Here is a 52,428-nt window from a genome sequence, read left to right as displayed (position 1 = left end):
GCGGCGGGCCGGCGCCGTGCCTAAGCTGGACACCGTGACCGACCAGGCCCTTCCCGACTCCCCCGCCGACCGCGCCCACCGGACCGGCCCGGCCGATGCCGCCGACCCGGCGGACCTCGCCGAGGCCGCACCCGAGCGCCCCGAGGTCGGGGTGGGTCCGTGGCCGGGCCCCTGGCCCACGGGCGACCACTACGACCCCGACCTGCTGGCCCGGGGCGACCGGCGCAACGTGGTCGACCGCTACCGCTACTGGCGCAACGACGCCATCGTCGCCGACCTCGACACCCGGCGGCACCCCTTCCACGTGGCCGTGGAGAACTGGGAGCACGACTTCAACATCGGCTCGGTGGTGCGCACCGCCAACGCGTTCGCCGCCGAGGCCGTGCACATCGTGGGGCGGCGCCGGTGGAACCGCCGGGGTGCCATGGTCACCGACCGCTACCAGCACGTCCACCACCACCCCGGCACCGCCGACCTGGTGGCGTGGGCCGCCGCGCGCGGGCTGCCGCTGATCGGCGTGGACAACCTGCCCGGATCGGTGCCGCTGGAGACCTACCCCCTGCCGCGCGCGTGCATGCTGGTGTTCGGCCAGGAGGGGCCGGGGCTGTCGGAGGAGGTCCGCGAGGTGTGCGCGGCGGTGCTGTCCATCGGCCAGTACGGCTCGACCCGCTCCATCAACGCCGGTGCGGCGGCGGCCGTGGCCATGCACGCCTGGATCCGGGCGCACGTGTTCGACCAGCACCCCTGACCCGCCGGGCGGCGCGGCCCTGTGCAGCGGTGCGCCACTCGCACCCGCCCGCCAACGCGAAGAGGCCGCCCCGCGCTTCACGCGGGGCGGCCCCAGGCCGCGCTGTCAGGCGTCGGCCCTGCTCGCTCCTACTCGGTCCGGCCGCTGGCCAGCGCGCCCAGCAGGTCGCGGTTGAGCTGGGAGATGGTGTCCAGCGGGATGCCCTTGGGGCACACCGCCGCGCACTCGCCGATGTTGGTGCAGCCGCCGAAGTCCTCCTCGTCGTGCTGGTTCACCATCTTGATCACCCGCGCCTGGCGCTCGGGCTGGCCCTGCGGCAGCATGCCCAGGTGGGTGACCTTGGCGGCGGTGAACAGCATGCCCGAGGCGTTGGGGCAGGCGGCCACGCAGGCGCCGCAGCCGATGCAGGTGGCCGCGTCGAACGCGCGGTCGGCGTCGGCCTTGGGCACCGGCATGGCGTGGGCGTCGGGCGCGGTCCCGGTCGGCGCGCTGATGTAGCCGCCGGCCTGGATGATCCGGTCGAACGCCCCCCGGTCCACGACCAGGTCCTTGATCACCGGGAACGCCTTGGCCCGCCACGGCTCCACGGTGATGGTGTCGCCGTCCTTGAAGCTGCGCATGTGCAGCTGGCAGGTCGTGGTGGTCTCGGGACCGTGGGCCTCGCCGTCGATGACCACGCCGCAGGCACCGCAGATGCCCTCGCGGCAGTCGTGGTCGAACGCCACCGGCTCCTCGCCCTCAAGCTGGAGCTTCTCGTTGAGGACGTCGAGCATCTCCAGGAACGACATGTCCGGCGACACGTCGGGGACCTGGTAGGTGACCATCCGCCCCTTGTCGTCGGGGCCCTTCTGGCGCCACACGCGCAGGGTGATGTTCACTTGTAACTCCGCTGCTTCATCTCGACGTATTCGTATTCCAGGGCTTCCTTGTGCAGCACCGGGGGCTGGCCCGCGTCGGTGTACTCCCACGCCGCGACGTAGGCGAACTCGTCGTCGTGGCGCAGGGCCTCGCCGTCCTCGGTCTGGCTCTCGGAGCGGAAGTGGCCGCCGCAGGACTCCCGGCGGTGCAGGGCGTCGACGCACATCAGCTCGGCCAGCTCCAGGAAGTCGGCCACGCGGCCGGCCTTCTCCAGCGCCTGGTTCAGCTCCTCGTTGGTGCCCAGCACGCGGACGTTGCGCCAGAACTCGTCGCGGAGTTCGCGGATGCGCTCGATGGCCTTGCGCAGGCCCTCCTCGTTGCGCTCCATGCCGCAGTAGTCCCACATGATGTGGCCGAGTTCCTTGTGGAAGGAGTCCACGGTGCGGTCGCCCTTGATGGAGAGCAGCTTGTCGATGCGCGCGCGCACCGACTCGGCCGCCTCCTTGGCCGCGGGGGTGTTCTCGTCCAGCGCCTCGAACGGGCCGGCGGCCAGGTAGTCGTTGATGGTGTTGGGCAGGACGAAGTAGCCGTCGGCCAGCCCCTGCATCAGCGCGCTGGCGCCCAGGCGGTTGGCGCCGTGGTCGGAGAAGTTGGCCTCTCCGGTCACGAACAGGCCCGGGATGGTGCTCTGGAGGTCGTAGTCGACCCACAGGCCGCCCATGGTGTAGTGCACTGCGGGGTAGATGCGCATCGGCACCTCGTAGGGGTTCTCCCCGGTGATGCGCTGGTACATGTCGAAGAGGTTGCCGTACTTGGCCTCGACGGCCGGGCGGCCCATGCGCTTGATGGCGTCGGCGAAGTCCAGGTAGACGCCCAGCCCGCCCGGGCCCACGCCCCGGCCCTCGTCGCAGACGTTCTTGGCGGCGCGCGAGGCGATGTCGCGCGGCACCAGGTTGCCGAAGGACGGGTAGATGCGCTCCAGGTAGTAGTCGCGCTCGTCCTCGGGGATCTGGCGGGGGTCGCGGTCGTCGCCGGTGCGCTTGGGCACCCAGATGCGGCCGTCGTTGCGCAGCGACTCGCTCATCAGCGTCAGCTTGGACTGGTAGTCGCCGCTGACGGGGATGCAGGTCGGGTGGATCTGGGTGAAGCACGGGTTGGCGAACAGCGCGCCCTTGCGGTGGGCTCGCCAGGACGCCGTGACGTTGCAGCCCATGGCGTTGGTCGACAGGTAGAACACGTTGCCGTAGCCGCCGGTGGCCAGCACCACGGCGTCGGCGAAGTGGGTCTCGATCTCGCCGGTGACCATGTCGCGGGCGATGATGCCGCGGGCGCGGCCGTCGACCACGATCAGCTCCAGCATCTCGTGCCGGGTGTTCATCTCGACGGTGCCCGCCGCCACCTGCCGCTCCAGCGCCTGGTAGGCGCCGATCAGCAACTGCTGGCCCGTCTGGCCGCGCGCGTAGAAGGTGCGCGACACCTGCACGCCGCCGAAGGAGCGGTTGTCGAGCAGGCCGCCGTACTCGCGGGCGAAGGGCACGCCCTGGGCCACGCACTGGTCGATGATCTCGACGCTGACCTGGGAGAGGCGGTAGACGTTGGACTCCCGGGAGCGGAAGTCGCCGCCCTTGACGGTGTCGTAGAACAGCCGGTAGATGCTGTCGCCGTCGTTGCGGTAGTTCTTCGCGGCGTTGATGCCGCCCTGCGCGGCGATGCTGTGCGCGCGCCGCGGGCTGTCCTGGTAGCAGAAGGACGTCACGCGGTAGCCGGCCTCGCCCAGCGTGGCCGCGGCCGACGCCCCGGCCAGGCCCGTGCCGACGATGATGACCGACAGCTTGCGCCGGTTGGCCGGGTTGACCAGCTTGGCGCCGAAGCGGCGCTTGTCCCAGCGCTCGGCGATGGGACCGTCGGGCGCCTTCTCGTCGCGGATCGGGTCGCCTTCGGTGTACAGGTCGATCATTTATTCCACCAGCCCCAGGGTCACGGACAGCGGCCCCAGCAGGAAGCCGACCGTCAGCACGAACGCGATCGCGGTCGCGATGATGTTCAAAGAGCGCTGCCGGCTCTGCCGGTTGGCGCCGAGGGTGGTCAGCGCGCTCCAGATGCCGTGGCGCAGGTGGAACCCGACGGCGATCACGGTGAGGACGTAGAAGAGGGTGACGTACCAGAACTCCGGCTGGAAGCCGTTCACGAACCGCTCGTAGGGGCTGTCGGAGGCCCCGCCCGGCGCGATGTGGTTGGTCGTCAGGTGGAGGATGTGGAAGACCACGAACAGCGCGATGAGCACGCCGCCGTAGCGCATCGTGTAGGAGGAGTAGCTGCGCTGGACGCGCTTGGTCGCCTGGTAGCGGACCGGGCGGGCCGCGCCCGCGCGCCGCCACAGGGCCACCGCCGCGTAGATGTGGATGAGGACGCTCGCCAGCAGCACCACGCGCACGATCCACAGGAAGCCGCCGTGGGGCAGCATGGGTTCGCCGATGACGCGCAGGTGGTGGGAGTAGTTGTCGAAGGCCGCCTGGCCCGCGAACACGTTGAGATTGCCGTACATGTGCACGACCAGGAAGAGCACCAGGATCACACCGGTGACCGCCATCGCGGACTTGAGGGCCACCGTGGAACCGAGCGCCTCCGATCGCTGCTTGGTCAGGGTACTGTTCGCCACAACTCGTCACTTTAAATCTTGATAAACAAAGTCGTCTAAGTCATCACAACGCTGGTCTCCATAGCCGTAGGCTATGGACGTGCAGTTCCAGCAGTTGGCCTACTTCCTCGCGGTGGCCGAGACACGCCATTTCACCCGCGCAGCCGAGCTTTCGCGCGTCGCGCAGCCCAGCCTCAGCAAGCAGATCCGCAACCTCGAAGAGGAGTTGGGCGCCTCCCTGTTCAGCCGCGCCCGGGGAAATATCACACTCACCCCGGCCGGTGAGGCGCTGCTGCCGCTCGCCCAGCGCATCGTCACCGACATGGAGACCGCCCGGCGCGAGGTCCAGGAGCTGGCCGGCATGCGCCGGGGGCGGCTGCGGCTGGGGGCCACCCCCTCGCTGTGCGCGGGCCTGCTCGCCGAGGCGCTGGCCGGCTACCACGACCGGTTCCCCGGGATCGAGCTCCAGGTCGAGGAGAGCGGGTCGCGCGACCTCATCCGCGCGCTGGGCCACGGCGAACTCGACCTCGCGCTGATCATCCTGCCGCTCCAGAGCAGCGACCCGGCGTTCGTGACCACGCCGATCCTGCGCGAGAACCTGGTGGTGGTGCACGCCGCCGGCGACGGCCCGCCCACCGGCCGCGCCGCCATGCGCATCACCGACCTGCGCGACCGCCCGCTGGTGATGTTCCGCCACGGCTACGACGTGCGCGAGGCCACCCTGCACGCCTGCCGCGCCGCCGGGTTCGAGCCGCGCCTGGCGGTGGAGGGCGGCGAGATGGACGCCGTGCTGCGGTTCGTGGAGGCCGGCCTGGGGATCGCCGTGGTGCCGAGCATGGTGCTCAAGAACCGCCCCGGCCTGCGCGGGATCCCGCTCACCCAGCCCCGCCTGCTGCGCACCATCGCCCTGGCCCACCGCAAGGACGTCGACCCCTCCCACACCGCCAAGGCGTTCCGCCGCCACCTCATGGCCTACCTGACCCAGCTCACCCGCGAAGAGGTGGGCGAGGACCTGGAGGTCATCGCGGCCCTCCGGCCCTAGGGGCCGGGCTGCGGGCGCGGAAAGGCCGGGGCCGCGCGCGAATCCGCCGAAAAACACGATAAGTTTCATTCATGAAGGCTGGACTTACCTTCGCATAGCGCCCATTACCCCACACGCGCACCACGGGTAACAAAAAGCGCATTCAATTACATTTCGCACTTTTTGGCGGCAAACGCCTGCGCCAAAAAGAGTCGGCGTGGCATTTTTCACATTCATTTCGCGCGAATTTCGAGCTGAATTCGTGATCGCCGCGGCCTAACGTGGCATGCCTAACACATCCGCACTCCCTGATCACACGGTTGCGAGAGCGGCCCGCGCCCCGCGTCGTCCCGTCCGCGCTGGGGCCGCCCCCGCCAAGATGGAGACGCAGCGAAATGACATCGACGCTTCCCCCGCCGGAGCGCGCCGGACTGGCCCGCGCCCGGATATCCGCCCGCACCTTGCGCACCGACCGATGGTGGGTCGCCCCGCTGCTGACGACTCTCGGACTCACCGCGTTTTTGGTCTACGGCCTGGTCCGCGCGCTCCAGCAGGACCACTACTGGGCCGCCGACCACGGCTACCTCACCCCGTTCTACTCGCCCTGCATCGCCGCCCAGTGCGCACCCGAGGCCGCGCACTTCGGCCGGCTGCCCTTCGAGTTCCCCTGGTGGCTGCCCTACGCCGCGATCAGCCTGCCGTTCCTGCTGCTGTTCCGGTTCACCTGCTACTACTACCGCAAGGCCTATTACCGCTCCATCTGGCAGGCGCCCACCGCCTGCGCGGTGCGCGAACCGCACAAGCGCTACACCGGCGAGTCGCGGTTCCCGATGATCGGGCAGAACCTGCACCGCTACTTCTTCTACATCGCCCTGGTCATTTCGGTCGTCAACACCTATGACGCCGTTCTCGCCCTGTTCCACGGCGAACAGGGCGGATTCGGGATCGGACTGGGCAACCTCGTGCTGCTCGGCAACGTCGTCCTGCTGTGGTGCTACACGCTTAGCTGCCATTCCTGCCGGCACGTCTTCGGCGGGCGCGTCAACAGCTTCGGCCGCAGTCCCGTGCGGTACTGGCTGTGGACCCAGATCACCCGGCTCAACACCCGGCACATGACGTTCGCCTGGATCACGCTGGCCACCCTGGTGATAACCGACCTCTATGTCGCCCTCGTCGCGAGCGGTACGGTCTCCGACCCCCGCATCTTCAACTAGGGCCGTCCCGCACCCCTCCACCGGCGGTACGCGCCGACCCGCGCCGACGCGCCGTCGCCCGCGATGGCGCGCGCACCGCCGCGACCGAAAGTCAGGAAGATGTCCGAGACAACACGGCACAACTACGACGTGGTGGTGATCGGGGCCGGCGGCGCCGGGCTGCGCGCCGCGATCGAGGCCCGCCAGCAGGGCAGGAAGACCGCGATCATCTCCAAGTCCCTCTTCGGCAAGGCCCACACCGTCATGGCCGAGGGCGGCGCCGCCGCCGCGCTGGGCAACGTCAACTCAAGCGACTCCTGGCAGGTGCACTTCCGCGACACCATCCGCGGCGGCAAGTTCATGAACGACCCGCGCATGGCCGAGCTGCACGCCAAGGAGGCGCCCGAGCGCATCCTGGAGCTGGAGCACTGGGGCGCGCTGTTCGACCGCACCCGCGACGGCCGGATCAGCCAGCGCAACTTCGGCGGCCACGAGTACCCCCGCCTGGCGCACGTGGGCGACCGCACCGGCCTGGAGCTGATCCGCACCCTCCAGCAGCGCGTCGTCCAGCTCCAGCAGGCCGACGCCGCCGAGCTGGGCCATCCCGAGGCCATGCTGCGGGTCTTCGCCGAGACCACCGTCACCGAACTGCTCACCGACGCCTCCGGGCGGATCGCCGGCGCCTTCGGCTACGTCCGCGAGACCGGGGAGTTCGTCGTCTTCGAGGCGCCGGCGGTGGTCCTGGCCACCGGCGGCATCGGCAAGTCGTTCAAGGTGACCTCCAACTCCTGGGAGTACACCGGCGACGGCCACGCGCTGGCGCTGCGCGCGGGGGCCACGCTCATCAACATGGAGTTCGTGCAGTTCCACCCCACCGGGATGGTCTGGCCGCCCTCGGTCAAGGGCATCCTGGTCACCGAGTCGGTCCGCGGCGACGGCGGGGTGCTGCGCAACTCCGAGGGCGAGCGGTTCATGTTCGGCTACGTGCCCGACGTGTTCCGCAACCAGTACGCCGAGACCGAGGAGGAGGCCGACGGCTGGTACGCCGACCCGGCCAACCACCGCCGCCCGCCCGAGCTGCTGCCCCGCGACGAGGTCGCCCGGGCCATCAACAACGAGGTCAAGGAGGGGCGCGGCTCGCCCCACGGCGGCGTGTTCCTGGACGTCTCCACCCGCATGCCCGCCGAGGAGATCATGCGGCGGCTGCCCTCGATGCACCACCAGTTCAAGGAGCTGGCCGACGTCGACATCACCGCCGGCCCCATGGAGGTCGGCCCCACCTGCCACTACGTCATGGGCGGCGTCGAGGTCGACGCCGACACCGGCGCGGCGCGGGTGCCGGGGCTGTTCGCCGCCGGCGAGGTCGCCGGCGGCATGCACGGCTCCAACCGGCTGGGCGGCAACTCGCTGTCGGACCTGCTGGTGTTCGGGCGGCGCTGCGGGATCGGCGCGGCGCGCTACCTCGACGGCCTGGCGGGCGAGCGCCCGGCGCCGGCCGCCGCCGACGTCGAGCGGCTGGCCGAGGAGGTCGCGGCCCCGCTGCGGCGCGACACCGGCGAGAACCCCTACCAGCTCCACCAGGAGCTTCAGCAGACGATGAACGACCTGGTCGGGATCATCCGGCGCGGGCCGGAGATGGAGCAGGCCCTGGAGTCGCTGGAGAAGCTGCGCGAGCGGGTGGCGTCGGTGCGCGCCGAGGGCGGCACCGCCTACAACCCGGGCTGGCACCTGGCGCTGGACCTGCGCAACATGCTGGCGGTGTCCGAGGCGATCGCGCGCGCGGCGCTCACCCGCGAGGAGTCGCGCGGCGGGCACACCCGCGACGACTTCCCGGCGATGTCGCCGCAGTGGCGGCGCACCGTGCTGGCGGCGCGCCTGGCGGGCGACCGCGTGGAGCTGGAGCGCCGGCCGCTGGACGCCATGCGGCCCGACCTGCTCGCGCTGTTCGACCGCGAGGAGCTGAGCAAGTACCTCACCGAGGAGGAGCTGCCCCCGGCCGAGGGCGCCGACACCGCGTCGAAGGAGGAGAAGTGATGACCAAGCGGACGTTCAACGTGTGGCGCGGCGACGGCGGCGCGGGTGCCCTGGCCGCCTACGAGGTCGAGGTCAACGAGGGCGAGGTCGTGCTCGACGTCCTGCACCGGCTCCAGGCCACCCAGGCGCCCGACCTCGCGGTGCGCTGGAACTGCAAGGCCGGCAAGTGCGGGTCGTGCTCGATGGAGATCAACGGCCGGCCCCGGCTGGCCTGCATGGCGCGGATGTCGACGTTCGCGCCCGACGAGGCGGTCACCGTGACCCCGATGCGGACCTTCCCGGTGATCCGCGACCTGGTCTGCGACGTGTCCTACAACTACCAGAAGGCGCGCGAGATCCCCTCGTTCACGCCGCCGCCCGACGCCAAGCCCGGCGACTTCCGCATGCGGCAGGCGGACGTGCAGCGGATGCAGGAGTTCCGCAAGTGCATCGAGTGCTTCCTGTGCCAGAACGTCTGCCACGTCATCCGCGACCACGAGGAGAACAAGGAGAGCTTCTCGGGGCCGCGCTTCCTGATGCGGGTGGCCGAACTGGAGATGCACCCCGAGGACACCGCCGACCGGCGCGCCATCGCCCAGGACGAGTTCGGCCTGGGCTACTGCAACATCACCAAGTGCTGCACCGAGGTGTGCCCGGAGAACATCAAGATCACCGACAACGCGCTCATCCCGCTCAAGGAGCGTGTGGCCGACCGCAAGTACGACCCGCTGGTGTGGCTGGGCAGCAGGATCGGGCTGCGCAAGGGCGCCGACACCCCGCTGCCGCCCAACACGCGCACCACCACCGCCACCCCGGAGCAGTAGCCCCGCCGGGGGCCGCCCGCGGGCGGCCCCCGGGCCGGGCGGCGCCGCTGTCCTAGTAGCCCTCCCAGGCGCCGCGCTCGTAGTCGAGGATGCGCGGCCGCAGCAGCGTGGAGGGGCCGGTGCCGGTGGGGCGGCGGTCCTTGGGGAAGGTCTGGGCGGCGCGCAGCGTGGCCGCGTCGAGGAACCGCAGCGGCGGGTGCTCCTCGGGCAGCGCCACCTCGGGCTCGCCGCGCCCCTTGGGCACCGCCAGGAAGAACCCCCAGTTGCCGAAGCTGGGCACGTCCACGTTGTAGGGCGCGGTGGCCCAGCCGGCCGAGCGCAGCCCGGCGCCGATGCTCCAGAACGCCTCGGGCGCGAAGTAGGGCGAGCCCGCCTGCACCGCCATGCGGCCCCCCTCGGCCAGGGCGTGCCGCGCCAGCGTGTAGAACTCGGTGGAGTAGAGCTTGGCGGTGGCGGCGTCGTCGGGGTCGGGCATGTCGACCAGGACCACGTCGAAGCGGCGGCGGTTCTCCCGCAGCCAGGAGAACGCGTCGGCGTGGACCACCCGCACCCGGTCGTCGGCCAGGGCGTTGCCGTTGAGCGCGCGGATCTCGGGCATGGTGCGGGCCAGCCGGGTGACGGCCGGGTCCAGGTCGACCAGGGTGACCGAGCCGACGTCGGCGTAGCCCAGGAGTTCGCGCACGGCCAGGCCGTCGCCGCCGCCCAGCACCAGCACGTCGCCGTGGGGGCCGTTCATGGCCGGGTGCACCAGCGACTCGTGGTAGCGGTACTCGTCCAGCGAGCTGAACTGGAGGTCGCCGTTGAGGAACAGCCGGGTGTCGGAGCCCGACAGGCTCCGGGTGACCACGATCTCCTGGTACTCCGAGCGCTGGGCGTGGACGATCGGGTCGCGGTAGAGGGCCTGGCGCGCGCTGACCTCGAAGCGGTCGGCCAGCGCGAAGGACGCCGCCAGCACCGCCAGCACCACGGCCAGGCCGACGGCGGGCAGGAGGCGCCCGCGCGGCGACAGCGAGCCGCGGAACAGCCACAGCACCACCAGCACGCCCACCACCGCGTTCACGGCGCCCACCAGCAGGGTGCCCTTGAGCAGCCCGAACACCGGCAGCAGCGCGAAGGGGAACGCCAGGCCGCCCAGCAGGCCGCCCACGTAGTCGGCGGCGAACATGTCGGCGGCGGCGTCAGCGGCCTCCTGGCGGCGGATCCGCTGGATCAGCGCCATCAGCAGCGGGATCTCGGCGCCGATGAGCGCGCCGATGGCGGCGGCGAGCAGCACCAGCGCCGGCTGGTACAGCGAGAACCAGGCGAAGGCGGCGTAGAGCGCCAGGACCGACAGCCCGCCGACGACCGACAGGGCGCCCTCGATGACGGCGAACCAGAACGCGGGGCGGTCGGTCAGCCGCTTGGACGCCAGCGAGCCGATGCCCATGGCGAACACCATGACCGACAGCACCACCGACGCCTGCACGATGGTGTCGCCCAGCAGGTAGCTGCCCAGCGCCACCAGGGCCAGTTCGTAGACCAGCCCGCACGCGGCGCACACGAACACCGCGAAGAGCACCAGCAGCCGCGCGGCGCGCGGTGGCACCGGCAGGCCCGGGGGCCGGACACCGGTGCCGGAGGCGGCGGAGTCCGCCCCCGCCGCCATCAGGAGATGGCCGCGGCGACCATGACAGCGATGGCCACGTGGGCGGCGCTGTTCACCCACACCGCGGGGTGGGTCTCGTCGGCCGTGAGGACGTCGCCGAGCCGGCCCGGGGTGATGAGGTCGATCAGCAGGAACGACGCCGCCATCAGCGCCAGCCCGATCAGGCCGTAGACGCCGGCGCTGGCCAGGCCGATGACCAGGCCGCCGGTGCTGACGTAGATCGCGGTGGCGACCACGATGGACACGCCCAGCAGGTTGGTGGCCAGCAGCAGCGAGGCGTTGCGGTTGCGGTGCTCCCAGACCAGTTGGTGCAGCTTGCCGGGGGTCAGGACGTCGACGACCAGGTAGCCCAGCACCATGAGCACGATGCCGAGGACGCCGTAGGCCAGGCTGGCGCCGGCTTCGTAGAGGAGGACGGACATGGCGCTTCCTTGTCTTCCGCGGGGGTCAAGGGAGGAGGGGGGAGGTGGCCGCGGCGGCGGGGACGCCGCCGCGGCCGGGGGGCGGTGCGGTGCGACGCGGGGTCACTTGCCGAATCCGGGGCCGCCGCCGCGCGTGGTGGAGCCGTATCCGCCGGTGTCCTGCGCGTCGTAGGAGTCGGTGGAGCCGGACGACCCGCCGGAGGTGCCGGTGGTGGTGCCGTAGCCGACCGTGCCGGTGGAGCCGCCGCCGCCGTGGCGCGACCCGTCGGCGCAGCCCACGAACTCGAACTCGCCGGGGCCGGTCTTGCGGTAGTCGCCCTCGCCGGGCTCGTACTCGTAGGAGAACCCGTCGATGCCGCGCTCGATCCGGGAGCGGTCGACGAGGACGTCCTCGGCGTCGGCGCGGTCGTAGTCGCCGCAGTTCTCGCCCAGCGAGGGCAGCATCAAGGCGCCGACCAGGCCGAAGATGGCGAGTCCGGCTATCAGCGCGACGGCGCGCCAGAGCCTGCTGGTGGACACGGCACTCACACGTCCTTTCCGGACCGGTGGCCGGGGAGGGGGCGTTCGCAGGTGGTCGTGGTGGTGACCAGTTCCCGCGTCTGGGGGTAGGCGTGCCACGTCCGCCACCGCACCCGCCCGGGGGCAAGGGCCTCGGGCAGCAGCGCGGTGATGGCGTGGGGGTCGCCGGGGAAGGACGCGACCACGCCGCGCGGGTCGCGCTCCACGGCGGCGCGGAGGCGCTCCACCCGGTCGGTGAACGCGGCCCGCTCGGGGACGGCCACCGAACTGGTGAAGGTGTAGGAGGCGAGCCCGGCCACCGCCGGACGCGCCCGGTCGGGCAGCCCGCCGGCGGCGCCGGGCAGGCAGGCGACGGTCTCGGTCAGCAGCCACCCGGCGCCGCCGGGCCCGCCCTCGGCCAGTTCGACCTGGTGGGAGGCGCCGAGCACGCGCAGCACGATCCGGTAGCCGGCGACGCGGGCGGTGCGGGTGAGCAGGGCGGGCAGGTGGGGGGCGGCCAGCGTCCAGGTGAGGTCGGCGGCGCGGGTGTCGACGAAGGGCGCGGACAGCGCGGTGTGCACCGGCTCAGCCTCCCCCGGGGTAGACGGTGAAGTCGGCGCGGGTGAGCGGCACCCCGGTGCTGGGCTCCCAGCGGCCGTGGTCGAACCGCTCGAAGGACAGCAGGCGGCCGTCGGCGGACTCGTAGTCGGCGTAGTCCATGCCGCCCTCGGCGCGCAGCCCGGTGGTGCCCTCGGAGCGGTAGGAGGCGCTGCCGCGCTCGGTGAGCCGGTAGCGGACGCCGTCGAGTTCGACCTCGGAGCCGTGCGGGGTGAGGTCGAGGTCGGGGCGGCCGGTCCACAGCGCCATCTGCACGTCGGGGTCCTGCTCCACCGAGAGCCACCGCCGCCCGCCCTCGACCTCCACGAAGTGCTCGGCCCACACGGCGCCGCCCTCGGACAGCCGCAGCGTGCCGCGGATCCAGGTGCGCTCCGCGCCGAAGTCGAGCATGTCGCCGGCCTTGAGGCGCAGCGGGTCGCCCTGGGTCTCGCCGATGTCGGCGAAGGGGTCCGCCGGCGCGGGCGGCGTCGGAGGAGCGGCGGGCGGGCGGCGGCGGGCGTTGCGCAGCACCACGACGGCCACGGCGATGGCGGCGGCGGCCACCGCGACGGCGGCCAGCGTCAGGACCAGCGAGTTCGGCATCGGCTCGGCGTTCTGGTGTGGGGAAGCGGGGGGCGGCCCGCGCGCGGGCCGCTTGTCCACTACGGCGCACGGGACATACCGGACGTTCCCACACCGTGCTTACGACTCGGTAACGCCGTGGGGCGCCGCGCGGGAGAACCGCCGGGCCGAAACCCCTGCTCGCGCACCCGCCCCCGCTGCACCGGCCGCCCCCGCCGGCCGGGCACGCCGGCGCAGGGGCCGGCGCCGGCCTCAGGTCTCCTCGGGCGGGCGCCAGTCGTCGGCCGGGCGGGTGTAGCGGGCCAGCAGGCGCGGCGCCACCAGGCCCAGGGCGCCCGCGGCGGTGTCGCGTACCCGCGCCGCCAGCGGGGAGTCGCTCTGCACCGCCTCGGCCAACTGCGCCGAACGCTGCACCAGCGCGCTGGTGCGCGGCAGCCGGGCGTCGGTGTAGGACTGGAGGGCTATCGGCACGTAGGCCGCCGACCCGCTGATGTGGTGGGCCAGCACGACCGCGTCCTCCAGCGCCTGGGCCGCGCCCTGGCCGAGGTTGGGAGTCATGGCGTGGGCGGTGTCGCCCACCAGCGCCACGCGGCCCTTGTGGTAGGCGGGCAGCGGGGTGTCGACGTGCCAGACGTCGGTGCGCCGCACCGCCTCGGGCCGGGCGGCGGCCGCCAGCGCGGGCAGCGGCGGGTGCCAGTCGGCCAGCCGCGCCAGGAGCGCGCCGCGCTCGTCCTCGGCGCGCTCGCCGGCGGGCGCGTTGGCGGTGGCGTAGCAGTAGACCTCGTCGCCGGTCAGCGGCAGCACCCCGGCGATCCCGCCCTGGCCCCAGGTCTCGGCGAAGGGGAGGTCGGGGCCGGGGCTGGGCACGACGGCGCTCCACCAGGCGAACCCGGCGTAGACCGCGCCGGGGTGCTCCAGGAACAGCTCGGTGCGCAGCCGCGAGCGGGCGCCGTCGGCGAGCACCACGAGGTCGGCGGTGTGGTCGTCGGCGTCGGTGGCGACGCGGGCCGGGCGCCGGGTGTCGCCGGGTTCGACGGCGGTGGCGGTGGTGTGGGTGCGCACGGCCGACGCGGGCAGCCGCTCCAGCAGCAGGCCGCACAGCTCGGCCAGGCGCAGTACGCACACCGGGTCGCCGTGGCGGCGCCGGGTCTGCTCGGGTGTGGTGCGCAGCAGCCAGCGGCCGTCCTGGCGGCGCAGCGCGGCGATGCCCTGGTGGGCGGAGCGCTTGCGGACGTCCTCGCCGATGTCGAGGGTGTCCAGGGCGCGCAGGGCGTTGGGCGCCAGGGCCACGGCGTGGTCGGCGAACTCCAGGACGGGGGCGCGCTCGCACACGGTGACGGCCCAGCCCACCCGGTGCAGCGCCAGCGCGGCGGACAGCCCGGCGATCCCGCCGCCGACCACCACCGCGTGCGGATCTGCCATGGGGGCGCCCTCCGGGGGTCGGCACGCGGTCCCGCCCGGCGCCTCGGGCGCGCGGGACCCTGGTTCCCCAAGGCTAGGCGGGCATCGCGCGCGGCGCCACAGGGCGGCCGGGGCACCGCGGGCGGGCGGGAGCCGACCAGGTTCGGGGTGCCGGGGCGACCGGGTGGCCGGGCGCGCGGCCCGGCCACCCGGTCGGCGCGGGTCAGCCGCGCTTGGTGCGGGCGGCCATGCGGCCGCGCTCCTTGGAGTCCAGCACCACCTTGCGGATGCGCACGGCGTCGGGGGTGACCTCGACGCACTCGTCCTCGCGGCAGAACTCCAGCGCCTGCTCCAGCGACAGCCGGCGCGGCGGCACCAGGCGCTCCAGCTCCTCGCCGGTGGAGGAGCGCATGTTGGTGAGCTTCTTCTCCTTGGTGATGTTGACGTCCATGTCGTCGGCGCGGGAGTTCTCGCCGACGATCATGCCCTCGTAGACCTCGGTGCCGGGGTCGACGAACAGGATGCCGCGCTCCTGGAGGTTGAACATGGCATAAGCCATGGCCTGGCCGGAGCGGTCGGCCACCAGGGAGCCGGTGGGGCGGGTGCGCAGGTCGCCGAACCACGGCTCGAAGGTCTCGAACACGTGGTGGGCGATCCCGGTGCCCCGGGTCTCGGTGAGGAACTCGGTGCGGAAGCCGATCAGGCCGCGCGAGGGGACCAGCCAGTCCATGCGCACCCAGCCGGTGCCGTGGTTGGTCATCTGCTCCATGCGGCCCTTGCGGACGCTGAGCATCTGGGTGATGGCGCCCAGGTACTCCTCGGGGGCGTCGACGGTCAGGCGCTCGACGGGCTCGTGCAGCTTGCCGTCGATCTCGCGGGTGACGACCTGGGGCTTGCCCACGGTCAGCTCGTAGCCCTCGCGGCGCATCTGCTCGACCAGGATCGCCAGGGCGAGTTCGCCGCGGCCCTGGACCTCCCAGGCGTCGGGGCGCTCGGTGGGCAGCACCCGCAGGCTGACGTTGCCGACGAGTTCGCGGTCGAGGCGGTCCTTGACCAGTCGCGCGGTGACCTTGGCGCCCTTGACCCGGCCCACCAGGGGCGAGGTGTTGGTGCCGATGGTCATGGAGATCGCGGGCTCGTCCACGGTGATCAGCGGCAGCGGACGGGGGTCCTCGGGGTCGGCCAGGGTCTCGCCGATCATGATGTCGGGGATTCCGGCGATCGCGATGATGTCGCCGGGGCCGGCCTTGTCGGCGGGCTTGCGCTCCAGCGCCTCGGTCATGAGCAGCTCGGTGATGCGCACCTGCTGCACGCTGCCGTCGCCGCGGATCCAGGCGGCCTGCTGGCCCTTGACGATCTCGCCCTGGTGCACCCGGCACAGCGCCAGGCGGCCCAGGAACGGCGAGGCGTCGAGGTTGGTGACGTGGGCCTGGAGCGGGGCGCCGGGGGTGTACTCGGGCGCCGGGATGGTCTCCAGGATGGTGCGGAACAGCGGGGTGAGGTCGGGGCTGTCGGGGACCTCGCCGTTGGCGGGGCGCTCCAGGCCGGCCTTGCCGTCGCGGGCGCAGGCGTAGACGATCGGGAACTCGATCTGCGACTCGTCGGCGTCGAGGTCCATGAACAGCTCGTAGGTGTCGTCGACGACCTCGGCGATGCGGCTGTCGGGGCGGTCGACCTTGTTGATCACCAGGATCACCGGGAGCTTGGCGGCCAGGGCCTTGCGCAGCACGAACCGGGTCTGGGGCAGCGGGCCCTCGCTGGCGTCGACCAGCAGCACCACGCCGTCGACCATGGACAGGCCGCGCTCGACCTCGCCGCCGAAGTCGGCGTGGCCGGGGGTGTCGATGATGTTGATGACGACGTCGTCGCCGTCGGGCGTGGTGTAGTGGACGGCCGTGTTCTTGGCGAGAATGGTGATGCCCTTCTCGCGCTCCAGGTCGTTGGAGTCCATGACGCGCTCGTCCACGTCCTGGTTGGCCCGGAAGACACCCGACTGCCAGAGCATGGCGTCGACAAGGGTGGTCTTGCCGTGGTCGACGTGGGCGACGATGGCGACGTTGCGGATGTCAGTCCGACGTGCGGAGCCGTCGACGGTCGTGGCGCTGGACATGCGAAGGTCTCGATCTCGTGTGGTGGGAAGAACCGCGAGTCCCGCGGCCGACCCCCAGTCTATGCGGCCCCGCCCACCCCGCAGGGAGACGTGCGCCGCACCCGGTGCCGGCCACGGGGGCCGCATCCCCGGCGGCGCCGGGGTTTCAGGCGCCCAGGTGCGGGCGGATCCGCTCCAGGAACGGCCGGTCGGCGGGCAGCCAGTCGACGTCGGCGAGGGCGGCGGCGCGCAGCCAGCGCAGCGCCAGGTGCTCGCGCGCCTCGGGCTCGGGCTGGCCGTCGGGCAGGTCGGCCAGCCACACCCGCAGCACGGCGGGCGGGCCGCCGGGGCGCGGGGGGAACGCGACGTCCTCGCCGATGCGGCGCAGCGGGCGGATGGTCACGCCCAGCTCCTCCTCGCACTCGCGGACGAGGGCGGCGGTGTCGGTCTCGCCGGGGTCGACCTTGCCGCCGGGCAGCTCCCAGCGCCCGCGCGCGGCGGCCGGGTGGGCGCGCTGGGCGGCCAGCACGGCGCCGTCGCGCACGATGGCGGCGCCCACGACGATCTGGGTCTCACTCACGGGCCAACGGTAGCGGCGCGGTCTTGGCGGCGGGGGCGGCGGGGCGGGAACCCGCGGCCAGGGTGCCGCGTCAAAGACGCGTTCACGCCCCTGATCTGCGAGGAGTGTTCCGCGGTGTTCGGAATCCTGCGCCCCTGCCGGCACACCCTGCCGGGGGACCTGGCCCGCGACTGGATGTCGCACATGTGCGGGCTGTGCCTGGCGCTGCGCGACGACCACGGCCAACTGGCCCGGGTGGCCACCAACTACGACGGCCTGGTCATCTCGGTGCTGACCTCGGCGCAGGCGCCGCGCGCGGCGATGCGGGCGGCCGGGCCGTGCCCGCTGCGGGGGATGCGGCGGGCCGACGTCGCCGAGGGCGAGGGCGCGCGGCTGGCGGCGTCGGTGTCGCTGCTGCTGGCGGCGGCCAAGGTGGACGACCACGTGGGCGACGGCGACGGCGCCTACGCGCGGCCCCCGGTGCGGGCGGTGGCGCGGCGGGTGGCGGGCCGCTGGCAGCGCCAGGCGCGCTCGTCGGGGTCGGGGCTGGGGTTCGACGGCGGCGCGCTGGTGGCCGCGCTGGAGCGCCAGGCCGAGGCGGAGTCGGCGGCCGAGTCCTCCGGCGCGATCCTGACCGCCACCGGGCCCACGGAGTTCGCCACGGGCGAGGCGTTCGCGCACACGGCGGTGCTGGCGGGGCGGCCGGGCAACGAGGCGCCGCTGCGCGAGGCGGGGCGGCTGTTCGGGCGGATCGCGCACCTGCTCGACGCGGTGGAGGACCAGGAGGAGGACCGCGCGTCCGGGGCGTGGAACCCGATCACGGCCACCGGCACCGGGGCGGCGGAGGTGCGGCGGCTGTGCGACGACGCGGTGCTGGGGGTGCGGCTGGCGCTGGAGGAGGCGGAGTTCACCGACGACCGGCTGGTGCACGCGCTGCTGGTGGACGAACTGGCGCGGTCGGTGGCGCGGACGTTCGCGCGGGCGGGCCACCCGGGCGGCGGGCACCCGCACGGGCCCGGCCACGGGCACGGGCACGGGCCGGGGCACGCGCACGCGCACGGCGCGCCGGGCGCCGGATACATCGGGGGCGACGGACACATACACGGGCAGCCGCAGGACCCGTGGGGGAACGGCGAGGGGCCGGGGCATCCGCACGGGCACGGGCACGGCGGGCCGGGCGACGCCCACGGCGGCGGGGCGCAGGGCGGCGGCTCGGGCGGAGGGGGTCGCGGGGGCCGCGGCGGCGGGCGCCGACGGCGGCGGCGCGGCGACCACGACCAGGGCGGCTGCGTGTGCTGCTGCAACTGCGAGACGCCCAAGATCAAGCGCCCGCCCCAGCCCCGGGGGCTGCTGGCCGGGTGCGCCGTGGCCCTGTTCATGTGCTGCACCTGCCAGCAGTGCTGCCGCGACCCGCACCCAGGACCGTGGTCGGGCAAGCCGGAGGAGGCGTGGTGCGACGGCTGCGCCGACGTCTGCGAGGGGTGCGGCGAGTGCTGCCGGTGCTGCAACGTGTGCGAAGACTGCGACTGCGGGTGCGACTGCTAGGAGCCGGCCGGGGCCGGACGCGCGGCGGGGCGGCGCGGGGTCAGGCGGCGCGCGTCAGGCGGCCGCCGCCGCGAGCGGGCGGTCGGCCGCGCCCAGGAGGCGGGCCGCGCCGTCGGGGTCGGCGGCGGGGTGGGTGACCTGGGCGCCGGAGGAGTCGCGCCAGCGGAACTGGCCGCCCCAGCACCACACGGTGAGTCCGGCCCGCAGGGAGAGCACCGCCACCCGGCCGCGGTCGCCCGTGTACATGCGCTGCCACCCGGCGGCCGTGAGGCGGCCGTGCAGCAGGTGGACGGCCTGAGCGGGCGTCACCGGCACCGAGCCGGTGATCGTGGAGAGCGTACCCACGGACGCGAGCCTTTCCAGACGGCACCTGCGGGCGGCACCAGGGCGGCGCTGCCCGCGTCTGCATTTGGTGCGGCGTGCGGATCAACCGCCGCCAGCGACGCTAATCCCCAGTTTCGGGCCTGCGCAAACAATTACCTTCAATTCAGTCACGACCCGATCACAACGTCACCGGCCGGTTACGGTCGCGGCCGCAGGGGTTCCCCCGCGGCGGCGACCGTATGCGGCGTGCCCGGAACCGTCCGCCGCTCCCGGAGGGTGGGAGAGTGCACCGGTTCGGGCCGGATCCGCGTGGCGGGCGTGGTCTGCGCCACGGCCCTAGCGCGCCGCGCACCCGCGGGGAGCGGGGCCGGGGGACGCGCCCGCAGCCCTCGGGCGCCGGCGCGGAGCCGGCGCCCGAGGTGGCCGACGCTCTCCGGGGGGAGTGGAAAGAGCGTCAGCGTCCAGGGAGGCTGCGTGTGCGGTCCACCGGATCACCCGGCGGTCCCGCGCGGATGGGCTCCGCGCGAGGACCGCGCCGGTGCGCGGTGGTCTGAAGCGGACCCGGGGGCGGGAGATCCCGCCGTGCGGCTCAGGACCCTGTGGAGGGCGCACGGGCGATACGACGACTCGGCCGTCGGATTCCCGTCCGGTTTCCGCTTCATAAAGCTGAGCCTATTCACCTCGGGGCGCCCGCGGGGCGGAAACTCGAAAAACCGCGGCCCGGCGGTGGAGAACGGACCGGGAACCGCCGCCGCGCGCCACATGCCCACCCGAGGAGGCGGGTCCGTACCTTCTCGGGGGACGGCGGTCCCGGCCCGGCCGGAAGCGCCCGGAAGGCCCGGACACGCCCGGCACGCGGGCGCATGCGCCGGGAGAGGGGGAGCGGCGCCGCGCCCGTACCACCCACGGTACGGGACGGCCGCGCGGAATTCCTATGTTCGGTCGCACGAATCTTCCCGTTCTGTTGGCTTATATGATCAGGCCGACTGCGGGGCATTACCGCATAGGCGCGAAATGGTTCACCGGCGCGTTGCTTCGAGCGGGTTTTACCGGTTTATGCGGTGTGCGGCGGGGCGCGTCGAATCGGTGGTTCGGGGCGGAAGTCAAAAATCGGCGAGGCGGTGCGCGAGTGCCGTGTGCCGCCGCCCGGCGGTGGCGTTGCGCACGGCCTGGGCCAGCGCGCGGCGCGAGCCGACCAGCACCACCAGCTTCTTGGCGCGCGTGATGGCGGTGTAGAGCAGGTTGCGCTGGAGCATCATCCAGGCACTGGTGGTGATGGGAATCACAACGGCGGGGTACTCGCTGCCCTGCGAGCGGTGCACCGTCACCGCGTAGGCGTGCACCAGCTCGTCCAGCTCGGCGAAGTCGTAGGAGACGTCCTCGTCCTCGTCGGTGCGCACCGCGACCGCCTGCTCCACGGTGTCGATCCCGGTGATCACCCCGAGCGTGCCGTTGAAGACGCCGTTGGCGCCCTTGTCGTAGTTGTTGCGGATCTGGGTGACCTTGTCGCCGACGCGGAAGGTGCGCCCGCCGAACCGGCGCTCGGGTGTGCCCTCGCGCGCGGGGGTCAGCGCCTCCTGCAACAGGGCGTTGAGGTTGCCCGCCCCGGCCGGGCCCCGGTGCATGGGCGCCAGCACCTGGACGTCGCGGCGGGGGTCCAGGCCGAACCGGCGCGGGATGCGGTTGGCCACCACGTCGACGGTGAGTTCGGCGGTGGCCTCGGGGTCGTCGCTGGGAAACAGGAAGAAGTCGGTCATACCCGCGAGTTCGGGCGGCTGCCCGGTGTTGACCCGGTGGGCGTTGGTGACCACGCCCGACTGCTGGGCCTGGCGGAAGACGTGGGTGAGCCGCACGCTGGGCAGCGGGGAGCGGTCGTCCAGCAGGTCGCGCAGTACCTGCCCGGCGCCGACCGAGGGGAGCTGGTCGACGTCGCCCACCAGCAGCAGGTGCGCGCCCGGCGGGACCGCCTTGGCCAGCTTGTTGGCCAGCAGCAGGTCCAGCATGGACGCCTCGTCGACCACCAGCAGGTCGCAGTCGAGGGGGCGGTCGCGGTCGTAGGAGGCGTCGCCGCCGGGCTTGAGTTCCAGGAGCCGGTGCACGGTGGAGGCGTCGTGGCCGGTCAGCTCGGTCATGCGCTTGGCGGCCCGGCCGGTGGGAGCGGCCAGGATGATCTTGGCGCGCTTGGCGGCGGCCAGGGTGATGATGGAGGCGACCGTGAAGGACTTGCCGCAGCCGGGGCCGCCGGTGAGGACGGCCACCTTGCGGGTGAGCGCGAGCCGGACGGCCTGCTCCTGCTCGGGGGCCAGCGACGCGCCGGTGCGCTCGCCCAGCCACTTCAGCGCGACGTCCCAGTCGACGTCGGCGAAGGCGGGCAGGCGGTCCTCGGGGGTGGCGAGCAGCCCGCGCAACTGGGCGGCCAGCGCGGACTCGGCCCGGTGGAAGGGCACGAGGTAGACGGCGGTGACGGGCTCGCCGTCGGGGCCGGGGACCTTCTCGGTCACGACGCCCTCCTCGGCCACCAGGGTGGCCAGGCACTCGATGACCAGCCCGGAGTCGACCTGGAGGATCTTCACGGCCTCGGCGATCAGCCGCTCCTCGGGGAGGTAGCAGTGGCCCTCGGAGGTGGACTCCGACAGGGTGAACTGGATCCCGGCCATGACGCGCTGGGGGCTGTCGTGGGGGATGCCGACGGCCTGGGCGATGGTGTCGGCGGTCTTGAAGCCGATGCCCCAGACGTCGGCGGCCAGCCGGTAGGGCTCGGTGCGCACCACGTCGATGGCGGAGTCGCCGTACTTCTTGTAGATCCGCACGGCCAGCGAGGTGGAGACCTCGATGCCTTGGAGGAAGACCATGACCTCCTTGATGGCCTTCTGCTCCTCCCAGGCGTCGGCGATCAGCCGCGTGCGCTTGGGGCCGAGGTTGGGGACCTCGATGAGGCGTTCGGGGGTGTGCTCGATCACGTCCAGCGCCTCGACGCCGAAGAAGTCCACGATCCGCTCGGCCAGGCGCGGCCCGATGCCCTTGACCAGCCCCGAGCCCAGGTAGCGGCGCACGCCCTGCACGGTCGCGGGCAGGACGGTGGTGTAGTTCTCGACCATGAACTGCCGGCCGTACTGCGGGTGGGAGCCCCACCGGCCCTCCATCCGCAGCGACTCCCCCGGCTGCGCGCCCAGCAGCGCGCCGACGACGGTGGTCAGCTCCCCGCCGCCGCTTCCGCGACCGCTGTCGACCTTGGCCACGGTGTAGCCGGTCTCCTCGTTGGAGAAGGTGATGCGCTCCAGCACCCCCTCCAGCACCGCCGGCCGAAACCCGCCCGAGCCACCCTCGCGCCGCCCAGACCCCTGCCCCATGTCCCCCTCCTTCCGCACCGCCGACATCCCCATCATGCCGCCCACCCCCGACCGCCCGCCGCCCCGGCGAAGCCCCTGTGGATAACCGGAAAGGAGCAGAGCCGCACCGCCGGAAGCCCCGCAACCCACCGCCCCCTGGGCCGCGCGCCATACCTCCCTCACCCTCCCCTCGGCTGGGACGGCATCACGCCCACACCACGAGCGGCACTGTGGAAGGACCCGGCCCACCCCATAGACTTCTCACCGCCGCCGCGGGCACCGTCGCCGGCGCCGCGCGCGGCCGCCACCGCCCGCCGAGTCCCTGGACGGCCCTGATGCCCCTCCCCCACCGCCGTTCAGCCGCGCCGGTCCCGCCGCCCGGTGCCATCGCGACCATGGCTGCCGTGGTGACGGCGTGAAGGCGCGGGGAATCCGCCGGCTGCACCGGCTGCTGCCCGACGACCCCACCCACGTCGGCGGGTACGAACTGGTCGGGCGTATCGGCTCGGGGGGCATGGGCACCGTCTACGCGGCGACCATCCCGGGCGTGCGCGGATACCTCGCGGTCAAGGTCATCACCGAGGAGCACGCCACCACCCCCGAGTTCCGCCGCCAGTTCGCCCACGAGGCCCGCCTCCTGGCCCGGGTCAACAGCCCGTGCGTGGCGCGGTTCGTCCAGGCGGACGTGGAGGCGCCCCTCCCCTGGCTCGCCACGGAGTACGTGCCGGGACCCACCGTGCGCCACCACGTGGAGCGGCACGGCCCGCTGCGCGGCGGCATGCTCTGGGGCCTGGCCGCCGGAGCCGCCGAGGCGCTGCGGGCGGTGCACTCGGTCGGCATCGTGCACCGCGACCTCAAACCGAGCAACGTGGTGATCGCGCCCTCGGGGCCCAAGATCCTCGACTTCGGGATCGCCCGGCCCACCACGCCCGAGGACCCCACCCGCTGGATGCGCGTCCGCCGCTTCCGCCGCCGCGTGCGCACGCTGCGCCTGCCCGAACCCGCCGACCTGCCCGACGACCCGGAGGTGTCGGCGGTCCCGGCCGACCGGGTGGGCACCCCGGGGTGGATCAGCCCGGAGCAGTACCGGGGGCAACCGGCCACCGACCGCTCCGACGTCTTCCTGTGGGGGTGCCTGGTGGCGTTCGCCGCCGCCGCGCACGACCCGTTCGGCCACGGCCACCCCAAGGAGATGGCCCGCCGCGTGCTGCGCGAGGAACCCGACCTCGACCGCCTGCCCCCGCGCCTGGAGCCCCTGGTGCTCGCGGCGATGTCCAAGGACCCGGCAAACCGCCCCACCGCGACCGACCTCCTCACGGAGTCCCTCGCCGCCGCCGGTCACCCCGGCCCACCCCACACGCCGGCGCTACGCGCCCTCCTCACCACCAAGTGGACCGAGGTAGCCGTCCGCCTCCCCGACCCCCCACGCCAACCGGTGCTCCGCCTCTGGCCGCCCCGCTGACCGGGAAACCTGCCGCCCGCGCCTTACTCCGTGGCCCCTTCGCCCCCGGCCCCGTGCCGGACCACCCCGCGCTCCCCGCAGGACGCCGGGCGGCGCGCCGCCAGCCGCCTGGTCGGCGCCCGGCTCACCATCCCCCGCTCCAGCGCCGACTCGCACAGCCGCGAACTGGTGCCCTGCCCGCTGCACCCGGCCATGTCCCGCAGCGTGCGCCCCACCCCCGTCAACCACAGGGGCGCCCGCCGCACCACGTCGCAGTCCGACACCCGCAACCGGTGGATCCGCACGCCCGGAGCCACCCCCCGCAGCCCGGCACGGCCCCCACCCGACCGGGACCGCCCCCGCAGCGCGACGTCCACCGTGCGCCCGTCCCACTCCGGCAGCCCCTCCAGCCCCCACAACCGGGCGGCGGTGTCCCGACACGCGAACGCCCCGGGCGCCAACGCCAACTGCGCCGCCATGACGGCCCGCTTCAACGGCGACCCCAACGCCCCGTACCCGGCGACCCGGTACACCCCCCAGTGCAGCGTCCGCGCCCACATCCCCCGCCGCAACCGCACCGCGACATCCCGAGCCCCCAACCCCGCCCGCCGCGCCTGCGCCGCACTGACCAACCCGAACTGCCCAGCGGCGAACAACGCCACCGCCTCATCGCCCTGGCAGGGCAAGGAATTCCCCTGAAACATGCCCCCACCCTCCCCCACCCCCACCCGCCCCGCCACCGAAATCACCAGCCTGTGGATAACTTCAACCGCAGGCGCCCAGGAACGGACGGCGGCCCGGTCAGCGGTCAGGCAGCAGGTGGTGGAGTTCCTGGTCGATGGCGGTCAGCGCGGGATCGGCCTCGACCTCGAAGTCGGCCCGCGTCATGCCGTCGGCCTGCTCCTCGGGCCGCAGGACGAGTTCGCAGACCGCGCCCTTCTTGCGCATGACCACCGCGTAGGCGGGCGGTTCCACACCGCTTCCCGGCGCGTACAGGGCCGTGGCGGCATCGCCCCAGGTGGACTTCCCGGGAGACGCCTGGGCACCGGCCAGTTCCGTCCGGAGGCGCTGCTCGGCCGAGGCCATCTCCTCCTCCGCTCGGGCCGCCACCGACGTGCTCCCGGAGGACTCGACGTAGGCCGTGTAGGAAAGCTCCAGCCGCCAGTCCGTGAGGCCGTCCGGAGAGACGAGCCAGGAGCACTCGTCCTCGACGGTCCGGAAGTCCGGGTCGGGGGCGGGCTCCATGGTGGCCGAGTCCGGCGGGGTACCGCCGTCGTCCTGGCGGCGGGGGTACAGGTCAGTCGTCAGCACGTCCTGCTCCAGGACGGCGCACAGGTCGAGCAGCCCGGGGCTCATGGACTCCCGGGGTTCGCGGGTCGGAATGCTCTGCGGCCCCTCGGGAGCCGCCGCGGAGCCGACCGTGGAGGCCACCAGGCGCAGGCCGCCCACGATGACCGCCATCACCAGCACCGCAGCGGTGGTACCGCACCCGAACATCAGCAGGAAGGCGCGCCACCCGTGGACGCCCTGCTTGGCGCGCCGTGTTCTCGTCGTCTCGGGCATGCTTGTTCCTCAACCTCAGGGGGCGGGGCAGGAAGAGGCTACTTGTTCCGCTCGGTCAACTGCGCCTGCACATCAGGGTGCTCCAGGGGACGGGTGAACCCGATGATCTCGGCGCGGCCCTCGGCGCTGTAGTCGGCCGTGGCGATGGGACCGCAGTTGGTGCACCGCGCCTCCACCATCAGGCCGTCGCCGATGACCATCCCGACGTGCCCGGGCCCGGGCGGCTCGCCGGGAGTGTGCACGTCGAAGAAGACGAGGTCGCCTGGCTGCTCCTCTCCGGCGGGCACCCGTGGGCCGAACTCCCACTGGTCCTGTGAGACCCGGGGCAAGGAGACGCCAATGCTCTGGTATGCCTGCATCACCAGACCGGAGCAGTCGAAGGAGCTGGGACCGACGGCGCCGTAGACGTAGGGCTTGCCCCGCTGGTCCATGGCCCAGTCCACGACCGCCTGGGTGAGTTCGTCCGGAGCCTGCGCGATCGGCACGCCGTCGGCGTTGACCTCGCAGTTGACGGCCACCTCGGTGGAGGAAGCTGTGTCGAATTCGCCGTCGGCGTAGGTCTCCGCCCAGTCCAGCACGTCCTCGACGTACCACCAGGCGTGGTTGTAGCCGAAGATGGCCTGCCGCAGGTCGTCCTCGGCACCGTGGGCCAGCAGGTAGTCGGCCGCCGCCGGGATGGCGTCCGCCGGGTCGTAGACGCTGACCACGCCGTCGTCGTTGCCGTCCTGGCCGTACCCCTCCTCGGGCCGGTCCTCGGTGTCCATGACGGGTTCTCCGCCCCAACTGTTGCCGGCGGCGGAGCCGTCGAGCGCCCCGAACTGCATCGGCCCCGCGGCGCCCCAGTCGTTGTGGCCCTCGGTGATTCCGGGCCCCTCCCATCGACCGTGCTTGCTCTCGACCTGTCCGATACCGGCGAGGACGTTCCAGGGGACCCCCTTCTCCTCCCCCACGCTCCGGTAGATCTCCAGGTAGTTCTCGGGAATGGAGTCCTCGGCATACCCGCTGCTCCCGGCCTGCTGGACCACACCGTCCGAGGTGCACTGCAAGCCGCCCACAGCCGTGAGGATGCCGGGGCTCGTGGCGACGCCGGCGACGACCGCCACCATCAGCGCGGCCATGAGCGCGGCTGCCAGTCCCATGCCGAGGGCCACCCGCGTGGTGAGGGAGCCCCGGTCGGCCGTGCCCTGGGCGAGGGCCGGGGGTGCCGCCGGGTTCAGGGGATCGGTTCGCATCAGCGGTCTCCGAGGTTTCCGGCGTCGGCCGGCTGGAAGTCGAACACCCGCCATTCGCCGCCGTCCTCCATGACCGTCACGGAGTACTCACCGAGGTCTTCTGTGGCGCCGCCCTCTCCCTCGGTGATGGACTGGACGGTCAGCACGAAGACGATCGACCGGTCGTCGAAGCTGCGCACGGACTCGACGTTGGCGCGGCCCTCCGCGACCGCCTCCTGCTCCCGCATCTCCTGCCAGTGCGCCCCCGCGCCCGAACTCTGCGCGAGAGTCTGCGCGTACTCCTCGGTCGCCAACTCCTCCATCGACTGGAAATAGGCTTCGGGGGACTCGGAGTAGTCGATGGTCCCGTACGCCTCGGCGAATCCCTGCGCGGTGGCGGCGGCCGCCTTGAACTCGTCCTCTGTGAAGGGGAACCAGTCGAGTACCCGCATGTCCTCGGCGGCCGTGGCGGGAATCGGGCTCGGCGCGACCGCGGCGGGCTGGTCGGTGTCCTGGCCCCGCTCCGCGCCGGTGGACCCGTTCGGGTCGGTCGCGGAGTCGGAGCCGCCGCCCGGGATCCCGGCCACGCTCAGGTAGATCCCGCAGGCGACGAGGGCAACGACAAGCGCACCGAAAACCAACCGCTGCTGACCTTCGGAAAGCGACTTGGGCATGGGCGGAATGTCCTACATCGTGTCGGGCCGACGCGGTCGGGAAGCGGTGTCCGCTTCGGGGGACGACGCCGGAGGGCCGGTACGGGTGTCAGTCTTCGTCACGGAGCCAGAAGGGGACGTCGCGGCGGGTCTCGCGGCGGCGCAGGTTCTCCGACCCCGTCCAGAAGGGAGCGATGGGCGCGTCGTTGTTCCGGCGGCCGGATCCGGTGATCCAGTTGTCGCCGTCCCGGCGCTCCGCACTGGGCGCCGGGCGCTGGGCTCGCGGCGGGGGCGCCGCACGGCCCTGGCGCTCGCGCGGGCCGCCCCAGCGGGAACCGCGGGCCGCGCTGCCCTGCGCGGGTGTGGCTGAACGCCCGCGGAAGATGCCCTGACCGCTGCTGGGAGCGGGCCTCTCGGTCGGTTCGGCGGCATCGCCGTTGCTGCGGGGAGCGGCCGCGGCACGCTGCCCGCTGCCCGAACCGGTACCGAAGACCGAGGCCCAGCCGGTGTCGCCGGTGCCGGTGTAGCCGCCTGAGGGACGGGGCGGAATCGAGCCGCCACCGCCGCCCGCCGACCGGGAACCGGCCAGCCCGCCGGAGGCCGCCGCGCTGAGGCGCGGCGCCTCGTCGGAACTGCGACCGGTGGAGACCTTCGGCTGCGAGCGGTTCGGCTCGCCCTGCGCCCGTTCACGCAGCGGCAGCGGCGGCGGCGCCGCGTTTCCGCGTACCCGGCCGTAGCCCACGGTGCCTCGCGCCCGCCCGGCTTCCCCGCGCACCCGGCCGCCGTCGCCGTCGGCCGTGTCGCCTGCCACGGCCGCGCCGCCTCGGACGGTGTCACCCGACTCGGCGCCGAGGGCACCGCCCGCCGCACCCGCTGCCGGAACGGCGGCCGCGGCGGCCGCCAGTTGCGGAGCCCGGTTGAGACCCCACTTCTGCGCCCGCATGTAGGCCACCGGCGGCAGGATGTTCGCGCTCGCGCTCAGGGCGTTGCTGGAGACGGCGTCGCTGACCATCCGCGAGGTGAACGTGTTGGCGTTGACGGACTGGAACAGGTGCGCGAACGGCTTGCGGTACACGAACAGGGCCAGGGTGAACAGGGCCAGCAGGATCATTTGCAGGCCCCACCCGAGGGAGGAGCCGATGATCATGCCGTAGCACAGCACCAGCACGGAGATCAGCAGCACGATGAACACCTGCTTGAGCAGCAGCCCGAGCAGCATCTCGAACCAGCGCAGCAGTACCGTGCGCCCGTACCCCGGATGGATACCGATCAGCAGGAACACCGGTGAGAAGAGGAGGAGCAGGAGGAAGCCGATCTTGAGCACGATCAGCGCGACCGAGCCGGCGAGGATGAGCCCGCCCGCGAAGATCGAGGCGAACAGGGCGAGCGTCGCGACACCGAGTCGGCTGCCCTGCTGCTCGCCTTCGAACAACGGGTAGATCTGCGGATAGTTCGACTCGATCTCCGAGGCGATCTGCTCGTACTGGTTCTGCTTCTCCTGGGCGAGTTCGGCCGCGTCCACGTCACCGTCGAGGATCTGCTGCTGCTCCACCCGGCTGAACCCCTGGGCCTGGAGCAGCGCGAGCCCGTGCTCGCGCTCGGCGGTGTTGGAGCCGGCCACCGAGCCGAATTCCCCGGCGATCCACGGCTGGCAGACCAGCCCGGACCACAGCATCTGCGAGTTCTTCCGGATCGCGAAGTCGTTCTGGCTTTCCCACTCGGCCTTCTGGACCTCCTCGGCGCCACGAGGGCAGGTCTGGGCGGCACCGGGCGGGGTGACCCGCGAGATGGAACTGTTCACCAACTGGCTGCCGGAGTTCACGATGGTGCCCGCGTACCCCAGGATCTGCATCGGGTTGACCAGGATCCAGATGCCCAGCGCGGTGGCGACCACCATCCACGCGGCGCTTTCGAGCGTGAGGGTCACGCGCTTGCGGACCAGGCCGTACCAGCCCAGCCACACGGCGCCCAGGATGATGACGGTCGGCAGCAGGGGTCGCCAGACACCCTCGCGCAACTGCGTGACGATGTCGGCCACCATGCGGTTGAAGCTTTCCAGCAGTTCGTCGGAGAGCGCCGCCTGGTACACCGTGATGGTCGACTGGTTGATGGTCTTCGACAGGTCCCAGGCCGTGTTGCTCAGCGTGGCGACGGCGGCGGAGCCCATCTTGTCGACGCAGGACTCGCGGATGACGTGCCACTGCTGGCCGGCCGTGCCGTACTGCCCATACAGGCTGGAGTCGGGGGGCAGGCCGTCAGGCGACTCGGCGGCGGTGTCGGCCGCCTGCGGCGGCACCAGGAGGCCGTCGGCTCCGCTGCCGGCGGCCTCGGGTTGGGGGGCCGGTTCTCCCTCGCACACGGGGGCGGCTTGGGCGCTGCTGAGGGGGGTCAGCAGGAAGGCCGCCATGAGCAGGGTCATGACGAGGCCGCGGGTGAGGCGGCGTCGGCGCGGGCGGGCGGCGGGCGGCGGGGTGGGGGTGTCCGCGGGCGCGCCGGTGGGATGCGTGAACGTCACTGGTGGTGCCCCGTCCTCGTGGTGCCTCCCGCGCTGCCCGTGCCAACGAGGGCGCCGGGGCCGGCGGTGTCGTCTTCGGCGGTCTCGGGTCGTTGCCGGGTGGGGTTGGTGTCCAGCCACGCCAGTAGCTCCTCGGACACCAGGTCGACGGCGATGCGCCCCGCGCGGCCGTCGAGGTCTCGGAAGATGCACTCGCCGTTGCCGAGGTTGCGGAGCATCGCCTGGTGCTCCTCGGACGGGTCGACTCCCAGCAGCGCCATCACGCTCTCCACCTCGAACCGCTCACTGGAGCGGAACGCGAACACGCTGGAGAGGCAGTTGGTGACCTGCTCGTTGAGGAGGTCACCGGCGTTCTGGCTGACCAGGATGAGGGCGGTGTTGCGCGAGCGGCCCATCCGCGACACCTCCGGCACGAGCTTGGCGCCCTCCGGGGTGGAGGTCACCGCCCACGCCTCGTCGAGGAAGATGGCCTTGGGCAGGTGGCGGTCGATGCCGTTCATCAGCCGCCGCGCGAACTGGCTCACCAGGTAGAGCAGGGCGACGCTCAGCCGCTGCTCGTAGGAGTAGTCGTCGCGCTGGATGGTGGAGTCGGGCAGGGTGAGCCCGCCCAGCGTGAACACGGTGGTCCAGCCCTCCGTGTCGATCTGGGTCTGGCCCTGGGGGTCGAAGCACAGCCCCGCCAGCCGCATCTCCGACATCGAGCGCAGCACCGCCCCCAGGTTGCGCGACGCCGCGTCGTCGGAGTCCTCCAGATAGGCGACGACCTTGGCCAGGCTGGGCCGCGGCTGGTTGGCCACCGCCGCCACCGCCTGGATCATGGCCGACTCCCGCTCCTCGCTCATGCGGGGCAGCAGCAGCCGCAGGGTCTCGGTGGCCATGGTCTTCTGGGTGGAGAGGTCGTCGCCGAAGGAGAACGGGTCGAGCAGTCCGGGCTCGGCCGAGGCCATCGACATGATCCTCGCCTTGCGGCCGCGCCGTTGCAGCAGTCGGACCAGCGACTCCGCGTCGCCCTTGGGGTCGATGGCCGCCACGGTGACCCCGCGCAGCGCCAACTGGTAGATCAGCAGCAGCGCCAGCGTGGTCTTGCCGCCGCCGGGTTCGCCGGTGATCGCGATCGCGGTGGGCCGGTTGCGGGCCGCCGCCACCATCGGGTCGAAGTGCACGATGGAGCGCGCCCGTCCCAGGGTCTCGCCGATGTAGGGGCCGGTCCAGCCGGCGCCGCTGGAGTCGCGGCGGTCGCCGAGGTCGATGGTGGCCGTGGGCATGCCCCCGGCGATGGTGCGCAGCGGCTGGCGCTGGGCGTAGGCGTTGAGCCGGATCCGGTCGCCCGGCAGCGACTCCGAGAACAGCGCGAACTGGTCGCCGGTGGAGTTGACGACGTCGATGCCGATGTCGCGGTAGTGCTCCACCACCGCCTCCACCCGCTGCACCAGCAGGTCCTCGGTGGGCGCCGACACCATCAGCCGGTGCCAGCCGTACACGAACGGCAGCCGCTCCTTGGTGATGCCGTGCTCGAGCATGCGCGCGGCGTCGATCTGCTCGGCGAGCGCGATGGGCGCGGGCACCCCCGCCTCGCGGATGTGGGCGTCCATGTCGCGGGCGTGGGCGAGCTTGCGCCCGACGTCCTTGCTGGCCTTGGCCGGCGGGATCAACTTCAGCCGCAGCGAGATCTCGACGGGGAACGGCAGCGCGTCGGCGTAGTGTAGCCACGGCTCGCCGTCGGGGAACGGCATGAGGTCGGGGAACCGCGAGAACGACAGGTGCGCGATGTAGGTGGATCCGGTGGGCTGGTCCAGCCGCAGCAGCGACCGCCCGTTGTGGATCACGCCCTCGACCAACTGCTCGATCTCGCCCCGGCCCCAGGTGCGCCGGCCCGCCGCCGAGCGGCGGTCCTCCTCGATGGTGCCGGTGACCGCGTGGCGCACCAGCCAGGCGATCTCGTCGGAGGTGGCGTGGCGGGCGTGCAGGGAGCTGGCGGCCAGCGCCCGGCCCAGGCGTTCGGCCTGGTCGGTCCAGCGGGCGATCTCCTTGGGGTCGATCGCGTCGTCCTCCATGCCCAGGATCTGCTCGCCGCGCTGGTAGGCCGACAGGAACTGGGCGAACACGCTCTGCGACAACTGGCCGCGCACCCCGCCGCGCAGGCCCAGCCGGACTCCCAGGTAGACCTCCTTGGTCCAGAAGTCCTTGGCCCAGACGTGCCGGTACATCTCGTCGAGGTAGTCGTACCACCCCGGCCCGGAGTCGGAGGTGCCGTCGAGCCGGGTGGCCCACTCCGCCGCCGGGTAGGTGCGGTGGGCCACGCGCAGGTGGACCTCGGCGTCGTTCATCCGGATGGCGGCCAGCGCGATGGTGATGTTGGTGGCGAGCGCCTCGCGCTCCTCCGGCGTGGCGAACTCGTAGGAGACCGTCGGCAGCCGGAAGTACGCCCAGGCGTCGGCTTCGCTGAGCAGGATGCGGTCGTCGAAGTAGCGGACCGAAAGGCGGGTTCCGCCTCTGCTGCCGATCATCGAGTGGCCTCCCGGATGCTGTCGTGTGCGGCGTGGTGGGGTGTGCGGTGCGGGGGCCGCCGCGCGGACACCGCGGCCGCGGGCCGGCCCCCGGCCGTGGGGGTGCGAGGGGTCATCGGCGGGCCTCCGGCGCCCGCCGGGGGCCCTGGCCGCCGCCGGGCGCGCCCGGCCCGGCGCCGGGGCCGGGCACGGCCGCCAGGCCGTGCATCAGCACCCCGCCGAGGGCCGCGTGCGCGCGCCGCGTGGTGGCCCGCAGCGCGCCGGTGTCGACGACCTTGCCGGCCGCCAGGTGGTCGTCCCACGGGACGCGCACGATCGCCCGGCAGCGCCCGCGCGCCACCTGCTCGGCGGCGTCGACGTCGGCGAGGCTGCGCTTGCTGACCCCGTTGATGACGACCACGGCCTTGGACCGCAGGGCGGCGTAGCCGTGCCCGTCGAGCCATTCGAAGGTCATGGCCACGGCGCGGGCGGCATCCTCGCTGGCCGGAGCCACCAGGACCATGCCGTCGGCCACCGGCAGAGCGCGCGCCACCCCGGTGGCGGCGGGGTCCAGCAGCGCGACCTCGTAGAACTGCTCCAGCAGGCCGGCCAGCCCGGCGTAGTCGCGGTCGTCGAGGGTCTGGACGTAGGGGTCGTCCAGCGTGGACACCACCTCCAGGCCGCTGGGCGATTGGGAGGTGTAGCGGCGCATGCCCAGGTAGCCGTTGACGGCCTCGGCGTTGGCCAGCAGCGAGGTGAGGGTCTCGGGGGTCTCGGCGCGGACGCGCCGCGACAGCCCGCCGCCGCCGGGGTTGACGTCGACGGCCACCACGCGCTCGTCGCGGTAGGCCGCGAGGGTGTGGCCCAGCATGAGGGTGGTGACGGTCTGGCCAGCGCCGCCGGTGCAGCCCAGGACCACGACGGTGCGGGGGGCGGGCAGGGCGGTGCGCAGGCGCTCGATGTCGCCGGGCGGGAGGTCGGAGCGGGCCGCCGGCGTGGAGCCGCCGGTGACGACCCGCGCCAGTCGCCGCCACCCGCGCGTGGCGCCGGAGTCGGAATCCGCCGCCGGGCGTCCGGCGCCGCCGCCTCGCGCGGGCTGGGCGTGGGACGGGGTGCCGTTGGGGGTGTCGCCGAGCCGCTGCTGCTCGCCGGTGCCGTGGTCGAGCTGGAGTGACGGCTTGTCGGCGTGGGAGTCGGCGGGCGCGCCGGGCGCGGTGCCGGTGGCGCCGGCGGCCGGGGTGTCGGCGCCGGACCGGGTGCGGGTGTCGCCCCGGCCGCGCCCGCCCTCGGCCGGCGCGGACTCCGGGGGGGTGCCCGGCGGGGTCTGGCCGAAGAGGTGGCTGAGGCGGCGGGCGTTCTGCGCGACGCGGCTGAAGACGTTGTCGTCGCCCGTGGCGGGGGTGCGGGTGCGGCCCCCGCGCGTCGGGGATGCCGGGGGTGCGCCGGGTGCGTCGGGGTCGGTGGTCTCGGGGTCGCGCGCGGCGGAGTCGCGGGAGTCGCGAGGGGCGGCGGGGTCGGCGGTGCGGCCGGGGGCGGCGGACGGCTGCCCGCCGGTGGGGTTGGCCCGGATGGTGCGGGCCAGGCGCATGGAGCGCTCGCCCCCCGTGGCGGGGTCGGCCTGCCGCTGGGCCGAGGCGCTGTCGCCGCCGGGGTCGGCGGTGTCGCCCTGGCCGGAGGAGCCGGTGTTGTGGGCGAGGTCGCGGCGGCGGGCGCGGATGGCCGCGGCCTCGGCGGCTTCGAGGTCGGCGGCCGTGGTGCGCTGCGGCGCGTTGACGTGTCCGAACGACTCGTGCTCGCCGGTGCCGTGGTCGAGTTCGAGGGGCGGCTTGGCCGAGGCCGAGGCTGAAGCCGGAGCGGACTCGGCGCCGTGTCCGGCGCGGTCGGCCGGGCTCTCTGCGGCGCGCCCGGCGTTCGCGAGGTCGCCGCCCTGGTCGCGGGGAGCCTGGCGGACCGCCGCGCCGCCGGAGGCGGCGTCGGCGGAGGCGGGCGCGTCGGTCGAGGCGGCGCGGTCGGCGTCCGGGTGGGCCGGCGCGGCGCCGTGGGCGGTGGAGGCGGGTTCGTGCCGGTCGCCGTGCGGCCGGGAGTCAAGCGAATCCTCGGCCGGGCCGGGTTCCGGCACGCCACCGGCGCGCGCGGCGTGCCCGGTCTCCATGGCGGGGTCGTCCACCGACGTGGTGTCGTCGGCACGATCGGTGTGCTCCGCCGCGCGCGGTGTGCGGGCCGGTCCGTGGGCGCCGCCGTGGCCGGCCGCATCGCGGGCGGCGTTCCGGCCGGAGCCGTGCCGCTCATCGGGCACCCGGCGGGGGTCGTCGTCGGACGCCGAGCCCGGCGCGCTCTCGACTCCCGCCGACTCCGCCGCCCGGGAGGCGGACGGACCCCGATCGGCGGGGGCGGGAACGGGGGTGTCGGCGAACCACGAGACCGGCCGACGCGGCGGCTGGCTCCCGGTCGCCTCCGCGAAGCGCGGCGGGGGCGGCGGCGGGGTGTCGGCGTGGTTCAGGTAGCGGTCCAGCACCTCCAGCCGGTCGGAGGCGGCGCGGTCGCGCGGTTCGTCGTGGTGCTCGCGCGGGGCCTCCGAGCCGGATCCGCCCCGGGTGTCGTCCTGCGGCGGGACGGCCGTGGCCGCCTCCGGCCCGTCGTCGTCCGAAACACCTCCGGGGGACGGGCTGACCGGATCGGGCGCCGCGCCCGTGGTGTCCACGTCGGCGGAGGAGTCAGGAGCGCTGTCAGGGACGTCGGCATCAGCGGTGTCGCCCGCCGGAGGCACAGCCGAGGCGGCGCGCCGCGCACCCGACGAGCGGCCCTCGTTGGCGCGCTCATCCGCGCGCGTTCCGGAGGGGTGCGCCTCCACGTCAGAGGTGCCACGCGGCGCCTCGGCCGACGTGTCCGCAGCAGTCTCAGGACCCGACTGACGCACCGTTGCGGCGCGGCGGTCCGCGCCGCCGTCGCCGTGGAAAGGCGTCTCCACGTCAGAGGCGTCGCGCGACGCCTCTGCTGGCGTGTCCAGAGCCGCCTCAGTACCCGATCCGGCGGCCGACTCCTCGGCGCGCCGGGCGCCCGACGGGCGGCGCGCGGCGCGGGTGGGGCGCTCCGCTGGGCGGTCTCCGTGCGGGGGCGTGGTCGCTGCGGCGTTGGCGACATCGGAGAGGCTTTCATGCTCGCCGGTGCCGTGGTCCAGTTGCAGCGCGGGCTTGGGGGCCGAGAGGTCGGGGATGCGGAGACCGGCCGCACCCGACTCCGCGGGCGAGGGCTGCTCCCCGCCGGCCTCGGGCACCTCGCCGCCTCGCGCGCGGTCGGCGGCGGCGGGATTCTCCGGCCGCGCGCGGTCCGGTGCGGGCGCGGTGTCGGGCGACGGCGGCCGGGTGGCGTCCGGGTCCGTTGCGCGGGCCGGGCGGGTTCGGTCCTCGGGCGCCGCCACGGCGCGGGTGACCTCGGACAGGCTCTCGTGCTCGCCCGTGCCGTGGTCCAACTGGAGCGGCGGCTTGCCCTCAGGCCGCGCCTGCGCGGTGTCGCCGCGCGCGGCGCGTGCCTCGGCGGCCGCCTCCTCGGCGGCCTCGTCCCGGCCGCCCCGGATCGGGCGGGCGGACTCCTCCCGGTCGTCCTGGACCGGGAGGGCGGCGGAACCCTGGCGTTCCGGTTCGCCGGTTCCCGTCGACAGGGCGCGGGTGACCTCGGACAGGCTCTCGTGCTCGCCCGTGCCGTGGTCCAGTTGCAGCGGGGGCTTGGTGTCGTCCTCGGGCTCGGCCGCGGCCTCGGCGGCGGCGCGGGCGGCGGGGGGCTGGGCGTCCTCGGCATAGGTGTCCGGCGCGGTGACCTCGGCCTCGACCTCGGTGGCGGCCTCCGGCTCCCGTTCCGCAGCAGCGTCCTCGTCGTCTCGGACCGCAGGCTGGTCGACGGCTCCGGCGGTGCCCGGCGGCGCCGAGAACACCCGGATGACCTCGGACAGGCTCTCGTGCTCGCCCGTGCCGTGGTCGAGTTGGAGGTGCGGCTTCGCCTCGCCCGGCTCGGCGGGGGCACCCTGCTCACGGTCCTCCTGGGCGCGTTCCGCCTCCGGTGCCGGGCGCTCGGCGGGCGCCCCCTCCTGCTGGGCACGCTGCTCGGCGGCGGCGCTGTCGAGCGGGGTGGGGAGGTCCCACGGTGCGGCGTGCGGACGCTGTTGGAGGCGGCGGGCGCGCAGCGACGGGCGGCCGGTCTCAGCGGGCCCGGGGGTTTCGGTGGCGTCGGCGGACTCGGGGGCGCCGAGCCCCTGAGCCTTGGCGCGCGGCGGCGGCTCTGCGGCCCGCGCGCGTTCGCGGGCGCGCTCGGTGTCGTGCTCGGCGGGGGCCTGCTCAACTCCCGACGCGGTTTCGGCGGCGTCGCGTTCGCGTTCGAGGCGGCGCGTGACCAGGACGCCCTGGATACGGCCGCGCAGGCGGCGCTGCGGGCCGGGGCGGTCGGCGGCGGACGCGGTGTCGTCGCCGGCGGCGCGGTCGCGGGCGGAACCGGTGGCGGCGGGCCGCTCCCGGCGCTCCCACGGGCGGGCGCGGCCGAACGCACCGGAACGCGTGTCGGCGTCCTCGGCGCGGGACGGTTGGGAGGCGTCCGCGGCTTCGGGGTGGCGTGACGGCTGACGGGCGTCCGCGGCATCGGGGTCGCGGGACCGCCGGGGTTCGGCCGCCTCCGGCTCGCCGGCGTCGGCCAACGGGCGCGCGGCGGGGTCGGTGCCGCGGCCGCGCGGGGCCTCGGCGGGGGTGGGCGGCGCCGCCATCATCTCCTCGGCGCGGCGGCGCGCGGTGGTGCCCCGGTCGGGCGCGGGTTCGGCCGGCGCGGCGGACTCGGCGCCGGGGTCGGCGGGGGCGAAGAGCGGCGTGGCCTGGTCCTCGACGCGCTGCGGCGCGCGCTCGGGCACGGCGTAGCCGGTGGCGGAGGCGGGGTCCGGCCGGTCGGTGTGGTCGGCGGCGGGCTCGGTCTCCAGCCGGTCCGTGTGGCCGGTCGCGGGCTCGGAGCCCGTCCGGTCCGCCTGGTCCGGCCGGACGCCGTGGTCGGGGGACCGCTCGTCGGTGTAGTCGGCGAGGTGCGCGGCGAGTTCGGCCGGGGTGCGGGCGGCGCCGGGAATGGGACCGGTGTGTCCGCGCGCCGGGCGGTGCCCGCGGCCGGCGCCGGGGTCGCGCCGGGCGCGGTCGGCGGCGGAGCCGGCGGCCGGCTTGTCCAGGGCGAAGCCGAAGTAGTTGAGGACCTTCTTGCCCATGCCGCGCCGGGGCGCGGCGCGGTCGCGGTCGCGGTCGCGGTCGTAGTCGCGCTCCCACTCCCGCCGCTGGTCGAGGGATTCGCGCTCGCGGGCCGGGAAGTCGTCGTCGGCCTCGGGCAGCGGCCAGGGCTCGGCCGCGGCGGCGAACGCTTCGGGCTCGGGTTCCGGTTCGGTCTCGGCGCGGCGGCCGCGTGCCGGGGCGGCCTCGGCGCCGGCGGCGCGCTCGGGGCGGAAGCCGTTGCGGCGCTCGGACCAGAACTCCGCTTCGCGGAGGCGGTCCTCGTCGAGGCCGTCGGCGTGCTCGACCCGGTCCCGCCGGCCGGCGCCGGCCGCGTGCGGCTTTGCGGGCTCCCACTCCCACGGCTCGCGCTCGGCACCGCCATCGAACGCCGCCTCACGCTCCGCCTCGCGGAGGTCGTCGTCGCGAAGGTCGTCCTCGTCGAGGCCGTCGGCGTGCTCGACCCGGTCCCGCCGGCCGGCGCCGGCCGCGCGCGGCTCCGCGGGCTCCCACTCCCACGGCTCGCGCTCGGCACCGCCACCGAACGCCGCCTCACGCTCGGCGACCCGCTCGCGCACCGAGGGCGGGGGTTCGGCCGGGACGTAGGGGTCGGCGGCCCGCCAGTTGGCGGCCTCGTCGTACTTCTCGTATTCCTCGTGCTTCTCGTAGTCCTCACGAGGGCCGGACGCGGCGGCCTGCTCGCCGTTCCACAGCGGCGCGGGGTCGGGGAGGTCGGCCGGTCCCGAACCGGCGTGCGCCCGCGCGCCGCTGCCGTTGGGCGACGCGGGCAGCACCTCCTCCAGCGACGGCGCCTGGCGGGCGGTGCGCCGGGGCGCGGGGGTGGACACGGGCGCCTCGGCGGCGCGGTCGCGGCGGCGTGCGCGCCCGCGTTCGGCCGCCTGGGCGGCCGAACGCGCCGCGCGCTTGCCGGGTGCGGGCAGCGGCCCCGCCGCGGGGTCGCGGTGCCACACCCGGACGGTGACACGGACCTCACCCGGCTCGCGCTCGGGCGCCAGCCGGGTGTAGACCCGGGCCTCGGTGACGTAGCGGACCTGGGAGACGACGAGTTCGCTGAGGCGCTTGCCCTCGATCACCGGCCTGGTGGCCAGGAAGGCGATGACGAAGGGCGGCACCAGCCACACGACGTGCCAGGGGGTCTCGGCGGGGACGCCGAGCAGCACCATCAGAGTCAGCCAGACGGCGAACACGCCCAGGAGAACACCAAGGTAGACGACCGAGACCGGCTGCGGCAGCCGGAAATCGTAGAGCTTGTACAGCCTTTTCTCGATACGCCAGATGTTGGTGTACGTGGGCAGGTCCACGTCTCCGGCCTCCTACTCGGTCGAGACGCCCATTGCTCGCGCGATGGCCACGGCGGTGACCTCGATGATCCCGGGCACGTAGAAGACGATCCCGATGAAGATCGCCAGGATGATGAATTGCGCGAACCGGGTGATCTCCCTGGTGAACAGGAAGAAGATCGCGACGACCGACACGATCACCAGGAACAGCGGCCCGAAGAAGCCACGCAGGAAGTCGGCGAGCCCCGAGGTGTCGGGGGCGTCCTCGGTGGCCGCCAGCGCGAGAGGGGCCGCGACGTCCAGAGCCGCGTGCGTGAGACTGGAGAGCAGGGGGAGCATCAGTCGCCGTCCCCTCGCGTCTCACATCTGTGCTGCATGGTGCTTCTTCTCCTTGGCTTCGAGCCCTGCCGGGGTGGTGCGGCGATCACTCGCCGAACGACTGCGGGGCTCCTTGGATGTCTCGGACATACCAGGTCTCGCCGTCGCGGACGACGGTCAGCTCATAGGTCTGGGTCAGCTCGGCGGGGGTGGACTCGTCGGAACCGGCCAGCCGCCACACCACGGTGGCCGTGACCTGTCGTCCATCATCATCCCCCGAACCGTCGACGGGTACGGCGATATCGGACAGTTCGGCGAATTCCAGGGTGTCGGGCGGCAACTGCTCGATCCGGGCGCCGGGCTCCACGAAGTCGGACAGGAAGCCGGGGTCCTCGGCGTAGGCCGCGAAGAACCGCTCCAGGCGCGGCACCAGTTCGTCGCGGACGGCGGTGTCGGTCTCGGCGGACTCGGGCGCGGGGAGGTCGGCCCGGCTCGGGCTGGCGAGCAGGGCGGGCGGCCCGGAGATCACAAGGCTGTCGGAGTCGGCGGCGTAGACGGGGACGTCCAGGCTCATGGGGGCGCCGTTGACGTCGGCGCTCAGGGTGACGACGGCGTTGTGGTCGTCGCGGACGTCGACCCCCACCACGCCAAGGTTCTCGCCGGTCAACTCGGAGTCCTCGACGGTGAACTCGGTGGCGCGGCCCTCGGGGACGTAGGCGGCCAGCGCCTCGGCGCGCTCCTGGCCCGCGAGGCCGCCGGTGTTGAGGTAGACGTCGGCGAAGCGCAGGGCGAACCCGGCGGCGGCGGTCTCGGGGAAGGCGGGCTGCTCGGCGGCGGGTTCCTCGTCGGCGGAGGGCTGGGCGAACCCGTTGCGCAGCGGCTGCCAGACGCCGTTGAAGATGACGACGATGATGAACGCCCACAGCACGGCGCGCCCGATCCACACCCACCAGCGCCCGCCCGAGCCGGCGCGGAGCCGCCGGCTGCGCTGCGGAGGGTCGCCGAACTCGTAGAGGTCCGCGTCGGCGGAGTCCTCAGCGGGTCGGCCGCCGCGCCGCGCGGTCGGCTTGCGAGCCATCACGCCTCCCCATCCCGTCCCGAGCACTGGCCCTGGCGGCCGTTTTCCCGAACCATGTCTACCCCATACCTATGGTGCGCCATTGTTTCGGATCCCGAGCGCCAATACTCCTCCGTGTTTCGTGTCCATGCACACGGTGCACCCCGGACGCAGCTCAAGATCGAGGGGCGATTGGGGCACATCGGGGCAATACCAGCAAAACTCAGGAAACTGCCATGGTCAACGCCGGGATTGCGGTTGGACCGGAAAGGAAGCTAGCGCCGTTCAGGAAGGCGGGTGTGGCGTTTAGGTCTCTAGAGAGGTCGCGCCGGCCGGTGGCGGCACCACACCCGGTGGCCGATCCTCACCATAGGTCCCGGGTGTGACATTCCACCCGCCGCGGCCCACGCGACCCCGGGCGGGCGCACGGCGGGGCGTCGCGGAGCGCCCCCGCGCACTCCCCCGCCCGGTCTCACACGTGTCACGCGGTGTCACCGGACCGGCGGAGGCCGGCCAGCGCAGCGTCGATCGCCGCGGCCGCGGCCTCCGGCTCGGTCCCGGTCCGCGCCAGGAGGGACGTGCCCTGGGCGACCACGAGGAGGAGCCGCGCCTGGGCCTCGGGCGGCGACGTCGCCACCACCTCGCCGCGCTCCTGCGCCTCGCCGAGGGCGTGCGCGGTCATGTCCACGAACCGGGAGAAGGACCGCTCGACGAACGCCGTCGCCTCGTCGTCCTGGGGCACCAGCTCCACGGCCGTGTTGCCCATCATGCAGCCGCGGGGGGCGCGCTGGTCGGCCGCCGCGGCGCCGAGCCGCGTCGCCATCAGCAGGATCTCCCGCAGGGCCGGGAGCAGGGGGACGCTGGAGAGCGCCGACCGCAGCGCCCGCTCGTACTCGGCCCAGTACAGCTCCACGGTCTTGAGGTACAGCCGCCGCTTGTCGCCGTAGGCGGCGTACAGGCTGCCGCGCTCGACGCCCAGGCCCTCGACCAGGTCCTGGACCGACGTCGCGCCGTAGCCGGACGCCCAGAAGATGCCGAGCGCCTGTTCGAGGGTCTGGGCGGTGTCAAACCTGCGGGGTCGTCCGGTCCGGGCCATGGCGCCATCCTACGACTTCTTGACCATCGTTCCAGAAGTAGTACGGTGGTGCGCGACTTATTGAACGGTTGCATGGAAGTCGGGCGGGCCATCGTCGCCACCTGCGCTTCCCACCTACCAGCCAGACGGGAAACCACCGTGAAGGATCTCCGCACCCAGTACGGCCAGTACGCCGTCGTCACCGGAGCGTCGTCGGGTATCGGTGAGCAGTTCGCGCGCCGGCTCGCCGCCGCGGGAGTCAACGTCGTCCTGGTGGCGCGCCGCGAGGAGCGCCTTGAGGCCCTGGCGGCGGAGCTGTCCCGCCTCCACGGCACCGCCAACATCCCCCTCGCGCTGGACCTCCTCGCCCCCGGGGCGGTGGACGACCTGTGGCAGCGGGTCGCCGGGCTCGACGTGGGGATCGTCGTCGCGAACGCGGGGTTCTACTTCGCGGGCCCGCTCACCGCCAACCCGCTGGCGGACGAACTGGACGTCCTCACCCTCCACACGGCGGTGCCGCTGCGGATGGCGCACCGCTTCGGCCGCGCGTTCGCGGCGCGCGGCCGGGGGGCGATCGTCCTGGTGTCGTCCAGCATCGCGGCCAGCGCCGTCCCCTACGAGGCCAACTACGCGGCCGCAAAAAGCTACGTCCTGTCGCTGGGCCAGGCGCTGCACCACGAACTCAAGGGGGACGGCGTCGACGTCCTGGTGGTCTCCCCCGGGCAGACCCAGACGGAGGGCCTCGACAGCGCGCCGGGCATCGACTTCAGCCGGCTCAGCGGCGCGAAGATGCCCCCTGCGCGCGTGGCGGACGCGGCCCTGGCCGGCCTCGGCAGGCGCGCCCACGTCGTCCCCGGCGCGATGAACGTGCTCACCGACGTCCTGACGAAGTACGTCCTGCCCCGGCGGCTGTCGGCGCGCATGTACGCGGCGATCCTGCGCCCCGCCCTCACCGCCGAGCCGCGCAACGCGCCGTCGGCCGGCTGATCCGGGAGATCGCCGAGGCTCTGAGGCGCGCGATCGATGTACGGTATGCCGCCGCGTCGCCACGGTGCGGGCCGTCCGGCTCCCACCCGGGCGATCACCCGTCCTCGCCGGACGCCGCTCGCAGCATCCTCGTCGCGGCGGTCCGCACCCGTTCGCGGAGCGCGTCGGGCTGGTCGATCACCACCGCGCGGTCGAGGGCCGCGATGACGGGCGGGATCCAGTCCAGGCTCTCGGCGCGGATCTCGGCCCGGTACCAGGGCGGGGCGGACCCGTCCGCGCCGTCCACCTCGGGGTCCAGGCGCCGGAGCCGGGCGACGCTGGGCGGCAGGTGGGCGCGGATGTGGTCCTCGGTCGCGCGGACGCGCAGCACGACCCGCCAGCGGTAGTCCGCGTCGGCGAAGCGCTCGGCGAGCCGGGCCGCCGCGTCGGGGCGCTGAGGCGCGCTGAAGGTTTCCGCGAGCGCGCGGGCCGTCCGGATCCGGTCGACGCGGAACGTGCGCTCCTCCCGCTTGTCGGTGTCGTACGCGACGAGGTACCACCGGCCCGCGTGCGCCACCAGGTCGCGGGGGTGCACCCTGCGCCGCGACAGGACGCCCTCGCCGCTGCGGTAGCGCAGCTCGACCACCCGGCTGCGGCTCACCGCCTCGGCGAGGGCCAGCGTCACGGCGGGGTCGGGATCGACGTCGCCGCGCCGGGCGCCGCGCGTCATCGCCGCGAGGGCGGCGGCCACCCGCTCCGCGTCCTCGGGCCGCATCGCCCGCTTGATCTTGGCCAGGGCGGTCCGCACGGCGGTATCCGGCTCGTCCGCGGACTCCCGCGCGTGTGTGAACCCGAGGAAGACCGCCACCACCTCCGCGCCGCTGAACACGATCGGCAGGACCCGCCGGCCGGGCGCGAGCCGGTAGCCGCCGTACCTGCCGCGCAGGACCTCGACGTGCACCCCCGCCTCGCCCAGGCGCGCCACGTCCCGGCGCACCGTGCGCTCGTCCACGCCGAGGCGCTCGGCGAGCTCGGCGGCGGTGCGCGGGGGCGCGGACTGGAGCAGCTCCAGCAGCCGCAGCGCCCGGGCGGTGGGATCGGCCATGGACCAATCCTCGCCCATACCGGACAGATCTCGCCCGGTTTGGCGCCTACGGTGCCTCCCGTGGCCACAGGGGCCACACCGGCACCCCGACCCGCTCACCGCGAGGAGAGACAGCGATGCGACTGGCAGCCACCCGGATCTTCACCGACGACCTGGACGCCCTGGTGGCGTTCTACGAAACGGCCACCAGCATCGGCGCCGCGCGCCTCCACCCGATGTTCGCCGAGCTGCGCACCCCCTCGGGCACGCTCGCGCTCGCCGCTTCGGCGACGGTGCCGCTGCTCGGCGAGGGCGTCGCCGAGGCCCGCGCCAACCGCAGCGTCGCGCTGGACTTCCTGGTCGAGGACGTCGACGCGACCTACCGGGCGCTCCGGGACGTCGTGGCCGACGTCGTCAACGAGCCGACGGACATGCCGTGGGGCAACCGCTCACTCCTCGTCCGGGACCCCGACGGCAACCTGGTCAACTTCTTCACCCCGTCCGCCGAGGCGGCCCGGGCCCGGTTCGCGGACCCGACACCGGAGTAGCGCCGTGGCGCGGAAGGGGCGCACACCCGGGGAGCGCGCCCTCCCCGGCACGGCCCGGTCCGATGACGCCCGCTCAGTCCAGGTCCGACGCGCTCCGCACGACCACGCCGTAGAGGTCGCCGATGGTCGCGAGGGCGGCCTCGTGCAACTGCTCGGCGGAGACGGGGGCGATCCCGCTCTCGAGCGGCCGGGTGGCGCAGGCGTCCGCGACGACCGTGGGCTTCCTGCCGGCCAGGAAGGCGCCCTCGGAGGTGAACTGCACGCACATGTTCGTCATGAAGCCGGCGACGACGAGGTCGTCGTGGCCGGCGGCCGCGACGCGCTCGCCCAGGTCGGTGCCCACGAAGGCGTTCGGCGCGGTCTTCACGACGACGTCCTCGCCCTCGACCGGCGCGACGCGGGGATGGATCCGGCCGATCTCGGCGCGGATGTCGTAGGGGGTGCCCTCGCCGCCGTCGTTGACGACGTGGATGACGGTGGCACCGGCGGCGCGGGCGCGCTGGAGCAGGTCGGCGGCGGCCTCGAGGGCCGGCCGCCAGCCGTCCAGCTCCATGACGCCCGTGGTGTAGGTGTTCTGGTAGTCGACCAGGACCAGCGTGGAGTCGGCCAGGGAGGCCGGTGTCTGGTCGAAGCCGTTGAGTTCGCGCAGGGTCGTGCGTGCCATGGGATGCCCCTTGAGTCGTGGACCGGCCGCGGTCGGCGGGCCTGGATCCACGCTAGGAGCGCGGCGGCATGTCGGCAATGTCGGGTAACCTGCAAAAACCGACATCCCCGCCGGAGGGAGCCGCGATGATCGAGCGCCTCGTCGTCGTTGTCCTGTTCGACCAGGTCGACCTCCTCGACGTCACCGGCCCGCCCGAGGTGTTCTCCCTCCTGCGGCGGGAGACGGACGGGCCCACCGGCTACGAGGTCGTGCTCGCCGCCGAGACGATGGACCCGGTCACCACCTCCGCGGGCGTCCGGGTCCTGCCCGACACCACCTTCGAGCGGCTCGCGGGGCGGGCCGTCGACACCCTCATCGTGCCCGGCTCCGTCGAGGTCGAGGAGGACGGTCGGGCGAAAGCCCTCGCCGACCCGGCGGTCGTCGAGCGGGTGCGCCGCCTGGCGGCCAACACCCGGCGCGTGACCTCGGTCTGCGTCGGTGCGCACATCCTCGCCGCGGCGGGCCTCCTCGACGGCAGGCGCGCGACGACCCACTGGTCGACGGCGGCCCAGCTCGCGGCCGAGCATCCGAAGATCGAGGTCGACCCCGACCCCATCTTCATCCGCGACGGCGACGTCTGGACGGGTGCCGGCATCAGCTCGTGCATCGACCTCGCCCTGGCCCTGGTCGCCGACGACTTCGGCGACGTCCTCGCCCAGAAGGTCGCCCGCCAGCTCGTCGTCTACCTCAAGCGCCCCGGCGGCCAGAGCCAGTTCAGCGTCCCGCTCAAGACCGTCTCCGCGAGCCGGCGGGTGGAGGAGCTGCGCCACTACATCACCGAGCACGTCGGCGACCGGCTCAGCGTCGCCGACCTGGCGGCGCACCTGCACATCAGCGACCGGCAGCTCACCCGCGTCTTCAAGACGGAGCTGGGGACCACGCCGGCGGCCTACATCGAGTCGGCGCGGATCGAGGTCGCCCGCAACCGCCTGGAGGCCACCGACGACACCGTCGCGCGAGTGGCCACGGCCTGCGGGTTCGGCACCGTCGACACCCTCAACCGGGCGTTCCGGCGGGCGATGGGCGTGACGCCCACCGAGTACCGCCGGCGGTTCCGCGTCCGCGCCTGAGGCGCTCGGTTCCACCTCGCGGACGGGGCAGCCATGACGAAGGGGCCGGCTCCGCGCGGAGCCGGCCCCTTCCGGCCTGCGTGCTTGCCGGATCATATCCAGCGCACGGCGACGAAGCGGCTACACGTTGAACCGGAACTCCACCACGTCGCCGTCGGCCATCACGTAGTCCTTGCCCTCCATGCGGGCCTTGCCCGCCGCCTTCACCGCCTGCATCGAGCCCGCCTCGACCAGGTCGTCGTAGGAGACCACCTCGGCCTTGATGAACCCGCGCTGGAAGTCGGTGTGGATGGCCCCGGCCGCCTCGGGGGCGGTGGCGCCCTTCTTGATGGTCCAGGCGCGCGACTCCTTGGGGCCGGCCGTGAGGAAGGTCTGGAGGCCCAGCGTCGCGAAGCCCACGCGGGCGAGCTGGGCGAGGCCGGACTCGGTCTGGCCCAGCGACTCCAGCAGCTCGGCCGCTTCGGACTCGTCCAGCTCAGCCAGCTCCGACTCGATCTTGGCGTCGAGGAAGATCGCCTCGGAGGGGGCGACCAGCTCCGACAGCTTGGCGCGCAGGCCGGGGTCGCCCAGTTCGTCGGTGTCGACGTTGAAGACGTAGATGAAGGGCTTGACGGTCAGCAGGTTCAGCTCGCGCAGCAGCGCGGTGTCGATCCCGGCCGGCGCGGCGCCCACCGACAGCCCCACGCCCTCGTCCAGCACGCCGCGCGCCGCCCGCGCGGCGGCCAGGACCTCCTGGGCGGTCTTGTCCTTGGCGTTGCGCTTGGCGTCGCGCTCCAGGCGCGGCAGCGCCTTGTCGAGGGTCTGGAGGTCGGCCAGGATCAGCTCGGTGTTGATGGTCTCGATGTCGCGCGAGGGCTCGATGTCGCCGTCGACGTGGGTGACGTCGGGGTCGTTGAAGACCCGGATGACCTGGCAGATGGCGTCGCACTCGCGGATGTTGGCCAGGAACTGGTTGCCCAGGCCCTCGCCCTCGGAGGCGCCGCGCACGATCCCGGCGATGTCGACGAAGTCGACGGTGGCCGGGACCACCTTGGCCGACTGGAACATCTCGGCGAGCTTGTCCAGGCGGGAGTCGGGCACCCCCACGACGCCCACGTTGGGCTCGATGGTGGCGAACGGGTAGTTCGCGGCCAGAGCGTCGTTCTTGGTCAGTGCGTTGAACAGCGTGGACTTGCCGACGTTGGGCAGGCCGACGATCCCTATAGACAGACTCACGGTCGTTGATTCTAGGCGCTGCCCGCCGCCGCCCGGAGCGGCCGAGGCGCCGGGGGCCGGCCCGGACCCCGCCGGGGCGCCCCGCGCGGGCGCGGTGCCCTGTTTGGCGGAAACGTCCTGCGCACAAGTGCAAATCGGAGTACGTTCATGTGCGACCGGTCACGTCGGCGCGAAAGGACGGCTCGTGCGCGGAGGGGGCGCGCGGCCGTGTTCTCGGCCCGGCCGCTGGGGGGCGGCCCGACGCGGTCGCGACCGGTCGGCACGGGATCCTCCCGTGCCGCGGCGGCGCCATGCCGACCAGATGCCGGCCACGTGTGGGCATTGGGGGGAACGACATTGGTACACGCTCAGATGCGGGCTCTGGTCCGCCGATATCCCGCGGTGCGCTACGCCACCCGCAAGATCCGGATCCACCTGCCGCAGCGCCTGGGCGGCCTGGATCCCGCGCACGTGCCCCCGCGCGTGCGGCACTTCGAACTCGCCCTCCCGTCCAGATCCGGGTGGGCCGGCGGCGGGCCGGCCGCGCTGTCGGTCACCGCGCCGGGCGACCTGCGCCTGCCCCGGCTGCTGCACAGCGGCGGCCTGGCCGGCTACGAACCCGAGGCCACCGCCTGCTTCCTGGCCCTGCTCGAACACGCCCGCCCCGGCTCGGTGCTGGACATCGGCGCCAACGTGGGGCTGTACGCGGCGCTGGCCGCCGCACGCGGCCGGCGCCGGGTCTACGCCTTCGAGCCGACTCCGCACACCGCCGCCACCGCCCGTGCCATCGCCGCCGACAACGGGCTGGACGTCGAGGTCGTGCAACTGGCGCTGAGCAACCACGGCGGCACCGCCGCGCTGCGCCTGTCGGCCACCGCCGACACCGCGAACTCCCTGGCCTGGGGCCCCGGCCCCCAACTCGGGCGCGTCCCGGTGACCGTCGACACGCTGTCGCACTGGCGCGAGCGCACGGGCGCCCACCCCGCCGTGGTCAAGGTCGACACCGCCGCCACCGAGCCCGACGTGATCGCCGGCGGCCTGGAGGTGCTGCGCCGCTGCCGCCCGTGGATCGTGTGCGAGGTGCGGCCCGGCAACGGCGCCGAGCAGCGGCTGATGGCGCTGCTGGAGCCGTTCGGCTACCGCTGGTACCACCTGAGCGGTGAGCCGCCCTATGCCCCCAGCCCGATGATCCGGGCCGCCGGCGCCGCCCCCCACGAGCGGATGTGGCTGTTCGCGCCCGAGCCCGTGCCGGAGCGGGTGTGGCGGCTGGCCCGCGCCTGGCGCGCGGCGTTCGCCGGCCGCTGACCCGCCCCGGCGCCGGCCGGGGAGCGCCCGGGGCCCGGGCGCGCGGCCTCAGCCGATCTCGACCGCCGTTCTGAGCCGGGTGTCGCCCGCCGAGCGGCCCACCACCACGTCGTAGCCGCCGGGCACCGTGCGCCAGGCGCGCGCGGCGGTGTCCCAGACCTGGGCGGCGCGCGGCGGCACCGCCACGACCGCCTCGGCGCGGGCGCCGGGTTCGGCGCTGACGGCGGCGAACCCGGCCAGCCACCGGCGGGGGCGCTCGGGGGTGTCGGCGGCGGCGCCCCCGTGCGGCTCCAGGTAGACCTGCACGACCTCGCGCCCGGCGCGCTCGCCGGTGTTGGCCAGGCCGACGGTGACGGTGAGGCCGCCGTCGGGCGCGGGCCGGGCCTCGACGCCGGTGTAGTCCCAGGTGGTGTAGCCCAGCCCGTGGCCGAACCAGTAGGCGGGCGGGGTCTGGGCGCGCTGCCAGGCGCGGTAGCCGACGAACACGCCCTCGTCGTAGACCAGGCGGCCGTCGGTGGGCCGGACCTCGATCACCGGGACGTCGGCCTCCTCGGCCGGCCAGGTGGTGGGCAGCCGGCCGCCGGGCTCTTCGGCGCCGAGCAGGACGTCGGCCAGCGCCGCGCCCACCTCCTGGCCGCCGAACCAGGTGACCAGCACGGCGGCGGCGTCCTCGCGCCAGGGCATGAGCACCGGCGAGCCCGCGTTGACCACCACGACGGTGCGGTCGTTGGCCGCGGCCACGCGGGCGACCAGTTCGTCCTGGCGGCCGGGCAGCCGCAGGTCGGCGCGGTCGAAGCCCTCCGACTCCACCTGCTCGGTGGTGGCGGCGACGACGATCGCGACGTCGGCCGCCGCGGCGGCGGCCACGGCCTCCTCGATCAGCTCGTCCTCGCTCGCGCGCGGCTCCAGGTGGTTGAGGGCGAACCCGATGAAGGGGAAGCCGCCGCCGAACCCCTCGGGCACCGGCGTGGTGGCCGACACCGGCACCGGGCGCCCGGCGGTCAGTTCGACCTCGACGGTGGACTGGGGCGGGTTGAGCAGCACGGCCGCCGGGTCGGTGCCCTCGATCTCGTTGTCGCCGTCGAAGCGGACCTCGCCGTCGACGGTGAGGGTGAAGTGGCCCACGCCGGTGACGCCGAAGACGTGGGTGCCCGTGGTCTGGGGGGTGAAGGTGCCGGTGACCTCGACGGCCGCCAGGCGCTCCGCGTCGATGCCGGGGGGCAGTTCGCCGATCCAGCGGGCGGCGCCGTCGGCCAGTCGCTCGGTGCCCAGCTCGGTGCCGTCGGCGGCGCGGAAGACCGCGGTGAGCGGGTGGCGCAGGGGCGGCAGGCCGCGGCGCGGGTCGGCGCCGACGGCGTAGTCGAGCCGCACGTGGTCGGGCAGCGCCGCGCGCAGCCCCTCCAGTGGGCTGACGGTGTGCTCGCTGAAGACGGTGGCGCTGCCGCCGCCGCTGGTGCGGGCCTCGTCGGCGGCCAGGCCGATCAGGGCGACGCTGCGGACGCGGGCGGGGTCGATCGGCAGCGCTCCGCCCTCGTTGCGCAGCAGGGTGAAGGAGCGCGCGGCGGCCCGGCGCGCCACGGCGCGGCCGTCGAGGGCGGCGGGCAGGTCGGCCGCCTTCACGACGGGCTCGGCGCCCTCCAGCGCGCCGACGCGGGCGGCCAGGCGCAGCACGCGGCGCGCCATGGCGTCGACGGCGGCCTCGGGCACGCGGCCCTCGCGCACGGCGGCGACCAGGTGCTCGCCGTAGACGGTGGCGGGGCCGGGCATGGCGACGTCCAGGCCGGCCAGGGCGCAGCCCACGGTGTCGCGGGCGGCGGTCCAGTCGGAGACGATGAACCCGTCGAAGCCCCATTCGTCGCGCAGGACCGCGTTGAGGTCGGCGTGCTCGGTCATGGTGGTGCCGTTGACGCTGTTGTAGGCGGCCATGACGCCCCAGGGCCGGGCCTCGGCGACGATCGCCTCGAAGGGGGCGAGGTAGATCTCGCGCAGGGTGCGCTCGTCCACGCGGACGTCGACGGTGAACCGGTCGGTCTCGGAGTCGTTGGCGACGAAGTGCTTGACGGTGGTGCCCACGCCCCCCTCCTGCACCCCGGCGACATAGGCGGCGCCGATCCGCCCGGTGAGGTGGGGGTCCTCGGAGTAGCACTCGAAGTGCCGGCCGCCCAGCGGCGAGCGGTGGATGTTGACGGTGGGCGCCAGGAGCACGTGCACGCCCTTGCGCCGGGCCTCCTGGGCGAGCAGGTGCCCGGCGGTGCGCACGAGGTCGGGGTCCCAGGTGGCGGCGAGCGCGGTGGGGCTGGGCAGTTGCACCGAGGGGTCCTCGGGGGTCCAGCGCTCGCCGCGGACGCCGACCGGGCCGTCGGACATGACCAGGCGGTCCAGGCCGATCTCGGGATTGGGCGCGATCGCCCACATGGTGGCGCCCGAGAGCAGCCGGACCTTGCCGGTGAGGTCGAGCCGGGCCAGCGCGGCCTCGACGTGGCGCTCGCGCTCGGCCTCGGCGGGATGCACGGACGGGAGGTGAGTGGTCATGACGCTCCTGCCGGTCGGGAGATGGGGCGGTGGCGGTGCGGCGGCGGCCGAAACCGGAATTTAACCTACCGATCACTCGGTAAATAGTCCAGAATCGTCCGGAGCCGCTGGTGGGGCCGCCGGGCGGCGCCGCTGCCCGGCTCCGGCGGCGGCGGCCCGCGTGCGGTGTCCACTACCCCACTTCCCCGCCCGCGCGTGGCGCTCCGCCCGGAACCGCCGGGGATTGAGACCATGGGCGGCTATGAACGGCCTTGACGTGATCCTGGTGCTACTGGTGGGACTGGCGATCGGTGTCGCCCTGGGGTGGACGCTGGCGCGCGGGCGCGTCGCCGAGGCGCGGGCGCGCGCCGAGGCGGCCGACGACCGGGCCGCCTACATCGAGGAGCGGCTGGGCGAGCGGTTCCGCGCGCTGTCGGCCGAGGCCCTGGACGCCACCAACCAGCGCTTCCTGGAACTGGCCGAGGGCCGGCTGCGGGCGGTGGGCGCCCAGGCCGGGCAGGACATGGACCAGCGCCGCGCCGCCGTGGAGCAACTGGTGGCGCCGCTGAAGGACACCCTGGCACGGGTGGAGGGCCAACTGCGCGAGGTCGACGCCGGACGGCGCGCCGCGCACGCCGAACTGGCCAAGCAGGTCGACTACGTGCGCGAGGGCTCGGAGCGGCTGCGCGACCAGACCCAGGCGCTGGTGACGGCGCTGCGCCGCCCCGAGGCGCGCGGGCGCTGGGGCGAGCTGCAACTGCGCCGGGTGGCCGAACTGGCGGGCATGAGCGCCTACTGCGACTTCGAGGAGCAGGCAACGGCCGCGGGCGAGAACGGCCGACAGCGGCCGGACATGGTGGTGCGGCTGGCCGGCGGGAAGAACATCGTCGTGGACTCGAAGGTGTCGCTGGCGGCCTACCTGGAGGCGGTGGAGACCGACGACCCCGACGTGCGCGCCGACCGCCTGCGGGCGCACAGCCGGCACCTGCGCACCCACGTCGACCAGTTGGCGGCCAAGTCCTACTGGACGGCGTTCAGCCCGGCGCCGGAGTTCGTGGTGCTGTTCGTGCCGGGCGAGGCGTTCCTGGCGCCGGCGCTGGAGTACGACCCGGGGCTGCTGGAGCACGCCATGGGGCGGCGCGTGCACATCGCCACGCCCACCACCCTCATCTCGCTGCTGCGCACGGCCCAGTACGCCTGGCAGCAGGAGGCGCTGAGCGAGAACGCGCGGGCGGTCTTCGAGCTGGGCAAGCAGCTCCACGCCCGGCTCTCGACCCTGGGCGGGCACGTCGACGGCCTGGGCCGGGCGCTCTCGCGCACCGTGGCGGCCTACAACCAGACGGTGGGGTCGCTGGAGAGCCGCGTCCTGGTGACGGCGCGGCGGTTCGAGCAGATCGGGCTGGTCGACGACGAACTGGCGCGGCCCGAGGGCGTGGCCGAGCAGGCGCGGCCGCTGGCGGCGGCGGAGCTGACCGGCGAGATCCCCCGGTACCGGGATGACTCACCGGAAACCGGGCACAGTGCTGACGGAACGGACGCACCTGATCCCCGCGTCCATCTCTACGGCGCCGCGTTCGGCGGCGGTTTCGACGAGCGGGACGGCGACGGCGGCGCTGAGGGAGGCGGCATGCGAGGCGTGGCGGAGGGTGCGGACATGGCGGACGCGGGCGGCGGGAATGAGGATTCGGATGGGGACACGACCGCCGGGGAGCAACCGAATCTCCCACCGAGAGTGACACACTGACCACTGTGAGTGATACAAGGGAGCGCACGGTCATGGTGACGCGCAAGCCGGAGCGCGTGGACGGTCCCCGCCACGCGGCGGCCGGCCGGCGGCGCCCGGACGCCGCCCAGCCCCGCCCCGCGCACCGGCGCCCGGCGGCCGCGCCGGCGTCGGCGCCGCGCCGCCCGCGCCT

Annotated in this window: 39 protein-coding genes; 13 read left to right on the top strand and 26 right to left on the bottom strand. The window is 73.9% G+C overall.

The annotated features are described in order from the left end of the window. The first annotated feature begins 151 nt into the window (after window positions 1-151). Window positions 152-748, top strand: coding sequence for a TrmH family RNA methyltransferase (locus LG943_RS23645; protein ID WP_270074562.1), 597 nt, complete (start codon window positions 152-154; stop codon window positions 746-748). Between the two features lie 128 nt (window positions 749-876). Here the strand turns inward: LG943_RS23645 and LG943_RS23640 are convergent, their stop codons facing one another. The 3 genes from LG943_RS23640 to LG943_RS23630 are packed head-to-tail and all read right to left on the bottom strand — an operon-like array spanning window position 877 to window position 4,265. Beyond that, window positions 877-1,626: a succinate dehydrogenase/fumarate reductase iron-sulfur subunit gene (locus LG943_RS23640; RefSeq protein WP_270074558.1), complete on the bottom strand. Its 750-nt coding sequence runs from the start codon at window positions 1,624-1,626 to the stop codon at window positions 877-879. Next, window positions 1,623-3,563: a fumarate reductase/succinate dehydrogenase flavoprotein subunit gene (locus tag LG943_RS23635; protein ID WP_270074557.1), complete on the bottom strand. Its 1,941-nt coding sequence runs from the start codon at window positions 3,561-3,563 to the stop codon at window positions 1,623-1,625. Before LG943_RS23635 ends, LG943_RS23640 begins: the two co-directional genes overlap by 4 nt. Next, window positions 3,564-4,265, bottom strand: a complete 702-nt coding sequence (locus LG943_RS23630; protein WP_270074556.1) for a succinate dehydrogenase cytochrome b subunit — start codon at window positions 4,263-4,265, stop codon at window positions 3,564-3,566. Between the two features lie 79 nt (window positions 4,266-4,344). On the opposite strand from LG943_RS23630, the gene LG943_RS23625 reads away from it, so the two are divergent. The 4 genes from LG943_RS23625 to LG943_RS23610 all read left to right on the top strand — a co-directional run bounded on the left by LG943_RS23625 (window position 4,345) and on the right by LG943_RS23610 (window position 9,295). Then, window positions 4,345-5,286 carry a LysR family transcriptional regulator gene (locus tag LG943_RS23625; RefSeq protein ID WP_270074561.1) on the top strand — a complete coding sequence of 314 codons (942 nt, stop codon included), beginning with the start codon at window positions 4,345-4,347 and terminating at the stop codon, window positions 5,284-5,286. A gap of 374 nt (window positions 5,287-5,660) precedes the next feature. Further along, complete coding sequence (locus LG943_RS23620) at window positions 5,661-6,479, top strand: hypothetical protein (RefSeq protein ID WP_270074555.1); 819 nt, start codon at window positions 5,661-5,663, stop codon at window positions 6,477-6,479. A gap of 99 nt (window positions 6,480-6,578) precedes the next feature. Continuing rightward, window positions 6,579-8,492, top strand: coding sequence for a fumarate reductase/succinate dehydrogenase flavoprotein subunit (locus LG943_RS23615; RefSeq protein WP_270074554.1), 1,914 nt, complete (start codon window positions 6,579-6,581; stop codon window positions 8,490-8,492). After that, window positions 8,492-9,295, top strand: coding sequence for a succinate dehydrogenase/fumarate reductase iron-sulfur subunit (locus LG943_RS23610; RefSeq protein WP_270074553.1), 804 nt, complete (start codon window positions 8,492-8,494; stop codon window positions 9,293-9,295). Before LG943_RS23615 ends, LG943_RS23610 begins: the two co-directional genes overlap by 1 nt. A 52-nt stretch (window positions 9,296-9,347) precedes the next feature. Here LG943_RS23610 and LG943_RS23605 read toward each other — a convergent pair whose 3' ends face one another. From LG943_RS23605 to LG943_RS23570, 8 genes are all read right to left on the bottom strand, one after another. Beyond that, on the bottom strand, window positions 9,348-10,940 hold the full coding sequence (locus LG943_RS23605; protein WP_270074552.1) for a polyamine aminopropyltransferase: 1,593 nt from the start codon (window positions 10,938-10,940) through the stop codon (window positions 9,348-9,350). After that, complete coding sequence (locus tag LG943_RS23600; RefSeq protein ID WP_270074551.1) at window positions 10,940-11,362, bottom strand: DUF350 domain-containing protein; 423 nt, start codon at window positions 11,360-11,362, stop codon at window positions 10,940-10,942. Before LG943_RS23600 ends, LG943_RS23605 begins: the two co-directional genes overlap by 1 nt. Window positions 11,363-11,464: 102 nt before the next feature. Further along, on the bottom strand, window positions 11,465-11,881 hold the full coding sequence (locus LG943_RS23595; RefSeq protein ID WP_270074550.1) for a hypothetical protein: 417 nt from the start codon (window positions 11,879-11,881) through the stop codon (window positions 11,465-11,467). A gap of 5 nt (window positions 11,882-11,886) precedes the next feature. Continuing rightward, window positions 11,887-12,441, bottom strand: coding sequence for a DUF2617 family protein (locus LG943_RS23590; protein WP_270074549.1), 555 nt, complete (start codon window positions 12,439-12,441; stop codon window positions 11,887-11,889). A 4-nt stretch (window positions 12,442-12,445) separates the two neighbouring features. Beyond that, entirely contained in the window at window positions 12,446-13,060 is a 615-nt protein-coding gene (locus LG943_RS23585; protein WP_270074548.1) for a DUF4178 domain-containing protein, read from the bottom strand. 231 nt (window positions 13,061-13,291) lie between these two features. Further along, entirely contained in the window at window positions 13,292-14,461 is a 1,170-nt protein-coding gene (locus tag LG943_RS23580; RefSeq protein ID WP_270074547.1) for an FAD-dependent monooxygenase, read from the bottom strand. 202 nt (window positions 14,462-14,663) lie between these two features. Further along, on the bottom strand, window positions 14,664-16,550 hold the full coding sequence (typA, locus tag LG943_RS23575) for a translational GTPase TypA (RefSeq protein WP_270074546.1): 1,887 nt from the start codon (window positions 16,548-16,550) through the stop codon (window positions 14,664-14,666). 145 nt (window positions 16,551-16,695) lie between these two features. Next, window positions 16,696-17,109: a (deoxy)nucleoside triphosphate pyrophosphohydrolase gene (locus tag LG943_RS23570; RefSeq protein ID WP_270074545.1), complete on the bottom strand. Its 414-nt coding sequence runs from the start codon at window positions 17,107-17,109 to the stop codon at window positions 16,696-16,698. Window positions 17,110-17,223: 114 nt separating this feature from the next. Between LG943_RS23570 and LG943_RS23565 the strand changes: the two genes are divergently transcribed. Beyond that, on the top strand, window positions 17,224-18,633 hold the full coding sequence (locus tag LG943_RS23565) for a DUF5685 family protein (protein WP_270074544.1): 1,410 nt from the start codon (window positions 17,224-17,226) through the stop codon (window positions 18,631-18,633). Window positions 18,634-18,687: 54 nt separating this feature from the next. Here the strand turns inward: LG943_RS23565 and LG943_RS23560 are convergent, their stop codons facing one another. Continuing rightward, entirely contained in the window at window positions 18,688-18,978 is a 291-nt protein-coding gene (locus LG943_RS23560) for a hypothetical protein (protein WP_270074543.1), read from the bottom strand. A 1,082-nt stretch (window positions 18,979-20,060) separates the two neighbouring features. Beyond that, window positions 20,061-22,307 (bottom strand): SF1B family DNA helicase RecD2, encoded by a 2,247-nt coding sequence (gene recD2, locus LG943_RS23555; RefSeq protein WP_270074542.1) that lies wholly within the window; start codon window positions 22,305-22,307, stop codon window positions 20,061-20,063. A gap of 394 nt (window positions 22,308-22,701) precedes the next feature. Between recD2 and LG943_RS23550 the strand changes: the two genes are divergently transcribed. Next, complete coding sequence (locus LG943_RS23550) at window positions 22,702-23,748, top strand: serine/threonine-protein kinase (protein WP_270074541.1); 1,047 nt, start codon at window positions 22,702-22,704, stop codon at window positions 23,746-23,748. Between the two features lie 30 nt (window positions 23,749-23,778). Beyond that, window positions 23,779-24,426 carry a hypothetical protein gene (locus LG943_RS23545; protein ID WP_270074540.1) on the top strand — a complete coding sequence of 216 codons (648 nt, stop codon included), beginning with the start codon at window positions 23,779-23,781 and terminating at the stop codon, window positions 24,424-24,426. 102 nt (window positions 24,427-24,528) lie between these two features. On the opposite strand, the gene LG943_RS23540 is transcribed toward LG943_RS23545, so the two are convergent. The 9 genes from LG943_RS23540 to LG943_RS23500 form a co-directional block, all read right to left on the bottom strand. Then, on the bottom strand, window positions 24,529-25,290 hold the full coding sequence (locus tag LG943_RS23540) for a hypothetical protein (protein ID WP_270074539.1): 762 nt from the start codon (window positions 25,288-25,290) through the stop codon (window positions 24,529-24,531). A gap of 38 nt (window positions 25,291-25,328) precedes the next feature. Further along, window positions 25,329-26,522, bottom strand: a complete 1,194-nt coding sequence (locus LG943_RS23535; protein ID WP_408648642.1) for a C40 family peptidase — start codon at window positions 26,520-26,522, stop codon at window positions 25,329-25,331. After that, the gene (locus LG943_RS23530) at window positions 26,522-27,175 is read right to left on the bottom strand and encodes a hypothetical protein (RefSeq protein ID WP_270074538.1); all 654 of its coding nucleotides are present in this window, start codon (window positions 27,173-27,175) and stop codon (window positions 26,522-26,524) included. The genes LG943_RS23535 and LG943_RS23530 overlap by 1 nt, the downstream gene beginning before the upstream one ends. An 88-nt stretch (window positions 27,176-27,263) precedes the next feature. After that, window positions 27,264-29,669, bottom strand: a complete 2,406-nt coding sequence (locus tag LG943_RS23525) for a conjugal transfer protein TrbL (RefSeq protein ID WP_333486431.1) — start codon at window positions 29,667-29,669, stop codon at window positions 27,264-27,266. After that, entirely contained in the window at window positions 29,666-32,176 is a 2,511-nt protein-coding gene (locus tag LG943_RS23520; protein ID WP_270074537.1) for an ATP-binding protein, read from the bottom strand. Before LG943_RS23520 ends, LG943_RS23525 begins: the two co-directional genes overlap by 4 nt. A 112-nt stretch (window positions 32,177-32,288) precedes the next feature. Then, window positions 32,289-38,702, bottom strand: a complete 6,414-nt coding sequence (locus LG943_RS23515) for a TcpE family conjugal transfer membrane protein (protein ID WP_270074536.1) — start codon at window positions 38,700-38,702, stop codon at window positions 32,289-32,291. Window positions 38,703-38,714: 12 nt separating this feature from the next. Continuing rightward, complete coding sequence (locus LG943_RS23510) at window positions 38,715-39,020, bottom strand: hypothetical protein (RefSeq protein WP_179769095.1); 306 nt, start codon at window positions 39,018-39,020, stop codon at window positions 38,715-38,717. A gap of 85 nt (window positions 39,021-39,105) precedes the next feature. Further along, complete coding sequence (locus LG943_RS23505; protein WP_270074535.1) at window positions 39,106-40,077, bottom strand: conjugal transfer protein; 972 nt, start codon at window positions 40,075-40,077, stop codon at window positions 39,106-39,108. Between the two features lie 460 nt (window positions 40,078-40,537). Then, window positions 40,538-41,152, bottom strand: coding sequence for a TetR/AcrR family transcriptional regulator (locus LG943_RS23500; RefSeq protein ID WP_270074534.1), 615 nt, complete (start codon window positions 41,150-41,152; stop codon window positions 40,538-40,540). Between the two features lie 138 nt (window positions 41,153-41,290). On the opposite strand from LG943_RS23500, the gene LG943_RS23495 reads away from it, so the two are divergent. Next, complete coding sequence (locus LG943_RS23495; RefSeq protein ID WP_270074533.1) at window positions 41,291-42,118, top strand: SDR family NAD(P)-dependent oxidoreductase; 828 nt, start codon at window positions 41,291-41,293, stop codon at window positions 42,116-42,118. Between the two features lie 94 nt (window positions 42,119-42,212). On the opposite strand, the gene LG943_RS23490 is transcribed toward LG943_RS23495, so the two are convergent. Continuing rightward, window positions 42,213-43,202 (bottom strand): helix-turn-helix transcriptional regulator, encoded by a 990-nt coding sequence (locus LG943_RS23490; protein WP_270074532.1) that lies wholly within the window; start codon window positions 43,200-43,202, stop codon window positions 42,213-42,215. Between the two features lie 116 nt (window positions 43,203-43,318). Here LG943_RS23490 and LG943_RS23485 point away from each other — a divergent pair, with 116 nt between their 5' ends. Then, complete coding sequence (locus tag LG943_RS23485; RefSeq protein WP_270074531.1) at window positions 43,319-43,729, top strand: VOC family protein; 411 nt, start codon at window positions 43,319-43,321, stop codon at window positions 43,727-43,729. A gap of 73 nt (window positions 43,730-43,802) precedes the next feature. Here LG943_RS23485 and LG943_RS23480 read toward each other — a convergent pair whose 3' ends face one another. Then, window positions 43,803-44,393, bottom strand: coding sequence for a cysteine hydrolase family protein (locus tag LG943_RS23480; protein WP_270074530.1), 591 nt, complete (start codon window positions 44,391-44,393; stop codon window positions 43,803-43,805). A 125-nt stretch (window positions 44,394-44,518) separates the two neighbouring features. On the opposite strand from LG943_RS23480, the gene LG943_RS23475 reads away from it, so the two are divergent. Beyond that, window positions 44,519-45,502: a GlxA family transcriptional regulator gene (locus LG943_RS23475; protein ID WP_270074529.1), complete on the top strand. Its 984-nt coding sequence runs from the start codon at window positions 44,519-44,521 to the stop codon at window positions 45,500-45,502. Between the two features lie 120 nt (window positions 45,503-45,622). Here the strand turns inward: LG943_RS23475 and ychF are convergent, their stop codons facing one another. Beyond that, window positions 45,623-46,717, bottom strand: coding sequence for a redox-regulated ATPase YchF (gene ychF, locus LG943_RS23470; RefSeq protein WP_270074528.1), 1,095 nt, complete (start codon window positions 46,715-46,717; stop codon window positions 45,623-45,625). Between the two features lie 336 nt (window positions 46,718-47,053). Between ychF and LG943_RS23465 the strand changes: the two genes are divergently transcribed. Then, window positions 47,054-48,001: an FkbM family methyltransferase gene (locus tag LG943_RS23465; protein ID WP_408648641.1), complete on the top strand. Its 948-nt coding sequence runs from the start codon at window positions 47,054-47,056 to the stop codon at window positions 47,999-48,001. Window positions 48,002-48,049: 48 nt separating this feature from the next. On the opposite strand, the gene LG943_RS23460 is transcribed toward LG943_RS23465, so the two are convergent. Continuing rightward, on the bottom strand, window positions 48,050-50,533 hold the full coding sequence (locus tag LG943_RS23460; RefSeq protein WP_270074526.1) for a beta-glucosidase: 2,484 nt from the start codon (window positions 50,531-50,533) through the stop codon (window positions 48,050-48,052). Between the two features lie 241 nt (window positions 50,534-50,774). Here LG943_RS23460 and LG943_RS23455 point away from each other — a divergent pair, with 241 nt between their 5' ends. Further along, window positions 50,775-52,256, top strand: a complete 1,482-nt coding sequence (locus LG943_RS23455; RefSeq protein ID WP_270074525.1) for a DNA recombination protein RmuC — start codon at window positions 50,775-50,777, stop codon at window positions 52,254-52,256. Window positions 52,257-52,428 lie beyond the last annotated feature (172 nt).

The sequence above is a fragment of the Streptomonospora mangrovi genome, assembly GCF_027604915.1.
GTDB lineage: Bacteria > Actinomycetota > Actinomycetes > Streptosporangiales > Streptosporangiaceae > Streptomonospora > Streptomonospora mangrovi.
The sequence above is the reverse complement of the archived record's forward strand: the minus strand, read 5'-3'. Positions and strand labels throughout refer to the sequence as shown.

Excerpts from the sequence above, each read along its gene's own strand:
- LG943_RS23635 (WP_270074557.1), bottom strand. The coding sequence starts at position 3,563 with ATGATCGACCTGTACACCGAAGGCGACCCGATCCGCGACGAGAAGGCG.
- recD2 (WP_270074542.1), bottom strand. The coding sequence starts at position 22,307 with ATGGGGCAGGGGTCTGGGCGGCGCGAGGGTGGCTCGGGCGGGTTTCGG.
- LG943_RS23610 (WP_270074553.1), top strand. The coding sequence starts at position 8,492 with ATGACCAAGCGGACGTTCAACGTGTGGCGCGGCGACGGCGGCGCGGGT.
- LG943_RS23530 (WP_270074538.1), bottom strand. The coding sequence starts at position 27,175 with ATGCCCAAGTCGCTTTCCGAAGGTCAGCAGCGGTTGGTTTTCGGTGCG.
- LG943_RS23485 (WP_270074531.1), top strand. The coding sequence starts at position 43,319 with ATGCGACTGGCAGCCACCCGGATCTTCACCGACGACCTGGACGCCCTG.
- LG943_RS23480 (WP_270074530.1), bottom strand. The coding sequence starts at position 44,393 with ATGGCACGCACGACCCTGCGCGAACTCAACGGCTTCGACCAGACACCG.
- LG943_RS23460 (WP_270074526.1), bottom strand. The coding sequence starts at position 50,533 with ATGACCACTCACCTCCCGTCCGTGCATCCCGCCGAGGCCGAGCGCGAG.
- LG943_RS23580 (WP_270074547.1), bottom strand. The coding sequence starts at position 14,461 with ATGGCAGATCCGCACGCGGTGGTGGTCGGCGGCGGGATCGCCGGGCTG.
- typA (WP_270074546.1), bottom strand. The coding sequence starts at position 16,550 with ATGTCCAGCGCCACGACCGTCGACGGCTCCGCACGTCGGACTGACATC.
- LG943_RS23510 (WP_179769095.1), bottom strand. The coding sequence starts at position 39,020 with ATGCTCCCCCTGCTCTCCAGTCTCACGCACGCGGCTCTGGACGTCGCG.
- LG943_RS23585 (WP_270074548.1), bottom strand. The coding sequence starts at position 13,060 with ATGCCGAACTCGCTGGTCCTGACGCTGGCCGCCGTCGCGGTGGCCGCC.
- LG943_RS23475 (WP_270074529.1), top strand. The coding sequence starts at position 44,519 with ATGATCGAGCGCCTCGTCGTCGTTGTCCTGTTCGACCAGGTCGACCTC.
- LG943_RS23535 (WP_408648642.1), bottom strand. The coding sequence starts at position 26,522 with ATGCGAACCGATCCCCTGAACCCGGCGGCACCCCCGGCCCTCGCCCAG.
- LG943_RS23620 (WP_270074555.1), top strand. The coding sequence starts at position 5,661 with ATGACATCGACGCTTCCCCCGCCGGAGCGCGCCGGACTGGCCCGCGCC.
- LG943_RS23605 (WP_270074552.1), bottom strand. The coding sequence starts at position 10,940 with ATGGCGGCGGGGGCGGACTCCGCCGCCTCCGGCACCGGTGTCCGGCCC.
- LG943_RS23600 (WP_270074551.1), bottom strand. The coding sequence starts at position 11,362 with ATGTCCGTCCTCCTCTACGAAGCCGGCGCCAGCCTGGCCTACGGCGTC.
- LG943_RS23520 (WP_270074537.1), bottom strand. The coding sequence starts at position 32,176 with ATGATCGGCAGCAGAGGCGGAACCCGCCTTTCGGTCCGCTACTTCGAC.
- LG943_RS23455 (WP_270074525.1), top strand. The coding sequence starts at position 50,775 with ATGAACGGCCTTGACGTGATCCTGGTGCTACTGGTGGGACTGGCGATC.
- LG943_RS23505 (WP_270074535.1), bottom strand. The coding sequence starts at position 40,077 with ATGGCTCGCAAGCCGACCGCGCGGCGCGGCGGCCGACCCGCTGAGGAC.
- LG943_RS23615 (WP_270074554.1), top strand. The coding sequence starts at position 6,579 with ATGTCCGAGACAACACGGCACAACTACGACGTGGTGGTGATCGGGGCC.
- LG943_RS23500 (WP_270074534.1), bottom strand. The coding sequence starts at position 41,152 with ATGGCCCGGACCGGACGACCCCGCAGGTTTGACACCGCCCAGACCCTC.
- LG943_RS23540 (WP_270074539.1), bottom strand. The coding sequence starts at position 25,290 with ATGCCCGAGACGACGAGAACACGGCGCGCCAAGCAGGGCGTCCACGGG.
- LG943_RS23490 (WP_270074532.1), bottom strand. The coding sequence starts at position 43,202 with ATGGCCGATCCCACCGCCCGGGCGCTGCGGCTGCTGGAGCTGCTCCAG.